This is a genomic window from Methylobacterium crusticola, from assembly GCF_003574465.1.
GTDB lineage: Bacteria > Pseudomonadota > Alphaproteobacteria > Rhizobiales > Beijerinckiaceae > Methylobacterium > Methylobacterium crusticola.
The window spans coordinates 1-49,828 of sequence record NZ_QOWC01000031.1; the positions used below are offsets into that span (position 1 = coordinate 1).

General features: G+C 75.1%; 42 protein-coding genes and 2 pseudogenes. 18 read left to right on the top strand and 26 right to left on the bottom strand.

The window, feature by feature from the left end:
* The first annotated feature begins 705 nt into the window (after positions 1–705).
* A complete protein-coding gene (locus tag DT057_RS15345) occupies positions 706–1,086 on the top strand; it encodes a hypothetical protein (RefSeq protein ID WP_128562976.1) in 381 nt (126 codons plus the stop codon).
* Between the two features lie 133 nt (positions 1,087–1,219).
* On the opposite strand, the gene DT057_RS15350 is transcribed toward DT057_RS15345, so the two are convergent.
* The 3 genes from DT057_RS15350 to DT057_RS15360 form a co-directional block, all read right to left on the bottom strand.
* Positions 1,220–2,017 carry an IclR family transcriptional regulator gene (locus tag DT057_RS15350; protein WP_128562977.1) on the bottom strand — a complete coding sequence of 266 codons (798 nt, stop codon included), beginning with the start codon at positions 2,015–2,017 and terminating at the stop codon, positions 1,220–1,222.
* A gap of 68 nt (positions 2,018–2,085) precedes the next feature.
* Entirely contained in the window at positions 2,086–2,811 is a 726-nt protein-coding gene (locus DT057_RS15355) for an SDR family NAD(P)-dependent oxidoreductase (protein ID WP_128562978.1), read from the bottom strand.
* Between the two features lie 247 nt (positions 2,812–3,058).
* Complete coding sequence (locus DT057_RS15360) at positions 3,059–3,616, bottom strand: 2,4'-dihydroxyacetophenone dioxygenase family protein (protein WP_238314153.1); 558 nt, start codon at positions 3,614–3,616, stop codon at positions 3,059–3,061.
* 13 nt (positions 3,617–3,629) lie between these two features.
* Between DT057_RS15360 and DT057_RS15365 the strand changes: the two genes are divergently transcribed.
* Positions 3,630–4,166 carry a hypothetical protein gene (locus DT057_RS15365; RefSeq protein WP_128562979.1) on the top strand — a complete coding sequence of 179 codons (537 nt, stop codon included), beginning with the start codon at positions 3,630–3,632 and terminating at the stop codon, positions 4,164–4,166.
* A 132-nt stretch (positions 4,167–4,298) separates the two neighbouring features.
* On the opposite strand, the gene repB is transcribed toward DT057_RS15365, so the two are convergent.
* From repB to DT057_RS15380, 3 genes are all read right to left on the bottom strand, one after another.
* Positions 4,299–5,312, bottom strand: coding sequence for a plasmid partitioning protein RepB (repB, locus tag DT057_RS15370; RefSeq protein WP_128562980.1), 1,014 nt, complete (start codon positions 5,310–5,312; stop codon positions 4,299–4,301).
* Positions 5,309–6,538: a plasmid partitioning protein RepA gene (gene repA / locus DT057_RS15375; protein ID WP_128562981.1), complete on the bottom strand. Its 1,230-nt coding sequence runs from the start codon at positions 6,536–6,538 to the stop codon at positions 5,309–5,311. Before repA ends, repB begins: the two co-directional genes overlap by 4 nt.
* A 255-nt stretch (positions 6,539–6,793) precedes the next feature.
* Positions 6,794–7,771: a Gfo/Idh/MocA family oxidoreductase gene (locus tag DT057_RS15380; protein WP_128562982.1), complete on the bottom strand. Its 978-nt coding sequence runs from the start codon at positions 7,769–7,771 to the stop codon at positions 6,794–6,796.
* A gap of 649 nt (positions 7,772–8,420) precedes the next feature.
* On the opposite strand from DT057_RS15380, the gene lpxD reads away from it, so the two are divergent.
* Positions 8,421–9,461, top strand: coding sequence for a UDP-3-O-(3-hydroxymyristoyl)glucosamine N-acyltransferase (gene lpxD, locus DT057_RS15385; RefSeq protein WP_128562983.1), 1,041 nt, complete (start codon positions 8,421–8,423; stop codon positions 9,459–9,461).
* Between the two features lie 75 nt (positions 9,462–9,536).
* Here lpxD and DT057_RS15390 read toward each other — a convergent pair whose 3' ends face one another.
* Positions 9,537–10,610 (bottom strand): alpha/beta fold hydrolase, encoded by a 1,074-nt coding sequence (locus tag DT057_RS15390; protein WP_128562984.1) that lies wholly within the window; start codon positions 10,608–10,610, stop codon positions 9,537–9,539.
* A 424-nt stretch (positions 10,611–11,034) separates the two neighbouring features.
* On the bottom strand, positions 11,035–11,472 hold the full coding sequence (locus DT057_RS15395) for a hypothetical protein (RefSeq protein ID WP_128562985.1): 438 nt from the start codon (positions 11,470–11,472) through the stop codon (positions 11,035–11,037).
* 259 nt (positions 11,473–11,731) lie between these two features.
* On the opposite strand from DT057_RS15395, the gene DT057_RS15400 reads away from it, so the two are divergent.
* On the top strand, positions 11,732–12,772 hold the full coding sequence (locus tag DT057_RS15400; protein WP_128562986.1) for an aldo/keto reductase: 1,041 nt from the start codon (positions 11,732–11,734) through the stop codon (positions 12,770–12,772).
* Positions 12,773–12,823: 51 nt separating this feature from the next.
* A complete protein-coding gene (locus DT057_RS15405; RefSeq protein ID WP_128562987.1) occupies positions 12,824–14,008 on the top strand; it encodes a thiolase family protein in 1,185 nt (394 codons plus the stop codon).
* A 102-nt stretch (positions 14,009–14,110) separates the two neighbouring features.
* On the opposite strand, the gene DT057_RS15410 is transcribed toward DT057_RS15405, so the two are convergent.
* Positions 14,111–14,467, bottom strand: coding sequence for a hypothetical protein (locus DT057_RS15410; RefSeq protein ID WP_128562988.1), 357 nt, complete (start codon positions 14,465–14,467; stop codon positions 14,111–14,113).
* A gap of 96 nt (positions 14,468–14,563) precedes the next feature.
* On the opposite strand from DT057_RS15410, the gene DT057_RS15415 reads away from it, so the two are divergent.
* Entirely contained in the window at positions 14,564–15,505 is a 942-nt protein-coding gene (locus tag DT057_RS15415) for a LysR family transcriptional regulator (RefSeq protein ID WP_128562989.1), read from the top strand.
* Between the two features lie 112 nt (positions 15,506–15,617).
* Here the strand turns inward: DT057_RS15415 and DT057_RS15420 are convergent, their stop codons facing one another.
* On the bottom strand, positions 15,618–15,953 hold the full coding sequence (locus DT057_RS15420; RefSeq protein WP_128562990.1) for a hypothetical protein: 336 nt from the start codon (positions 15,951–15,953) through the stop codon (positions 15,618–15,620).
* 112 nt (positions 15,954–16,065) lie between these two features.
* The gene (locus tag DT057_RS15425) at positions 16,066–16,974 is read right to left on the bottom strand and encodes an NAD(P)-dependent oxidoreductase (protein WP_128562991.1); all 909 of its coding nucleotides are present in this window, start codon (positions 16,972–16,974) and stop codon (positions 16,066–16,068) included.
* 318 nt (positions 16,975–17,292) lie between these two features.
* Here DT057_RS15425 and DT057_RS15430 point away from each other — a divergent pair, with 318 nt between their 5' ends.
* The 3 genes and pseudogenes from DT057_RS15430 to DT057_RS15440 all read left to right on the top strand — a co-directional run bounded on the left by DT057_RS15430 (position 17,293) and on the right by DT057_RS15440 (position 19,426).
* Entirely contained in the window at positions 17,293–18,003 is a 711-nt protein-coding gene (locus tag DT057_RS15430) for a polyamine aminopropyltransferase (protein ID WP_128562992.1), read from the top strand.
* Positions 18,004–18,159: 156 nt separating this feature from the next.
* A pseudogene (locus tag DT057_RS15435) lies at positions 18,160–18,576 on the top strand (Ros/MucR family transcriptional regulator); the annotation flags it as partial.
* A gap of 319 nt (positions 18,577–18,895) precedes the next feature.
* Complete coding sequence (locus DT057_RS15440) at positions 18,896–19,426, top strand: hypothetical protein (protein ID WP_128562994.1); 531 nt, start codon at positions 18,896–18,898, stop codon at positions 19,424–19,426.
* 88 nt (positions 19,427–19,514) lie between these two features.
* Here DT057_RS15440 and DT057_RS15445 read toward each other — a convergent pair whose 3' ends face one another.
* The 10 genes from DT057_RS15445 to DT057_RS15490 all read right to left on the bottom strand — a co-directional run bounded on the left by DT057_RS15445 (position 19,515) and on the right by DT057_RS15490 (position 31,019).
* Positions 19,515–21,989, bottom strand: coding sequence for a sensor domain-containing protein (locus tag DT057_RS15445; RefSeq protein WP_128562995.1), 2,475 nt, complete (start codon positions 21,987–21,989; stop codon positions 19,515–19,517).
* 125 nt (positions 21,990–22,114) lie between these two features.
* Entirely contained in the window at positions 22,115–22,981 is an 867-nt protein-coding gene (locus DT057_RS15450; RefSeq protein WP_128562996.1) for an ABC transporter permease, read from the bottom strand.
* Positions 22,978–23,808, bottom strand: a complete 831-nt coding sequence (locus DT057_RS15455; RefSeq protein WP_128562997.1) for an ABC transporter ATP-binding protein — start codon at positions 23,806–23,808, stop codon at positions 22,978–22,980. Before DT057_RS15455 ends, DT057_RS15450 begins: the two co-directional genes overlap by 4 nt.
* Positions 23,808–24,854, bottom strand: coding sequence for an ABC transporter substrate-binding protein (locus DT057_RS15460; RefSeq protein ID WP_128562998.1), 1,047 nt, complete (start codon positions 24,852–24,854; stop codon positions 23,808–23,810). The genes DT057_RS15455 and DT057_RS15460 overlap by 1 nt, the downstream gene beginning before the upstream one ends.
* Before the next feature lie 43 nt (positions 24,855–24,897).
* On the bottom strand, positions 24,898–26,016 hold the full coding sequence (leuB, locus tag DT057_RS15465) for a 3-isopropylmalate dehydrogenase (RefSeq protein WP_128562999.1): 1,119 nt from the start codon (positions 26,014–26,016) through the stop codon (positions 24,898–24,900).
* Positions 26,013–26,645, bottom strand: coding sequence for a 3-isopropylmalate dehydratase small subunit (gene leuD / locus DT057_RS15470; RefSeq protein ID WP_128563000.1), 633 nt, complete (start codon positions 26,643–26,645; stop codon positions 26,013–26,015). The genes leuB and leuD overlap by 4 nt, the downstream gene beginning before the upstream one ends.
* Positions 26,642–28,042, bottom strand: a complete 1,401-nt coding sequence (gene leuC, locus DT057_RS15475) for a 3-isopropylmalate dehydratase large subunit (protein ID WP_128563001.1) — start codon at positions 28,040–28,042, stop codon at positions 26,642–26,644. Before leuC ends, leuD begins: the two co-directional genes overlap by 4 nt.
* Positions 28,005–29,069 carry a LysR family transcriptional regulator gene (locus DT057_RS15480; protein WP_128563002.1) on the bottom strand — a complete coding sequence of 355 codons (1,065 nt, stop codon included), beginning with the start codon at positions 29,067–29,069 and terminating at the stop codon, positions 28,005–28,007. The genes leuC and DT057_RS15480 overlap by 38 nt, the downstream gene beginning before the upstream one ends.
* 241 nt (positions 29,070–29,310) lie before the next feature.
* Entirely contained in the window at positions 29,311–30,087 is a 777-nt protein-coding gene (locus DT057_RS15485) for an SDR family oxidoreductase (protein ID WP_128563003.1), read from the bottom strand.
* Positions 30,088–30,224: 137 nt separating this feature from the next.
* Positions 30,225–31,019 (bottom strand): enoyl-CoA hydratase-related protein, encoded by a 795-nt coding sequence (locus DT057_RS15490; protein WP_128563004.1) that lies wholly within the window; start codon positions 31,017–31,019, stop codon positions 30,225–30,227.
* A gap of 322 nt (positions 31,020–31,341) precedes the next feature.
* Here DT057_RS15490 and DT057_RS15495 point away from each other — a divergent pair, with 322 nt between their 5' ends.
* From DT057_RS15495 to DT057_RS36820, 3 genes and pseudogenes are all read left to right on the top strand, one after another.
* Positions 31,342–32,343 (top strand): glycosyltransferase family 2 protein, encoded by a 1,002-nt coding sequence (locus DT057_RS15495; RefSeq protein ID WP_128563005.1) that lies wholly within the window; start codon positions 31,342–31,344, stop codon positions 32,341–32,343.
* Complete coding sequence (locus DT057_RS15500; RefSeq protein WP_238314151.1) at positions 32,340–33,023, top strand: class I SAM-dependent methyltransferase; 684 nt, start codon at positions 32,340–32,342, stop codon at positions 33,021–33,023. Before DT057_RS15495 ends, DT057_RS15500 begins: the two co-directional genes overlap by 4 nt.
* A gap of 37 nt (positions 33,024–33,060) precedes the next feature.
* Positions 33,061–33,996: pseudogene (locus DT057_RS36820) on the top strand (glycosyltransferase family 87 protein); the annotation flags it as partial.
* A 227-nt stretch (positions 33,997–34,223) separates the two neighbouring features.
* Here the strand turns inward: DT057_RS36820 and DT057_RS15510 are convergent.
* A complete protein-coding gene (locus DT057_RS15510) occupies positions 34,224–35,141 on the bottom strand; it encodes a DMT family transporter (protein ID WP_128563007.1) in 918 nt (305 codons plus the stop codon).
* A 295-nt stretch (positions 35,142–35,436) separates the two neighbouring features.
* On the opposite strand from DT057_RS15510, the gene DT057_RS15515 reads away from it, so the two are divergent.
* Both DT057_RS15515 and DT057_RS15520 read left to right on the top strand, forming a co-directional pair.
* A complete protein-coding gene (locus DT057_RS15515) occupies positions 35,437–36,648 on the top strand; it encodes an MFS transporter (RefSeq protein ID WP_203236290.1) in 1,212 nt (403 codons plus the stop codon).
* Positions 36,645–37,805, top strand: coding sequence for an MFS transporter (locus DT057_RS15520; RefSeq protein WP_128563008.1), 1,161 nt, complete (start codon positions 36,645–36,647; stop codon positions 37,803–37,805). The genes DT057_RS15515 and DT057_RS15520 overlap by 4 nt, the downstream gene beginning before the upstream one ends.
* A 64-nt stretch (positions 37,806–37,869) precedes the next feature.
* On the opposite strand, the gene DT057_RS15525 is transcribed toward DT057_RS15520, so the two are convergent.
* The 3 genes from DT057_RS15525 to DT057_RS15535 are packed head-to-tail and all read right to left on the bottom strand — an operon-like array spanning position 37,870 to position 43,356.
* Complete coding sequence (locus DT057_RS15525; RefSeq protein ID WP_128563009.1) at positions 37,870–41,121, bottom strand: error-prone DNA polymerase; 3,252 nt, start codon at positions 41,119–41,121, stop codon at positions 37,870–37,872.
* Positions 41,118–42,692, bottom strand: coding sequence for a Y-family DNA polymerase (locus DT057_RS15530; RefSeq protein ID WP_128563010.1), 1,575 nt, complete (start codon positions 42,690–42,692; stop codon positions 41,118–41,120). Before DT057_RS15530 ends, DT057_RS15525 begins: the two co-directional genes overlap by 4 nt.
* The gene (locus tag DT057_RS15535) at positions 42,610–43,356 is read right to left on the bottom strand and encodes an ImuA family protein (RefSeq protein WP_128563011.1); all 747 of its coding nucleotides are present in this window, start codon (positions 43,354–43,356) and stop codon (positions 42,610–42,612) included. The genes DT057_RS15530 and DT057_RS15535 overlap by 83 nt, the downstream gene beginning before the upstream one ends.
* A 399-nt stretch (positions 43,357–43,755) precedes the next feature.
* On the opposite strand from DT057_RS15535, the gene DT057_RS15540 reads away from it, so the two are divergent.
* The 4 genes from DT057_RS15540 (at position 43,756) to DT057_RS15555 (ending at position 48,943) form a co-directional block, all read left to right on the top strand.
* Positions 43,756–45,999 (top strand): marine proteobacterial sortase target protein, encoded by a 2,244-nt coding sequence (locus DT057_RS15540; protein WP_128563012.1) that lies wholly within the window; start codon positions 43,756–43,758, stop codon positions 45,997–45,999.
* Positions 45,996–46,580 (top strand): class GN sortase, encoded by a 585-nt coding sequence (locus tag DT057_RS15545; RefSeq protein WP_128563013.1) that lies wholly within the window; start codon positions 45,996–45,998, stop codon positions 46,578–46,580. Before DT057_RS15540 ends, DT057_RS15545 begins: the two co-directional genes overlap by 4 nt.
* Positions 46,581–47,200: 620 nt before the next feature.
* Positions 47,201–47,956, top strand: coding sequence for a helix-turn-helix domain-containing protein (locus DT057_RS15550; RefSeq protein ID WP_128563014.1), 756 nt, complete (start codon positions 47,201–47,203; stop codon positions 47,954–47,956).
* Between the two features lie 72 nt (positions 47,957–48,028).
* Positions 48,029–48,943 (top strand): pseudouridine-5'-phosphate glycosidase, encoded by a 915-nt coding sequence (locus tag DT057_RS15555; RefSeq protein ID WP_203236291.1) that lies wholly within the window; start codon positions 48,029–48,031, stop codon positions 48,941–48,943.
* 76 nt (positions 48,944–49,019) lie between these two features.
* Here DT057_RS15555 and DT057_RS15560 read toward each other — a convergent pair.
* Positions 49,020–49,828 (bottom strand): DUF2778 domain-containing protein (locus tag DT057_RS15560; protein WP_162501419.1); only part of this gene is annotated, 809 nt, incomplete at its 5' end.

Sequence of the window (49,828 nt, forward strand, 5' to 3'; positions counted from 1 at the left end):
ACCCGAGCAGAAGGCTCTTCACGAGCTTCATCGAGACCTCCAAAAGTTTCGGACCTATGAGGGCGAGCGGCTAACTTCCGCGGGTCAGCATCGATCCCGCGGCTTTGCCGATCTTGTCCCTCTAAGTTCGGCCTCCTCGCAGCACCCGGCCAAACTGCGTCGGAATCATCCTGGCGCCAGACCACCATGTTGGAAGTTGCGAAGCCCATCAATGACTATTCCGACTCATCTGGCGCGCCGCCGTTGGTAGCTGTGTGTTGTTGCAATAGAGCAACAAGCGTTTCTACCATGTAAACTGTGACTATACAGAAATTGTGAACGAATGTTTCTGATGCACAGCCTATAGGCAGATCAGAAGGCATCGGGAACGGTGAGACGTGCTTTGCTATGCTTCAAATCCGGGGCAGCCATGCCGTTCGCGGCCGTGCGGTGAAGCTGCATGCATGCTAGGCAGTTCGCGGCCCGGGAGCGGCCACGGAGGCGCGGAGGGCGGAGGCCTCGCTCGTGCGCCGGCTCGCCGCGTCCGGTTCACGCGCCCCGTCGCGTTCGCGTCGCGCGCTGTCGCGAGACCTGGCGCGACCAGCAACGCGTGTCGGTCCCTGTTCGCACGCCGCGCCGCCTCGTCGGATGACGCATTCGCCGGCCGGTCGCCGGACGTCGGTCGAGCGCGCGTGGCGTCGGGGGTGTCGGGAGAGCGGGGGTGCGATGTCGCCTGTGGATCTGGATTTGTCCGGCGTTCCGCTCCCGCTCAAGTCGTGCCTGAAGCCGTGGTTCGCCGTGATCGAGATGACCTTCGACCTGCGAGGGTCGCTGCTGAGCGACTTCGTCCGCTCCGAGGCGCGCGTCGAGGTCGCCGCCCTCAGGAGGTGGATCGTGCTCACGCCCAGCCTCGCCGGCGCCATCGAGGATGCGTTGATCGCCTCGATGTCCCTGGCGATGGCCCTCGACCGGGAGACCTGCCTGGAGCCGGCGCGGCGGGGCGCGCTCGGCGCCCTGGCGGTCCTGGTCGAGCAGCTGCGGTGGGCGCGCCCGAACAAGGCCGCGCAGGATTTCGGATTGCTGTGGTGGACCTCCGACGTCGCGTGACCGGGCCCTCCCACGGGGTGGTGAGGCCGAGGGCCGGGCGCGGCCCGCGGCGCCGGCCGGGTGGCGGAGGCTCCTCAGGGTCGCCGGAGCGGAGCCCTCCCGCCGGGTCCCCGGCGATCGCCCGTCCGCCGCCTCACGGCCCGGCGCCCGCCGCCGCGGCGATCCCGGCGACGCAGTCCCGCATCGCCGCGAGGATTGCCTGCGCCGGCACCTCCTCGAACCGGTATCGCGGCAGGCTCACGCTGATGCAGCCCAGCACCCGCCCGCCCGGGCCGCGCAGCGCGTGCCCGTAGCAGCAGATGTCGAGCTCGTTCTCCTGCCGGTCGAGCGCGTGGCCGCGGGCCCGCGTCGCGGCGACCTCGGCGCGCAGCGCCTCCCGGTCGGTGATGCTGCCCGGGGTCAGGGCGACGAGGACGGCGCGCGCGAGGACCGGCTCCAGCTCCGCCTCGTCGAGGGTCGCCAGCCAGGCCTTGCCGACCGCGGTGGCATGCAGGGCGACGCGGGTCCCGATCCGGGAGGCCATGCGCACGGTGCGCCGGCTCTCGAGCTTGTCGACGTAGACCATGCCGCCCCGGTCGTGCACCGCGAGGTGCACCGTCTCGTCGAGGCGGTCGCGCAGGCGCACCAGGTGGTCCTGCGCCACCTGCCGCAGGGTCGAGCCGTCCCAGGAGCGGAAGGCGAGGCTGATCAGCCTCGGGCCCAGGCGGAGGCGGTTGCCGGATCCCTCGGCCAGCATGCCCTCGGTCACGAGCGCGGCCGCGATGCGGTGCACCGTGGGGCGGGGAAACCCGGTGATGCGGCAGAGCCCGGCCACCGTCATGTCCCCGGGCGCGTCGGCGACGGCCTGCAGCACCCGCATGAACTTGCCGAAGGCCGCCGTGCCCGGGATTTCGGCGCGTCCGTTCCCATCCTCCGTGCGCTCGGTCGGCATGGGTGTTCGGTCTCCGGTGCGGGGGCTCTGCGACGCGGCCGACGCCCGCGACGCCGCGGCCACCCGGCTCAGGCGACGAGGTAGCCGCCGTCGACCGGCAGGACGACGCCGGTCACGAAGCTCGCCGCCGGGCTGACCAGGAAGCAGACCGCCCCCGCCACGTCGTCCGGCGTGCCCCAGCGCGCGAGCGGCGTGCGGGCGAGGATCGGCTGCGCGCGCGCCGGGTCGTCCTGGAGCGCCCTGGTCAGGGGGGTGGCGATCCAGCCCGGCGCGACGGCATTCACCCGGATGCCGTCCGGCGCGTACGCGAGGGCCAGCGACTTGGTGAGCTGCGCCACGCCGCCCTTGCTCGCGCTGTAGGCCGGCACCAGGCTGCCGCCGAAGAACGACAGCATGGAGGCGGTGTTGACGATGCACCCGCCCGCCCGGGCCAGCTTGGCGCGCGCCGCCGTGCAGACCCGCATCGTGCCGGTCAGGTTGATGGCGAGCACCCGCTCGAAGACGTCGAGCTGGTGCTCCTCGACCCGCCGGATCACGCCGGCGCAGTTCACCACGATGTCGATCCCGGGGCAGGCCGCGACCAGGGCGTCGACCCCGGCGCCATCGGTGACGTCGAGCTCGTGCGCCGCGACGTCGAGCCCCGCCGGAGGCCGGTAGGCCTCCGCCCCGAGCCCCACGGCCACGACCCGGGCGCCGAGCCGGCCCAGGGCCTCGGCGACGCCGGCGCCGATGCCGGTGGTGCCGCCGGTGACGATGGCGGTCTTGCCCGCCAGCAGATCGGCCGCGAAGGTCATGCGAGACGCTCCCGAGGTTCCCGCCGCTCCGTCGCCGCGCGGGGCCGGCGCGCCGGCGGCGGGTATGCGGCGGCGGCCCGATGGCGGCGGCAGGACCGCCCGGTCGCGACGCCCCGCATGCGGGGCCCCCTCCCCCCGCGAGCGTGGCGGGACACGACGGAGCCGCCGGGTCGCGTGCCCGCCCGGGCTCGGCCCGCGACCGCTCGCGGCGGGCGGCGCGCGCGCGCGGGTTGCGACCGCGGCGCCATCAGCGCACGAACTGGTTGGCGTAGTCGGCCCCGAGCCCCACCGCCTCGTAGTGCGCGCGGCACATCTCGAGCTTGGTGAAGACGTCCTCGTAGCCGGTGTGCCGGCCCCACGGGTCGACGTAGTACATGCAGCCGTTCACCTGGAAGAAGGTGATCATCTCCTCGACGCCCTCGTCCACCACGAGGGTGTGCGTCTCGCCCGGCGGCTCGAAGGCGTAGGAGCCCTCCGTCGCCACCCAGTCGTGCTCGAGATAGCGCCAGCTCCCCTTCAGCACGAAGGCGTGGACCGGGCCGGGATGACGGTGACGGCTGAGGATTCCGGACTTCTTCACCTTCAGGAGGTTCATCCAGTAGCCCGAGGAGACGTTCAGGCAGAGCGGGCGGAACCAGACGTTCTCGGCCTGCGGCACCCAGACCCGGTCGTCGGCCGGCATCGCGGGCGCGACGACGAGGTCGGGCAGGCACTCCGCCGGCTGCGGGAACTGGTACGGCATCCGCTTGAGCGTGGCGGCGTCCAGCCCCGCCGCCGGATCGGCGGGCGGCATCGCGTCGTTCATGAGGCGTCTCCCGATGATCGTCCATATTGTGGACGGCTTGACCGCATCGTGGATAGTCCGCGACTGGGGCGACGCTGTCAAACTCCCCTCCCCCTGGCGTCTGCACCCGGCGACGCGCGGGCGCACGCGTCCCGACCCGGTGACGCAGGCCGCGTGCCTGCACGACGTCATCGCGGACGCAGGGCGCCACGCCCGACGCGTTGCGCGAGGCCGGCCACGCGGAGCGGTGATCGAGAGGGTGCGGCGGCTGATGAAGCCCGCCGGGCCGGCCGCCTACGAGGAGCGCATCGCGGCGCTCGCTCGAAGCGGCACCCTCGGCGCCATTCTGATCACGCCGTCGGACGACGAGGGCAACGGCGATCCGGCCCGCGCGCCGCACGAGGATGCCGGCGTCTCGCGGCGCGCGATGCGGCGTCGCTGGTCCGGCAGCGCGGCGCCGCGCAGGCCCTCGGGTACACGGGACCCTGAGCGACGCCGTGAAGCCCCGGCTCGGCCCCGGCACGACGCGCGCCCCGGGGGGGTGGCCGCCGGTCCCGGCCCTGCCGGGTGACGGGGCCCCTGCCCTGCGCCGGGTTCTCGGGCCCGGACGCCCCGACATCCTCGCCCGCGGCCGTCCGGCGCGACCGCGCGTCCGGCCGGCCGCGTCGATGATCCCGGGGAGCCCGGCCGAGGCCCCGGGGCCCTACGCCTTGCCCGCCCGGTAGGCCGCGAGGATCTCCGGCAGCCGGTCGGCGAGGTAATCGCCGAATCCCGGCGCGACGCTCTCCGCCACGGTCAGGCGAAGGCCCATCGCGCTGCGCTCGACCCGGGCGAACTTGACGCCGTGTCCGTCCTTCAGCGACTCGGCCCGCGGGCGCACCTTCGACTTCGATGTCCCCGAGAGCGCCGCCAGGACGGCGGCGAAGCGTTCGTCCGACGACCTGCCGGGCAGGCCGGGAGACGCGAGGGCGGCGGCGATCTCGTCCGGGCGCGCACTCCTGATCCGGTCCGCGAGCGTGACCCAGCGCGGCCGACCGACCTTCGGGGCCGGCCCGATGGCGGCCAGCATCTCGGCCGGGATGCTCTCGGCGACCGTGAGGTAGCGGGACAGGTCGCCCTTGTCGGTGCCCATGGCCCGCAGGATGACGTCGCGGGCGACCCCGGCCCGCGCCATGTTGTGCGCGAAGTGGGCGCGCTCGATGTAGCTGAGGTCCTGGCGGGCGAGGTTCTCGGAGCCCTGGGCGACGACAAGCTCGGCATCGCTCAGGTCGCGGACGATCGCCCTCACCGTGCGGCCGAGGGCCTTCGCGACCCGGGTCCGCCGGCGCCCGTACGCGATCTCGTACCGGCCCGGGTCGGCGGGCTTCCGGCGCACCAGGATCGGCGTATGCTGGCCCTCGTCCCGGATCGCCAGGGCGAAGCGCTCGAAGCCCGCATCCGTGGCGTCCGGCACCCGGTCGGCGATGGCGGACGGGTCGCACAGGTCCGGATCGAGCTCGACCACGGCGCCGTCCGCCTCGGCCGTCCCGGCGGTCGAGGCGATCCACATCGCGGCCATCGAGCGGGCCGCGCCGGAGCGCTTCTCGGGCGTGGCCGCGGGCCCGTTGGCATCTGCCAACGGGGTGTAAGGCGTTGATGTCTCAGGTGACGGACGCTGCGGCTCGTCGGACAGGACCGGTGTGCCCATGATGGCGCTGAGGCGCTTCCTCTGGCTCATGCACGCCCCCAGGCCCGGCGGATGAGGCCCTCGATCTCGCCGTTCACGGCGTCGAGCGCGTCGAGCGCCCGGCGGTAGGTGGAGCCCGTCACCTCGTCGCGGCGCAGCGGCGTCTCGTACACGGTCTGGCCGCGCAGGCCCGAATTCGAGATCGCGGCGGATTGCAGCATCGCCTTCGTCAGGACGCGCTCGCCGAACAGGCCGCGCAACATCGCCACCACCTCGGTCTGGGGCGTGTCCTGCGGCTCGAACCGCGTGACGAGGTAGCGGAACCAGTCGTGGGTCGGTGCCGCGCCCTGCTCCCGCACGGGCTCCATCAGCTCGTCCATCATCGTCAGGAACTGGCGCATCGACGAGACGTCGAGCATCTGCGGGTGGATGGTGATGAGGAGCGAGGTCGCCGCGCACAGGGCCGCGATCGTGAGGTAGCCGAGGCGGGGCGGGCAATCGATCACGACCATGTCGTAGCGGTCCGCGACTTCCGTCAGCGCCATGGCCATCCTGGCGAAGAACGGCGGCTCCGGGTCCTTCGCCTTGCGCCGCGCCGAGGCCATCGGGGCCTCGAACTCGAACACCTCGAGCTCGAGATCGGCCGGGACGAGGTCGAGGCCGGTGAAGTAGGTCTGCCGGATCACGGCGCTGAGCGGGCGCCGCTCGGCGCCGTAGCGGATCGCGTCGTAGATGGTGGGGTAGGGGGTCAGCTCGCTCTCCGGCCGCACGCCGAGCAGCGTCGAGAGGCTCGCCTGCGGGTCGAGGTCGATGGACAGGACCCGGTAGCCGCGCAGGACCAGCGACTGCGCGAGGTGGGCCGCGGTCGTGGTCTTGCCCGAGCCGCCCTTGAAGTTCACGCAGGCGATGACCTGGAGATGCTCCCCCGCCTCCTTGTTGCGGTGGGGCAGGTAGTGCCGCCCGACCCGGTCGATCTCGTCGAGATGCGCGCGCAGGGCGTGGATGTCGGCCAGGGTGTAGAGGCGCCGGCCTCCGGGCGCGATCTCCGGCTCGGAGACGAGCAGGCTCGGCGAGAGCTGCCGGATCCGGCTGTCCGTCACGCCGAGGATGCGCGCGACCTCGCCGGAGGTGAAGCGGCGCAGCGTCTTGGCCACCGCGGGCGAGAACACCACCGCGGCGATCTCGCGGAGCTTGGCCCCGAGCAGGCGCGCGTCGTGCCCCGCGGTCTGGTTCGACGCGGCCACCAACGGCCCTGCATGCTGAACGTGCTGGTTCATCGACTCTCCTCGCTCACGGTGGAACGGCTGATTCGACCATAGCACCGCAAGCGAGAACAAAAGATCAATCCGGGGGAGGGGCCGCGGATCACGCAAGCTCCGCGCAAGCCCGGCCGGGCCCGTGTCTCTGGCGGTCGGGCGCCCGCGCGCCGAGGTTCGGCGAGAGGGCGGGCCGGGCGGGGAGGGGGTTCGACGCCCGGCGGGCTCGTCCATCCAGCCCCGGGCCGGCAGCCCCGGGCGGTGTGGACGGCGGCGTCAGGCCGCCAGGATGCCCTCGACGATCTCCTGCACCTCCAGCGCTTCGGCGAGCGTGGCGAGGTGGTGCGGCTCGCCGCGCGTCATCCGCGCGACACCCTCGAGCTGGCGCCGCAGGGAGACCATGCGCGCCGCCTCGTTCGGCGTCGCGTCGGGTGCCGGCTCGAAGCGCCCGTCGGGCAGGCGCCGCTCCGCGACCGCCCAGTCGCGCAGCCGGATCGTCCCGGCGTCGCCCTCCAGCGTCCAGGTGTTGTGGTCGTCCAACCCGGTCCGGCCGACGTGGCCCGTCAGCCGCACCGGCACCTCGCCCGCCCGCAGCGTGGCCTCGACGGACCGCTCGGAGCGGCCGGGCACCGGGAAGTCGGCCCGGGCGCGCAGCCCGTGCAGGGGGCCGAGCAGGCGGCGGCTGAGGAACAGGAAGTGCGAGACGACCTCGCGCACGAAGCCGCCCTCGGCCCGGGCGTCGAGCCAGCCGGCCGCGTCGGCCTGCCACGGACGCGGCCAGGCCGCGAACGCGACCTCGACGGTGAGGCGTTGCGGCCGTCCGACCGCACCGGCCGCGATCCAGCCCGCGAGGGCGGCAACGCCGGGCGACGAGGCGAACGGAAAATTCACGGCGCCGCGCACCCCGGCGGCGGCCACGAAGGCCCGCGCCGCCGCGACGTCGACGGCGAGGGGCTTCTCGCAGAAGACGCTCCGGCCGGCCGTCACGGCCGCGTGGGCATGGGTGAGGTGCGAGGCGGGCGGCGAGGCGACGTACACGCAGGCGCTCGCCGCCACCACGGCCGCCGCGTCGGCGACGCGCGGCACGGCCGGGAATGCGGCGGCCATCCGCGCCAGGGCGGCCGGCGCCGGGTCCCACACCGCCGCGACCCGGACCGGCGCGCCGTCCTGCCCGAGCACCGCGTTGAGCATGCGCTCGCCCATGATGCCCGCGCCGATGATCCCGAGGGCGAGACGTTCGTCGACCGTGCGCATCGTGGCTCCTCGTGCTCGAACCTCCCCCTCATAGAGGCAAGGCGCGCCGCCGCGAAAGGTCGCCGGCCCCGGGCCCGATGCTCCGTCGCGGGGTCGGCCGGCGGCCGCGAGGTCGCGTCGCGGCGGGTCGTGCCGGTCTCTGCGCCCGCGCATCGCCGCGCCGGCCAAGGCCACGGCGGTCGCTTGACGCGAGAATGAGTGTTCATTATCTCGGCGGAACTCGGCCGTTCGGCGACGGGCATCCGGCCTGGCGCGCAGCCGGCGGCTCGCGAGGAACGAACACCGTCAGGCTCGCTCACAGCTCTCCCGTGCCGGCGCCACCGGAGCCTGGGGGGTACCGGGACCGCTCGGTCCGGACGCGGAGCCCGGGACGCCGGCCGGCCCGGCGATCCGGCGTCCGCGCGGGCCAGGAACCTGTCCGGGCGCCCCGCTGCCAGCCTCCCGGCCCGTCGGCCCGGAGGCGCTCAAACCCGTTCGTTCATCAAGACGTTTGGTGAGTCAACGGCTTAGACGCCATCGGACGCCGCGTGAGGCGTCTACAGATCCCCGCGCCACCCGGCGCGGGTGGCGGCCCGACGGCAGGCCCCATCGCCCCTCGCCGGAATCCCGGCCCGCGAGCGCCTTCCTCCGTCATCGCTGTGGAGCGAACGTGACCTCCCACTCGCTGAGCGCACTGCACGGCCTGGCTCTGGCCGATCTTGCCGACGATGTCGGCGCCCCGCTCCCGCTGCATGCCGACGGCGGCGCGCGGGTGCGCGGGGGAGCGAGCCTCGAGACCGCCGAGCCCTGGCACGTCGCCTACATGGATCACTCCCGCTACGCGGCGGCCCTGCGCGACACCCGGGCGGGCGTCTGCATCGTGTCGCAGCGCTTCGCCCACATGGTCCCGTCCGGAACCGCGGCGATCGTCGTGCGCGACCCCTACCGGGCCTACGCCAAGCTCCTCGCCCGCCTGCATCCCGAGGAGATGCGGCCGATGCCGCAGCGCGGACGGGACAGCCCGCCCCTGGGCTGCTTCGTGCATCCGACCGCCCGGGTCGCCCCCGGCGTCGTGCTCGATCCCGGCGTGGTGATCGGGGAGCGGGCGGTGATCGGGGCCGGCACGGTGATCGGGACCCACGCGAGCGTGGGTCCGGACGTCGTCATCGGCCGCGACTGCTCCATCGGCGCGAGCGCCACGCTCGTCCGGTGCACGATCGGCGATCGGGCGATCCTCCACCCCGGCGTGCGCATCGGCCAGGACGGCTTCGGCTTCGCCATGGGGGCGTCCGGCCACCTGAAGGTGCCCCAGCTCGGCCGGGTGGTGATCGGTGCGGATGTCGAGATCGGCGCGAACAGCACCGTCGACCGCGGCAGCGGCCGCGACACCGTCATCGGCGACGGGACGAAGATCGACAACCTGGTCCAGATCGCCCACAACGTCCGGATCGGGCGCCTCTGCGTGATCGTCGCCCAGGTCGGCATCGCCGGCTCGACGGTCCTGGAGGACGGGGTCGCGGTCGGCGGCCAGAGCGCGATCGCGGGCCACCTCCATATCGGCCGGGGGGCCCAGCTCGCGGCGGCCTCGCGGGTGATGCGCGACGTTCCGGCCGGCGCGCGCTGGGGCGGCATGCCGGCCAAGCCCCTGCGCGAGTGGTTCCGCGAGCAGACGACGCTCAAGGCCCTCGCCCGACGCCGCGGCGCGCCCTGACGCCGAGGGCCGCTCCCGCGGGATCGGGAGATCCCGGGTGCGGCGGGCCGGGGCAGGGGGTGTCTCAGGCCCGGCTCAGGCCCATCTCAGGCTCTTGCCGTCCGCCGCCAGGACCGTGTCCACCGCCCGCACGATCTGGGGCTTGGCGGCGTAGTGGATCATGTGGCCGAGACCCGGGAGCAGCGTCAGCGTGCTCCCGGCCACCTCCTCGTGCAGGCGGCAGGATTGCCCGGCCGGATTCACGATCGCGTCCGCGTCGCCGCTCAGGATCGCCAGCGGCACCCGCAAGCCGCCGTAGCAGGGCCGGAGCTGGGCCGCCGCGGCGTTCATGCTCGCCGTGTCCTCCGCGCTCGCGCGCGCCTGGGTCGGGTGGATCGAGAGGCCGACGGGGAAGCGGGCCTGGAAGCTGGCCGGAACGGATTGCGGCCGGAACACGTGCCGGAACACCTGCGGGGCGAGCAGGTGCCCGATCGCGGCCGGCATCAGCGAGCGGGCCGCATCCCCGACGCCCGGGACCGCCAGGGGCGCGAGCAGCGCCACGTCGGCGCGCCGGGCCGCGTAGTAGTACCCGGACAGGAGCACGAGGCCCCGCACCGCGTCCGGCGCCTGGGTGGCGACCGTCAGGGCCACGAGGGTGCCCCAGGAATGCCCCACGAGGACGGGGCGCTCGACGCCGAGGCGCTCGAGCACGCGGCGCACGAGCCGGGCCTGGGCGGCGGCCGTCCAGATCCGGTGGCGCGGCCGCTCGGTGTGGCCAAAGCCGGGCCTGTCGATGGCGATCACCCGGTAGCGCTTGGCCAGCCGGTCGACGAGGCCGCAGATCACGAAATCCTCCGCCATGGTGCCGTTGCCGTGGATCAGGACCACGGGCCGGCCCTTGCCGCGGGCGATGTAGTGGACCTGCAGCCCGTCGACGTCGACGAACTGTCCCGAGGGACGGGCGGCGTCGGCACCCGGCGCCGCCCTCATGACCGTCACGGCGTTGCCGACCTGGCGCGCCGCCTTGCGGCCCTCGCGGGCCGCGGCCCCGGTGAGCTCGGCACCGGATCTCAGCAGCTTGGTGACGCTGTTGGCGACGGTCTTGGCGACGCCGGAGGAGACGCGGCGGGACACCCGCTTGGAGGCGCGCCACTGGGCAGTTGGGAGCACGATGGCTTCTCCGGATGCGGCCCTGACCAGGGCACGCCGCTGCGGCGGGGCGCAGCGGCCGAACGGACGAGGACGGGCCGGCACCGGAGCGCGGCCTCCCGCCCGCGCAGTGTCTCCCGCGCCGCAATAACGTGGCGTTACGCCCGGCGTTGCGCGACCGGGATCGCTCGCCCGCCGCACCGGGCGGATGCGAGCCGCCCCGGCGTGCCGGGACCTTCCCCACCGCGCGAAAGGGGACGCGGCGGTCCCGGGAGCCCGGCACCCGGTCGAGCGTCCCGGCCCTTGCCGGGTCGTCAATGACCGGCTCGCGGAGGCGCCCGTCCGCGCGGGCGACGAGGCCCGGCGGCCGGCCGGCGCGGTCGGGGAGGGGAGGGGCCGTGCGCGGCACGAACGCGGCCGCCGCGAGGCCGGGGGGGCGGCGGCGCTACGGCGCCCTGCGGGGGCGGTACTCCTCGGGCGGCTGCGGGTTGTTGGCCGGGTTCGTGTCGTGCTTCGACAGGCGTTCGATCAGCCCGCCGACGAGGGGCCTCAAGTCCGCCTCGAGGGCGTCCGCCTCCGCCTTGCCGTAGATTTCCCGGCCCCCCACGTGCAGCGCGAAGGATTTCAGGTGCTTGGCGCGCTTCACCGGATCCTCGATCGTGGCTTTGGTCCAGGCATAGAGCGGGAACTCGTCCACCCCGTGCGTCTCCGCTGCCGCGACGTAGTCGGAGAAGGCGTCGAACTGGGATTTGATCGCCGCGCCGTGCTTCGTCAGGACGGCGCCGAGCGGCGCCAGCGCGGGACTGCCGGGATCGCTGCGGGCGTCCTCGACGAGGGCGTCCGGCAGGTAGAGGCGCAGTTGGTACTGCCAGTCGTCGCGCATGGAGCAGCCCATCCGGGAACGGAAGCGGGCCGCGACGGTGGGCCATCGCGGGCGCCCGGTCAATCGCGCGTTGCGCGCCCGCGCGCGCGGTGCACGCCCGCGGCGGCGCCGGTGCGACGCGGCGCGGCCGGCGCGGCGGGGCACCGGGCATGCGCCGGCCGCAGCCCTGACCGGACGTGCAACGGACATGATGCCCGTCGCGTTTCCTGTATCATGATGATTGTCATGATTGCGTCGGTTCGGGGCGGGAGGTGATGCGATGCGCTACCGGGTGTTCGGTCGGACGGGTTTGCGCGTGTCGAGCCTGGCGCTCGGAACCGGGGTGTTCGGGACGGGCTGGGGCTACGGTTCGGAGCGTCCGGAGGCGAGGTCCGTCTACGACGGCTACCGCGCCGCGGGCGGCAACTTCATCGACACCGCCGACCAGTACCAGTTCGGGCAGTCGGAGACGTTCCTCGGCGAGTTCATCGGCGCGGACCGCGACGACGTCGTGCTGGCGACGAAGTTCGCGCTCGGCGCCTCGCCCGGGGCCGGGCTCCAGGGCACGGGCAACAGCCGCAAGGCCATGATCCAGTCCGTCGAGGCGAGCCTGAGGCGGCTCGCGACCGACCGGATCGACCTTCTCTGGGTGCACATGCCGGACGGCGTCACCCCGGTCGAGGAGATCGCGCGCGGGTTCGACGCCCTGATCCGCTCCGGCAAGGTCCTGTATGCCGGGCTGTCCGACTTCCCGGCCTGGCGCGTCGCCACAGCCGCGACGCTCGCCGAGGCGCGCGGCTGGGCGCCGATCTCGGCGATGCAGACCGAGTACAGCCTCCTCGAGCGCACGCCCGAGGCCGAGCTCCTGCCGATGGCGGCGGCGTTCGGCCTCGGCACGGTCGGCTGGTCGCCCCTCGGCGGAGGGCTCCTGACGGGCAAGTACCGCTCCGGCGAGACGGGCCGGGCGCAGGGGCTCGGCGCCGTCATCCATCAGGAGCGCGACGCCCGCTCGACCGCGATCGTCGATGCGGTGCTGGCGGTCGCGGCGGAGCTCGGCGTGCCGCCCGGGCAGGCCGCCATCGCCTGGGTCCTGGCGAAGGGCGTCCTGCCGATCATCGGGCCGCGGACCCGGGCGCAGCTCGACGACAACCTCGCGTCGGCGGAGGTCGCCCTGAGCGCCGCCCAGGTCGCGCGGCTCGACGCCGCGAGCGCCGTCCCGCTCGGGTTCCCGCACGACCTGGTGGCGGCGCCGCGCGCCCGCGACCGGCTGTTCGCCGGCAGGCTCGACCGGGTCGACGGGCTCGGCGCCCCGGTCCGCTGAGAGGCCGCGCCGGCGCTCGTGCCGGCGGGCGACGACAGGAGAGACGTCGAGATGAGCACGCGTGAGATCGTCCTCGCGGCCCCGGTCCGGACCGCCATCGGAACCTTCAACGGCAGCCTGAAGGGCACGCCGGCGACCGCACTCGCGGCCGTCGCCGTGCGCGAGACCCTGCGGCGGGCCGGCCTCGACCCGGCGGCGGTCGGCTCCGTGGTGATGGGCAACGTCATCCAGGCCGGCAACCGGATGAACCCGGCCCGGCAGGCGGCGATCGGCGGCGGCGTCCCCGTCTCGGTGCCCGCCATGACGGTGAACCGCGTCTGCGGCTCGGGGGCCCAGGCCGTCGTCACGGCGGCCCAGCAGATCGCGGCCGGCGAGATCGGCCTCGCGGTCGCGGGCGGCACCGAGAACATGGACCGCGCGCCCTACCTGATGGCCGGCGGCCGCTGGGGCCACAGGATGGGGCCGGCCGAGATCCTCGACAGCCTGCTCACCGACGGGCTGAACGACGCCTTCTCGAACGAGCATTCCGGCTGGCACACCGAGGATCTCGTGACGCGCGCGCGCCTCACCCGGGAGGAGCAGGATCGCTTCGCGGCCCGCTCGCAGCGGCTCTTCGCGGCCGCCCGGGAGGCGGGCCGGTTCGTCGACGAGATCGTCGCCGTCGAGGTGCCGGGGAAGGCCGGCCCGGTCCGCTTCGCCGCCGACGAGGCGCCGCGCCCCGACACGACGGTGGCCTCGCTCGCGCGGCTGAAGCCCGCCTTCCGGCCCGAGGGCACCATCACGGCCGGCAACGCGCCGGGCCTGAACAGCGGCGCCGCCGCGATGGTCGTGGCGGATCGCGGCGTCGCCGAGGCCGCGCGCGTCGCGCCCCTGGCGCGGCTGGCCGGCTACGGCATCGCCGCGGTCGAGCCCGGGCTGTTCGGCCTCGGCCCCGTGCCGGCGGTCGGGCGGGCGCTGGAGCACGCCGGATGGCGGCTCCCGGACGTGGAGCGGATCGAGATCAACGAGGCGTTCGCGGCCGTGCCGCTCGCCGTCGCCCGGGAGCTCGGCCTGCCGGAGGACATCATCAACGTGGAGGGCGGAGCCATCGCGCACGGCCACGCCATCGGGGCGACCGGCGCCGTGCTGGTCACGCGCCTGCTCCACTCGATGCGGCGCGACGGGCTCAGGCGCGGGATGGTCACCCTCTGCATCGGCGGCGGCCAGGGCATCGCGCTGGCCCTGGAGATGCTCTGAGCCCGCCTGCCGGCGGCCTCCCGCCGCGCGCCGGGACCGGCCCGGCGCGCCACGGGGCCGGGGAGGGGGCCGGGCCGCCTCCCCGGGCGGCGGGGCCGTGCCTCAGGGCAGGGCGGCGGCTTCCCGGATCCCGGCCGGGACGGCGGCGACCGAGACCGTGTCGCCCTCGCGGCTGATCGCGACGGCGCGGGCCGCGAGGCCGGCCTGGCGGGGCATCGAGACGATCACGCGCTGGCCCGGGGCGAGCACGGCCTCGAACCGCACCGCGGGAGCGGCGGCCCGCGGCGCGAGCGTCACGACGACGTGGTAGCCGTCGGGCGCGACCGTGTAGTAGCCGACCCCCGCGAGCGGCCCGAGGTCGACGGGGGCGGCCTGGGACGGCCGGATCGCGTCGGCGGAGGCCGCGCCGGCGAGCGACGAGGCGGCCGCGGCCGCGAGGAGCGTCGTGCGGAACGTCATGATGCGGGTCCTTCCTTGCGGGGCGCGGTCCCGGCCCCCTTGCCTTCGCCCCATATGCGGTGCAGTGCAGCATGGATCAAACAGATCGCATCGATAATGACTATTGATCACATCGATCTGGCGGGCGTCGATCTCAACCTGCTGGTCGCCCTCGACGCGCTCCTGTCCGAGCAGAGCGTCACGCGCGCGGCGGCGCGCACGGGGGTCGGGCAGTCGGCGATGAGCGCGAGCCTCGGGCGGCTGCGCGCGCTCTTCGGCGACAGGCTGCTGACGCGGGCGCCGGAGGGCATGCGGCCGACGCCCCGGGCCCTCGCGCTCGCCGGACCGGTACGGTCGGCGCTGCGGCAGGTCCAGATGCTGGTGCGGCGCGACGAGGCGTTCGATCCCCGGACGGCCGAGCGCACCTTCACGGTCAGCCTGCCCGACAGCACGGAGGTCCTGCTCGGGCCGCGGCTCCTCGCGGCCCTGCGCGCCGAGGCGCCCGGCATCAGCCTGCTCCTGCGCTCCATCGACCGCGCCCACCTCCTCCAGGAGGTCGATGCCGACCGGATCGATCTCGCGATCGACCTGTCGTTCCGCGGGCAGCTGCACCACAAGCAGCGCGTGCTCTACCGCGACAGCTACGTCTGCCTGTTCAACGGCGCGCTCGTGGGGCTGACGCCGCCGATCTCCCTCGACGACTACCTGCGCTTTCCCCACGTGCTGACCAGCCTCAAGGAGACCGCCCACGGGGTCGTCGACGATGCCCTGGCGAAGCTCGGCCGGCGCCGCACGCTCGCCGTCACCTCGCCCCGCTTCCTGGCGGTGCCCTTCCTGGTGCGCGAGGCGCCGGTGCTGACGACCATGCACGCCCGCCTCGCGCACGTGTTCGCCGACGCCCTCGGCCTGACCGTGAGCCCCGCGCCGGTTGCCCTTGAGGACGTCGCGATGTCGATGCTGTGGCACGCGTCCTACGACGCGGACCCGGCCCATCGCTGGCTGCGGACCCTGCTGCGCCGGATCGCGCACGACCCGGCGCGTGCCCGGGCCGACGCGTGACCGGCGCCGCCATCCGCTGCCCGGGCGCCGGGTCGCAGCCGCCGGGCGAGGCCCCTCGCCGGAGCCTCGCCCGGCGGACCGACCGCCGCGTCGCGCGGACCCGGGCGCGGCGCTACGCGGCCGGCGCCAGGACCGTCGCGGCCCCGACGAGGTGGTAGAAGCGGCCGTCGAACAGCTTCATCACCTCGACGGTCGCCGCGTGCGATTCCGGGCGGATCGGGGACGCGAGGCAGGCGTCGATCGTCGCCTGGTCGGGAAAGTCCATCTCCAGGATCATCGCGATGGGGCGGGCGTCCTCGTCCCTCGCCTGCATGCGCTGGACCCGCACCGCGGTGACGCCGGGAAACCGGCGCCAGAGCGGCTCGAGCTCCTCGCGCACCCGCCGGAAGAACTCCTCCTCGCGGCCGTCCCGTATCGTGCCCTCGTAGATCGCGGTCCTCGTCAGCATCGGGCGTCCTCCAGCCATGGCGCGGGCGCGACGATAGCGCATCGCGGCCGGTCGCGAACCGCCGGCCCGGCGGCGGGAGAGTGCGGCGGCCGTCCGTCCGGCCGCCGGCGGCTTACGGGCCGCGCGTCCGCACCGTCACGCCGAGGAGCGCCTCGAACGGCAGCACCATCGCGCCCTTGTCCCGGTCGCCGTGGCCTTGCCGGAGCGCCGTCTGGTAGGTCGCCGTGGCGGCGGCCGTCACCGGCATCGGGAAGCCGCGCTCCGAGGAGAGGGCGGCAGCGCTCACGAGGTCCTTGTAGGCCTTGGCCATCGGGTAGCCCTCGTCGAACCGGCCCTGCAGGATCCGCGGCACGAAGTACTGCGCGGCGTAGCTGCGGCTCGTGCCCGTGGTGACGACGGTCGCGAGCTGCTGGGGATCGAGCCCCATCGCCACCGCCATCGGCAGCACCTCCGCGAGGGCCGCGATGTTGATGTCGTAGAGCACGTTGTTGATCGTCTTGGTGAGCTGGCCGCTGCCGAGCGGCCCCATGTGCAGCACCTGCGCGCCGATGCGGTCGAGGAGCGGCTTCACCGCCCGGAAGGTCTCGGCCGCGCCGCCGCACATCACCGTGAGCGTGCCGGCCTCGGCCCCGGCCGGCGCGCCGGAGACGGGCGCGTCCAGGAACGCCCGCCCGCCCGCCTCCAGCGCGCGGCCGATGCTCACCGCCTTGGCGTGCGCGATGGTGCTGAGGTCCACCACCGTCGCGTCGGGCGCGAGCCGCGCGGCGAGGCCGTCCGCCCCGAACAGGACCGCCTCCACCACGTCCCCGTCGGGCAGGCAGAGGAACAGCACCTCGGCGCCCGCGACGGCGTCGCGGTCGGTCGTGGCGACGAGCCCCGGCGCGTCGAGCCCGGCGAGGCGCGCCGGGTCGGCGTCCACGGCCGTGATCCTCTGGCCGGCCCCGCCGCCCTTGCGGGCGAGGTTGAGGGCGATCGGGCGGCCCATCTGGCCGATGCCCATGACGGCGATGTGCGAGGTCATACTGTCTCCCTTGCGAGCGGCGTCCCGACACGAGGATTCCCGGAGGCAATAGCACGCCGCCGGGGCGCGGCGTCGGGGCCTCGCCCCGGCCGGTGCGCCGGGGCGGGCGGCCCCGGACGCGCAAGGCCCGGCCTTGCGGGCGGTTCCCGGCTGGCACTCGGCCCCGTTCGCTTCTAAGGGGCAGGTGCGCGCAGGCGGCCGGCCGGCCGCCCGTGTCCCCGCGCGGCCGGCAACCAGGGGGTTTTCGCGCGGCGCCGGCCCGGACCGGTGCCGCGTGTGAGCCTCCGGCGCGCCCGACCTGACCTGGAGTGCTCTCCCGTGAACCCGTGGGTCCTTCTCGACACCGGCGCCGTGCCGGGCACGGACGGCGTCATGCGCCTGATGCAGCGCGGCGACGTGTTCGCGATCTGGGTCGATACGGTCGAGCTCATGAACAGCGACCGCAACGGCTCGGAGCGGGCGCTCGCGACGCTCGGCTGCGCGCGCCTGCGGGAGCGCCCGCGGGCCCGCGTGCTCATCGGCGGCCTGGGTCTGGGCTTCACGCTGCGGGCGGCCCTGGAGGCGCTCGGTCCGGACGCCGCGGTCGTCGTGGCGGAACTCGTGCCCGCGGTCGCCGCCTGGGCGCGCGGCCCGCTCGCGCACCTCTTCGCCGGGAGCCTCGACGACCCGCGGGTGCAGGTGCAGGAGACCGACGTCCACCGCCTCATCCAGGCGGGTCCGGAGCGCTACGACGCGATCCTGCTCGACGTCGACAACGGCCCGAGGGGCCTGGTGCGGCGGGCGAACGATCGCCTGTACGACATCTGGGGCCTCAAGCGGGCGCACTGGGCGCTGCGGCCCGGCGGCGTCCTCGGCGTGTGGTCCGGCCGCCCGGACCGGAAGTTCAAGGCCCGGCTGGCGCGCGCGGGCTTCGCCGTCGAGGAGCACCGGGTCCGGTCGCGCGGGGGCGAGGGCGGCACCCGGCACATGCTGTGGATCGCCACGCGCCCGCCCGGCGCCGAGCCGCTCCCCTCTGCACAGGCCCGGTGATCGCGCCGGGGCGCAGGGGAGCCCCCCGCGCGCCCCTTGCACCCGCCCGCGCCCGGGGGGGTGTCACGGTTAACGCTCCCTTAAGCTATTTGTCCGACTGAGACAGTTGTCCACGACATCGCCCTCCACGAACGACGAGGAACCACGATGAGCGACATGGCGGCCGGTACGGCCCATCCCGCGACCGGCGTGATCGCGCACGTCGCCGACATCGTCTCGGCCTACGTGTCGAACAACGTCATCAGGTCGGCCGATCTGCCGGAGCTGATCGCGTCCATCCACGCCTCGCTGACGACTCTCGGCCAGCCCGCCGTGCCCGAGCCCGAGAAGCTGACGCCCCCGGTGCCGATCCGCAAGACCGTGACCCCGGACGCGATCATCAGCCTGGAGGACGGCAAGCCCTACAAGTCGCTCAAGCGCCACCTCTCGGGGCGCGGCCTCACCCCCGACACCTACCGCCAGAAATGGGGCCTGCCGCACGACTACCCCATGGTGGCGGCGAGCTACGCCTCCCAGCGCTCCGAGCTCGCCAAGAGCTTCGGCCTCGGCCGGGGCCGGAAGCCCGCGGCGGCGTAGAGACGATACGCCCGCCCAAGACCCACGGGCGGGGAGGGGACGAGCGGCGCGGGGCCCGCCGCGGGCTCAAGCCTTCGGGGGCGCCGCGCGAGGGCCGGGCAGTCCCTTGCGCGCAGGCGGTCCCTTCCGAGCAGGCGGTCCCTTCCGCGCAGGCGGTCCCTTCCGAGCAGGCGGTCCCGCGCGCGTGCGCTGCCGCACGCCGCCGCGCATCGCGACCGCCTTAAGGATGATGCTCCGCCGCGCGCCGCCGCGCAGGTCCCGCTCGCATCCCTCGAGAGCCTCGCGGCGGTGCGGGACGGCAGCAGGAGAATCATGCATGGGAGTTGCGGATCACGCGTGGGACGCCGGCATGGTCGAGGCGGCCCTGTTCCGGTCGGGTGGCGTGAAGCAGGCGAGCTACCGGTACGGCCCCGCCACGAACCCCGACCCGGCCGCCGGATTTCGCCACTACAAGCCGAAGGGCGTCGGGCACGCCTTCGTGCACGTGGCCGGCGCGGGCAGCGACCTCGTCGGGCACGGGGCGGGCCTGGCGAAGAAATCCCGCTACGCCGACGAGCCGACCGCCATCGCGGTCATCGTCGAGATCCTGAACACTGCGCAGGGCCTGGCGGCCCTGCGGCGGCTCGACGCCAATCCCGGCAGCACGGAGTGGCTGCACGGCGCCACCGCGGTCCCGATCACGGGAGCATGGTACGGCTACGCGCCGAACGAGACCGGCCGGCGCAAGATCCTGACCGCCTCCATCAACCTGAACAGCCACGGCGAGGCGCTGTTCATCCACTCCTCCTACCCGGAGGGGTTGCAGGCCGCCACGCCCCCGGCGGCGCCCGCCGGCCCGGCGCCCTGAGAGGCGCGCGGGAGCCCGCGGCGCTCCTCGGACCGGTCGGTGCGAGGCGCCGGGCGCGGCGCGTCGCCGACGTCGACCCGGACGCCCGTCAGGACCTGCGCCGCCCGGCCCCGAGGGCCGCGAGCGGCACCTCGGCGCCCGAGAGCAGCGGCAGGAGCTCGGCGGCCGGGCGCGGCCGGCTGATCAGGTAGCCCTGCACCTCGGTGCAGCCGGCGTGGCGCAGCTGCGCGAGCTGCTCGGGGGTCTCGACCCCTTCCGCCGTGGTGGTCATGCCGAGGCTCGCGCCGAGGCTCGTGATCGCCCGCACGATGGCGACGGCGTCGGGCCGGACCGCGAGGTCCGCGATGAACGAGCGGTCGATCTTGATCTTGTCGAACGGGAAGGCCCGCAGGTAGCCGAGCGACGAGTAGCCGGTGCCGAAATCGTCCATCGCGATCCGGACCCCGAGCCGCTTCAGCTGGTGCAGGATCGCCAGGGTGGCCTCGCTGTCCTGCAACAGCACGCCCTCGGTGATCTCGAGCTCGAGGCGGCGCGGGTCGAGGCCCGCCTCGCCGAGCGCCGCGACGACCGTGAGGGCGAGCGCGGCGCTCCGGAACTGCACCGGCGAGAGATTGACCGAGATGCCGATGTGGTCCGGCCACCGCGCCGCCTCGCGGCAGGCCTCCCGGAGCACCCATTCGCCGAGGGTGACGATCATCGCCGTCTCCTCGGCGACCGGGATGAACTCGGAGGGCGCCACGAGGCCCCGGGTCGGGTGGCGCCAGCGCACGAGCGCCTCGAAGCCCGAGATGCGGTTGTTGCCGAGCGCCAGGAACGGCTGGAAGTGCAGCTCGAATTGCGGCTCCGCCAGGGCCGCCCGGAGGTCGAGCTCGACCGTCCGCCGCGCCTGGACGGCCGTGGCCATCCAGGCCTCGAAGAAGCGGTGGACGCCCCGTCCCTCGCCCTTGGCGCGGTAGAGCGCCATGTCGGCGGCGCGCAGCACGTCCTCGGGCGTGCGCCCGTCCGTCGGCGCGAGCGCGACGCCGATGCTCAGCCCGACGTTGATGTGCTTCCCGTCGATGTCGTAGCCGCGCCCGATGGCGGCGATCAGGCGCCTGGCGAGGTCGTCCGCATCCCGGCGGCAGGTCCGCGGCAGGACGAGGGCGAACTCGTCGCCGCCCAGGCGCGCCAGGAGCGCCCCGTCGGAGCCCGGGCCGCCGCGGATCTGGCCGTTGAGCCGTGCGGTCACCTGGCGCAGCAGCGCGTCGCCGACCGCGTGCCCGAGCGTATCGTTGATGGTCTTGAAGCGGTCGAGGTCGAGGCAGAGCACGGCCGTCGTGCCGGCGGGCCGCGCGAGCGTCTCGTTCAGGCTCTCGTGGAGCATGGTCCGGTTGGGCAGGCCCGTCAGCGCGTCGTGGCTCGCCATGTGGACGATCTGGGCCTCGGCGCGCTTGTAGGCGGTCACGTCCTCGTGCACCGTCACGAAGCCGCCGTCCGGCGTCGGCGCGTACGTGACCGCGATCGTGCGGCCGTCGACGAGCGGCTGGTCCAGCCGGTAGACGGTGCGGCTGGCAAGGCGCTTCGAGACCTGCGCCCAGGCCTCGTCGGGGTCCATGCCCGGGAAGTTGCCGACGGCGGCGCGCTCGCGGATCAGCTGCTCGGCCGTGATGCCCGGGCGCACCACCCCCGCCGACAGGTTGTAGAGGTCCAGGAACTGCTGGTTGAGCACCGTGACCCTGTGGTCGGTATCGAACAGGACGAGGCCGTGGGACATGTGGGACAGGGCGGTGTCGAGCCGGCGGTTCTGCTCCGCGAGCCGGGCATCCGTGCGCTTGCGGTCCGTCGCGTCCTCGTGGATCACGATGAAGCCGCCGTCCGGCGTCGGCGTCAGGGTCAGCGCCACCGAGCGGCCGTCGGCGAGCTTCCGCTCGATCCGGGTGACGACGCGGCGCGCGAGGTGCCCGGCCGCGGCCGCCCAGGCCTCGTCCGCCGTCATGCCGGAGAGGTGGCCCCGCGCCGCGCTCGCCCGGACCAGGGTCTCGGCGGCGGTCCCCACCCGCACGATGTCGGGCCCGAGCCCGTAGAGGTCGACGAAGCGCTGGTTGAAGGCCGTGACCCGCAGGTCCGCGTCGAGCACGTTCAGCCCGTGCGCCATGTGGGCGAGCACCGCCTCGAAGCGCTGGCTCTGCCGGGCGAGGTCGGCCTCGACGCGCCGCGCCCGCGCGGCGCGCGCCCGCTCGGCCTCGTGCGCGGCGGTGATCTCGGCGCAGGTCCCGCGGAACCCCTGGAACGACCCGTCCGGGGCCAGGAGCGGCGCCCCGCCGAACCGGAACCAGCGGATCCGGCCGTCCGGGTGGCGGTGGCCCGCCACGACGTCGCGGAACGCCTGCCGCCGCGCGAGCAGCGCCGGCCCGACGGCCTCGCCTCGACCGCCGTCGAGGCCGGGCCAGGGGCGGCCGATCGCCTCGGCGGCGGGCCGGCCCGTGAGCTCCTCGTGGCGGCCCCGGAGAAACGTCAGGCGCAGGTCCGCGTCCGTCTGCCAACACCAATCGGCCGAGATCGCAGCGAGGTCGTCCAGGAGCATGAACCGGCCTTCGTTGAGCCCCGGGACGATCCCATTGATTCACTGAGATTTTGTTAGCCGTCCCGCTGGGATCCGCCGCAATTCTGCCCGCGGCCGGCGCCCTCGCGCCGGGGCGGCCGGCCCCCTCACGTCGCCTGATGCCGCGGCTGCCAGCGCAGGAGGTAGGCCTGCATGCGCTGGATCCCGGCCGACAGCACGATGCCGACGGTCATCAGCACGAAGACCGCGACCATCATCCCGGCCGCCTCGCCGCGGGCCTCGGACTCGATGATCAGCCGCCCGATCCCGAACTCCGCGCCGATGAACTCCCCGACGATCACGCCGATGAGCGCGAAGGACACCGCCGGAGTCAGCGAGGCGAACACCCACGCCATGGTGGAGGGGATGATCACCGTGCGGGTGATCTGCCACTCCGAGGCGCCCAGCAGCCGGGACGCGTTGACGTAGTCGGGGTCGACCGAGCGCGCGCCCTCGAAGGTGTTGAAGAACACCAGGAACACCACGACGATCCACGACGTCGCGATCTTCGAGGCGTCGCCGATCCCGAAGGCCAGGATGATGATCGGCGCGAGCGCGATGCGCGGGATCGAGTTCACCGCCGTGACGAACGGCGCGGCGATCTCGGCCGCCCGGGGCGAGCGGCCGAGCACGAGGCCCAGGACCACGCCGCTGCTGACCCCGGTCAGGAAGCCGAACAGGGTGTTGCGCAGCGTCACGTAGGTGGCAAACCAGAGGTTGTTCTCGTAGCGCGTGGTGCAGGCCGCGAAGGCGGTGGTGCCGGGCATGGCCCACTCGCCGGGCCTGGGGTGCAGGCAGCTCAGGCGCAGGAACTGCCGCCAGATCTCCGAGGGACGGGACACGAAGTAGGGGTCGAAGATGTCGGGCACCGCCCACGGCGCCAGCGGCTTGAGGCTCCAGGCCCATTGCCAGAGGGCGAGCCCGACCAGCACGATCCCGATCTGCCAGCACAGGTTGGACAGGCGCCGTGTCATAGGCCGCGTGCCTTCTTGAACTCCTCGCCCAGGGAATGCCAGATGCGCGAGAACAGAGCCGCGTATTCCGGCGTCTCCCGCATGGCGACGCCGTCCCGCGGGCGGGGGAACGGCACCGCGAAGCTGTCCTTGATCCGGCCCGGCCGGGCGGAGAACAGGATGATGCGATCCGACAGCGTCAGCGCCTCGCCGAGATCGTGGGTGACGAACAGCACCGTCTGCTTCTCCCGCTCCCAGATGCGGAGCAGCACGTCGTGCATGTCGAGCTTGGTGTGGGTGTCGAGCGCCCCGAACGGCTCGTCCATCAGCAGGATCTCCGGCTCCTTGACGAGCGTGCGCATCAGCGAGGCGCGCTGGCGCATGCCGCCCGAGAGGGAGGCGGGGTAGGCCGCCTCGAACCCGCCCAGGCCGACGCGCGCGACCGCGCGGGCGACCCGCTCCCGCCTCTGCGCCGCGTCGAGCCCGGCGAGTTCCAGGCCGTACCCGATATTGTCGGCGACCGTGCGCCAGGGGAACAGCGTGTCCTTCTGGTAGACGTAGCCGACCTGCGGCACGGTGCGGCCCGCCACCACGGGCTGGCCGTCGATCAGGATCGTGCCGCTCGTCGGCGCGAGCAGGGTCGCGATCATGTTCAGCACGGTGCTCTTGCCGGAGCCCGAGGGCCCGAGCAGGGACACGAACTCGCCCTGGCGCACGGTGAACGACACGTCCTCGACCGCGTCGATGCGGCGGCCGTGGAGGGCGAAGGACTTGCCCAGCGCGCGCACGTCCACCCGGGTGCGCAGCGCCGCGTCCTGCGAGGGCACGGGATCGGCGATGGCGAGCATCAGGCCGGGTACTTCGCGGCGGCCTTCTGGGCGAAGCTCGCCGCGTAGACCTCGCTCAGCTGCAGCTTCTGCACGCCGGTCATCTCGCGGAACCAGACCTTCGCGCCGCGGTCGAAGGCCGCCTGGTCGATCGTGCCGGCCGGGTTGCCGACCGCCTTGGTGGCCCGGATCTCGATCAGGTTCGACTCCCGCGAGGTGCTGCCGACGAAGGGCTCGATGGCGCCGTAGATCTCCTCGGGAGCGTGCCTGTCCACCCACTGGGCGGCGCGCAGGACGGCGTTGGTCCAGGCCTGGACCATCGCCGGGTCGCGGTCGATGCGCGATTGCAGGCAGTAGTTCACCGTCACCGGCACGGTGCCGCCGATCACCTGGTCCCAGTTGCGCGGGTCGGAGCCGTCGTACAGCAGCTTGCCGTAGCCCTGGCTCTCGACCTCGCCCACGAGCGAGTAGGTGTTGATGAGGATGTCCACCTGCCGGGTCTTGAGCGAGCCGAGCATGGTGTCGACGTTGCCGACGCCGAGCCAGGTCACGGCGCCGTCGTAGCCGAGCTGCTCCATGAAGTAGGTCGCCCAGACGTGGGTCGTGCCGCCGATCGAGGAGACGCCGATCAGCGGCTTGCGGCCGTCCGGGCGCTTCCAGGCGACGAACTTCGCGAGGTCGGTGAGGCCCTGCGCGTAGAGGTCGGCCCGGATCATGAACTGCAACCCGGCGGCGATGCGGTCCACCGCCGTCAGCGCCTTGCAGGGCCGGCCCTTGTTGGTGAGCAGCATCGGGTGCACGAAGTCGGCGAGGGCGAAGTCGCCCTGGCCCGAGGCGATGATCTCGCGCGTCTTCACGCCGCTGCCGCCCTGGACGAGGCGGCTGTCGAGCCCCTCGTCCTTGAAGTAGCCGAGGCCCTGCGCGGCGAACACCACCATGTAGCTGCAGGTCGCCACGGGATAGATGCCCTTGGCGGACGCGGCCGCGCGGGCCCCGCGCGACGAGGCCAGGGCGGCGCCGGCCCCCAGCGCCGTCACGACGGCGCGCCGTGTCAGGATGGACGTCATGGCGGGCGCTCCCTCGTGCTTGTGTCCGGGGTTGTCGGTCTCGTCAGGCGGCGAGGCGCTCGAGCGAGGCCAGCACGGCGTCGCCCATGGCGGCGGTGGAGAGGGCGGCCTGCCCGGGCTCGGCGATGTCGGCGGTGCGGGCTCCTCTCGCGAGGGCGTCGGCCACGGCGCGCTCCAGGAGGGCCGCGTCGTCGGGCTGGCCCAGGGTCAGCCGCAGCATCATGGCGACGCTCAGGATGGAGCCCAGCGGGTTGGCGATGCCCTTGCCGGCGATGTCCGGGGCGCTGCCGTGGACCGGCTCGTACAGGGCCTGCCGGCGCCCGCGCGTGTCGGCCGGGCCGAGGGAGGCGGAGGGCAGCATGCCGAGGGAGCCCGCCGCCATGGCGGCGCAGTCCGACAGGATGTCGCCGAAGATGTTGTCCGTCACCATCACGTCGAACTGCGCGGGGTCGCGCACGATCTGCATCGCGGCGTTGTCCACGTAGAGGTGCGACAGCGCGACGTCCGGGAACTCGCTCGCGTGCAGGGCGACGACCTCCTCCCGCCAGAGCACGCTCGCTTCCATCACGTTGGCCTTGTCGACGGAGCAGAGCCGGCCGCGCCGGCTCCGGGCCAGCCCGAAGGCGAAGCGGGCCACGCGCCGGACCTCCTCGGCGGTGTAGCTGTTGGTGTTGAAGCCGCGGCGGCTGCCGTCCGGCCCGGTCTCGATGCCGCGCGGCTCGCCGAAGTAGATGCCGCTCGACAACTCGCGCACGATGATGAAGTCGACGCCCCGCAGCACGCGCTCCTTCAGGGGCGCGGCCTCGTAGAGCGCCGGGTCCGTGATGATGGGGCGCAGGTTGGCGTAGAGGTCGAGGGAGCGGCGCAGCTTGAGCAGGCTGCCCTCCCGGCGCGCCTCGGCCGGGACCTCGGCGGTCTCCGGGCCCCCGGTCGCGCCGAACAGGATGGCGTCCGCCCCGTCGATCGCCGCCCGGGTTTCCGGCGGGATCACCTTCCCGGTGCGGCGGTAGGCCTCGAGCCCGAACTCCGCGTCCTCGAGCGTGACCGGCAGCCTGCGGCGTTCGGTGAACCAGGACAGGACGCGTCTCGCCTGCCCGGTCACCTCCGGCCCGATGCCCTCGCCGCCGATCACGGCGACGCGCATCATGTTGGTCCCGCTCATGCCGGATCTCCCGTGACGTACACCCAGGGGCGCCGCTGCCTGTCCCGGGCCTGGAAGCCCTCGATCGCGGCCGCCTGCCTGCGGGTGGCGCCGATCTCGTCCAGCCCCTGCAGCAGCGCCTCGCGCCGCCGCGCCTCGACCTGGAACGGGTGGCGCCGCCCGGCGGGCGAGACGACGACGCAGTGCTCGAGGTCGACCGTGACCCGGCCCGCGCCCTGGCTCTCCTCGACCTCGCGGGCGAGGCCGCTCACGACCGCCTCGTCCAGCACGACCGGCAGGATGCCGTTCTGGAAGCAGTTGTTGAAGAAGATGTCCCCGAAGCTCGGCGCGATCACGCAGGTGACGCCGCGCTCCTGGAGCGACCACACGGCCCCCTCCCGGGAGGAGCCGCATCCGAAGTTGCGGCCCGCGATGATGATCCCGGCCTCGCGGTAGGGCGGCCGGTTCAGGACGAAGCCGGGATCCTCTGACCCGTCGGGCAGGTAGCGGAGCGCGCCGAAGCACCAGGGGGCGAGGGTTCCGCGGATGCCGTTGCCGACGAGCCGCTCGATCCGGATGATCACGTCCGTGTCGATGTTCTCGAGCAGGATGGGGGCGGCGACCGCCTCGAGCCGGGTGAAGCGCCTCATGCCGGTCTCCGCACGTCCGTGATGGCGCCCGCGAGGGCGGCCGCGGCGGCGACCGCCGGGCTGGCCAGGTGGGTCCGGGCGCGGGGGCCCTGGCGGCCCACGAAGTTGCGGTTGCTCGTCGAGACGGAGCGCTGCCCGGGCGGCACCACCTCGCCGTTGGCGGCCAGGCACATGGAGCAGCCGGGCTCGCGCCACTCGAAGCCGGCCTGCGTGAAGACGCGGTCGAGGCCCTCCGCCTCCGCGTCGCGCTTCACGATCTCGGAGCCCGGCACCACCCAGGCGCGCACCCCGTCCGCCACCCGGTTGCCCCGGGCGACGCTCGCCGCCTCCCGCAGGTCCGACAGCCTGCCGTTCGTGCACGAGCCGATGAAGACCCAGTCGACCTTGGTGCCGGCGATCGGTCCGCCCGGCTCCAGCCCCATGTAGGCCAGCGCCGCCTCCATGGCGCGGCGCCGCACCGGGTCGGCCTCCGCGGTGGGGTCCGGGATGGTGCCGTCGACCGCGACGACGTGCTCCGGGCTCGTGCCCCAGGTGACCTGCGGCGCCACGCCCGCGACGTCGATGGCGACCTCCCGGTCGAACGCCGCGTCCGGGTCGCCCGGCAGGGTGCGCCAGGCGGCGAGCGCGTGCTCCCACGCCTCCCCCTTCGGCGCGTAGGGCCGGCCCTGCAGGTAGGCGTAGGTGGTCTCGTCGGGCGCCACGAAGCCCATCTTGGCGCCGAGCTCGATCGACAGATTGCAGATCGTCAGGCGCCCTTCCACCGGCATCGCCGCGATGGCCGATCCGGCGTACTCCACCGCGTAGCCCGTCCCGCCCGCCGCGCCGATCACGCCGATCAGGTGCAGGATCAGGTCCTTCGGGAGGACGCCGGGCCGCAGCGCGCCCTCGAAGCGGACCCGCATGGTCTTCGGGCGGCGCTGGACGAGCGTCTGGGTCGCCAGCACGTGCGACAGTTCGGACGAGCCGATGCCGAACGCGAGGGCGCCGACGCCGCCATGCGTGCAGGTGTGGCTGTCGCCGCACACGATCAGGGTGCCGGGCAGGCTCAGCCCGAGCTCGGGCCCGATCACGTGCACGATGCCCTGCCCGCGCTGCCCGACGTCGAAGAGGCGGATCCCCGCCTCGCGCGTCTCGGCCCGCAGGGCGTCGAGCAGGCTCCAGCCGGTCTCGGTGGTGCCGGCCCGGCCCGCGGCGCTCGAGATCGCGTGGTCGGGCGTGGCGAAGGTCAGCTCGGGGCTCTGGACCGCCAGCCCGCGCTGCTTCAGGTCGAGGAGGCCGCGCGAGCCGCCGAGGTCGTGCAGGAGATGCCGGTCCACGTGCAGCAGCACCGCGCCGTCGCCGAGGTCGCTGACGACATGGTCATCCCATATCTTCGCGAACAGCGTTCTGGCTGCCATCCCGGTTCCTCCCTGCCGCGCGGCCTGCGCCGCGTTCGATGCGCCTGCCTCCCTTAGGGGGAGCGGGCGTCGGCACCGAGACTAGGGACGGCGCGCCGCGGGGCGAAGCGCCGGTTGGGCATGACGCCGTCTCGTTTGGCGATGGCCGCTCCAGGTAGCCGACCAGCCGGCGCGCCGGCAGCGAGAGGGTCGCGGTGTCGCGCACCACGATGTTGAGCGGCCGGATCCGCCAGGGATCCTCCAGCGCGAGCGCCACCAGGTTCACCCGCCGCAGCTGGCCGTCGAAGACCTGGCGGGGCACGATCCCGATGCCGAGGCCGCTCTCGATGAAGCGGAGCTGACCCTCGAAGCTGCCCACGCGCACGCGGATCCGCACCTCGCCGCCGAGGTCGCTGGCGGCGCGCCGGCACAGCGTCTCGATCGAGCTGCCCGTCTCCAGGCAGACGAAGTCGTGCGCCAGGAGGTCGGCGAAGGCGATCGAGGACCGGTCGGCCAGGGGATGCCCGAGGGGCAGCACCGCGATCAGCTCGTCCTGGCGGTAGGGCACGATGTGGAGGCCGGGCGCCGGGACGTTGCCGCCGAAGATGCCGATATCGGCGCCGTTGCTGGCGACGAGCTGCACGATGCTCGGGCTGATGCCCTCCTCGAGGTCGATCCGGATCAGCGGGTGCAGGGCGAGGAAGCCGGCGAGCTCCATCGGCAGCGATTCCATGATGGCGGACTTGTTGGCCGCCACCCGGATCAGCCCGCGCAGGCCGCTGGCGAAATCCCGCAGCTCCGCCTCCATCAACGACACGCTGCCGCGGATCGTGCGCGCGTGATGCAGCAGGACCGTCCCGGCCTCCGTGAGCTCGATGCCCTTGGAGTGGCGGATGAACAGCTCGGTGCCGAGCATGGCCTCGAGCTCCGAGATGCGGCGGGAGATCGCCGAGGCGGCGATGTGCGCCCGCTCGCCGGCGGCCGCGATGCTCTGCTCCTCGACGACGGCGATGAACAGCTCGAGGGTGAGGAGATCGTACCGGTGCACCTTGGATCCCCCCGCCCGAAGCTCTTGGGGGCCGCCTCGCGCGCGGCGCGGCTCCCGGTCCGGTGCCCGGATGGTAGCGCGGGAGCGACCCGGCACAAGGCGTGCCCGCGGGCCCGGGCCGCGGAGCGCGTCACACCGAGGACGCAGAGCGCTCCCCGCCGGGCACCGGTCCGGCGCGGGGGCGCGCCTCAGAACGAAGGCCGGGACCGGCTCCCCGCGTGCGACGCGGCCGGGCGCCGCCCTAGATCACGGTCGGCACCTGTGCCCCGTCCATCGTGATCGTCACGCCGGTCAGGTAGCTCGCCTTGGCGGAGGCCAGGAACACGATGGCGGCGGCGATCTCCTCGGGATCGGCCATGCGGCCGAGGGGGATCCGCTCGACCGCCAGCCTGTGCGCCTCGTCCAGGGCGATGCCCTTCGCGGCCGCCTCGGCCTGGAGGCCCTCGGCGACGCGGTCGGTGCGGGTGAGCCCCGGGTTCACGCCGAGGACGCGCACGCCCCGGCCCGCGTAGGCGTGCGCCAGCCCGGCGGTCGCCAGCATGAGCGCGGCGTTGGCGGCGCCGCCCGCGAGATGCGTGGCCGAGGCGACCTTGCCGCCGTTCCCGATGACGTTGACGACGACGCCCGAGCCCCTCTGCGCCATGCGCTTGACGGCGGGATCCATGATGTTCACGTAGCTGAAGAACTTCGCATCCAGCGCGGCGCGCCAGTGGCCGGGGGTGAGCGCGTCGGGCGGCGTGCGCCGCGCCGCGCCGGCGCTGTTGACGAGGACGTCGACCGGCCCGAGCGCCGCCTCGACCGCGTCCAACGCCGCGAGCGCCTGCTCCGGATCGACGAGGTCGGCCGCGTGGCCGAGGACGGTGCCGAGCTCGCCGCAGGCCCGCTCGAGGGTGGCCTGCGAGCGCGAGATGATGGCGACGCGGGCTCCCTCATCGCGGAACGCCCGGGCGCAGGCGAGGCCGATGCCCCTCGATCCGCCCGTGACGACCACGACCTTGTCCTTCAAGCCGAGTTCCATGACGCGCCTCCCTCTGCCCCGATCGGCCGGTTCCGGCTCCCGCCGTCCCAAAAGCCCCCGCGCGGCCCCGGCCCCTCCCTGCGGGCCGGTCGGGGAGACCCGGGCCGGCGCGGGGGAGGGGGTCGCGGCCGCTCGTTCTAGCGGCCCTGGAAGTTCGGGCGGCGCTTCTCGTTGAAGGCGAGGACGCCCTCGCGCCGGTCCTGCGTCGGGACCATGCGGTTGTAGGCCTCGATCTCGAAGGCGAGCCCGTCCCCGAGGGACATCTGGAGCCCGCGATGCACGGCCTGCTTGGCCTGGCGCACGGCGACCGGGGCGTTGCGGGCGATGGCGGAGGCCGTCGCAACGGCCTCCGCGACGAGTTCGGCCGCGGGCAGCACCCGGTTGGCGAGGCCCCACGCCTCGGCCTGCGCGGCCGTGAACGGGCGCCCGGTCAGGATCAGCTCCTTGGCGCGGCGCTCGCCCATGGCGCGGGGCAGGTTCTGGGTGCCGCCGGCCCCGGGCATGATCCCCAGGGTGACCTCGGTCAGCGCGAAGCGGGCGTGCTCGGCGGCGTAGACGAAGTCGCACGCGGCCGCGATCTCGCAGCCGCCGCCGTAGGCGGCCCCGTTCACGGCCGCGATCACCGGGACCGGGCAGCCCATGAGGGCGCGAACCATGCGCTCGAAGACGAGGTGCTGGCTCGTCCAGGCGTCGTCGGTCATGCCGCGGCGCTCCTTGAGGTCCCCGCCCGCGCAGAACGCCTTCTCGCCCGCGCCGGTCAGCACGATCGCCCGCGCGGCGGCCGGATCGAGCGCCACGGCCTCGAAGAGCGCGACGAGGTCGTGGCCCATCTGCGTGTCGAGGGCGTTCGCGGCTTCGGGACGGTTCAGCGTCACCAGGAGCACGTCCGGATCAGGCCGCGCGACCAGCAGGGTGACGGACTCGGTGATCATGGCATACCTCGCGGTCACCCGACGGGTCTCGCCCCGCAGACGCCGGGGGAACTCCCCTTAGAGCAATCTCTCGACGACGTGGAGACCGGTTCGTCGCGACGACGGGGGGCCGCGACCGGTCTCAACCGGACCGGGCGCGGCCCCCGTGCCGGGAGCACGGGGCCCGATGCCGGGAGTGGCGCGCCTCGCCCCCGGGCCCCGGACCGGACGGGCCCGGCGCCGGGCAAGGCTCTGAGAGCCAACAACTTGTTAATGAAGTCGATCCTATCGTGACCAGGGACGGCCGGCAACGGAATCGCGTGCGGGCACGTCGGGAACGCTCATGCATCCAGCGGCTCAGATCCGGCACGAACTGCAAACCCTGCTGCCGCAGGCCACGCTCGTCCGCAACCGCTCGATCGCGGTCCTGCTGCCCTGCCTCAACGAGGAGACGACGATCGGGGCGGTGGTGGCGGAGTTCCGCCGCGTCCTGCCCGGGGCCGCGATCTACGTCTACGACAACAACTCGACCGACCGGACCGCGGAGGTCGCGGCCGCCGCGGGGGCGATCGTCCGCCGGGAGCGCCGTCCCGGCAAGGGCAACGTGGTGCGCCGCATGCTCGCGGACATCGAGGCGGACCTCTACGTGCTCGCGGACGGCGACCTCACCTACGATGCCGGCGCGGCCGGCCGCCTCATCGATGCGCTGGTGGTCGAGCAGGTGGACATGGTCGTGGGCATCCGCGACGGCGCCGAGGGCGCGTTCGCGCGCGGCCACCGGTTCGGCAACTGGCTGTTCAACCGGCTGGTGAACGCGCTGTTCGGGCCCGGCTTCACCGACATCCTGTCGGGCTACCGGGTCGTCTCGCACCGCTTCGCCAAGTCGTTCCCCGCCACCTCGTCCGGCTTCGAGATCGAGACCGAGCTGTCGGTCCACGCCCTCGACCTGCGCCTCGCCGCGATCGAGATCGCGCTCCCCTACGGCCCGCGGCCCGACGGCTCGTCGAGCAAGCTCAGCACCTGGCGCGACGGGGCCCGCGTCCTGTGCAAGATCGCGTTCATGTACAAGGCGGTGCGGCCGCTGCAGTTCTTCAGTGCGCTGGCGGCCCTCTTCGCGCTGGCGGGCCTCGCGCTCGGGCTGCCAGTCGCCACGACCTACCTGGAGACCGGCCTCGTGCCGCGCCTGCCGAGCGCGATCCTGGCGGCGGCCCTGATGCAGCTCGCCTTCATGAGCCTGACCTGCGGCGTCATCGTCGACGCCATCGGCACGAGCCAGCGGGAGTTCAAGCGGATGCGCTACCTCGCCCTGCCGGCGCCGGGCGGCACCGGGGCGCCGTCGCCGTGACCGCCGCCCTGGTCGATGCCAAGTACTACGAGGCCGCCCCGCCCCGGTCGCTCGGCGAGCGCCTCGCGGCCGCGGCCCGGGACCGGATCTACGCGGATTTCCTGCGCCTGTGCCGGCCGGGGCCCGGGGCCGAGATCCTCGACATCGGCGTGTCGGACGTGGTGAACGACGCCGCCAACGTCCTGGAGCGTCGCTACCCCCATCCCGGCCGGATCACCGCGGCGGGCCTCGGCGCGGGCGAGGCCTTCCGGGCGGCCTACCCGGAGGTGGCCTACCGCCAGGTCGCGGCCGATTGCCGGCTGCCCTTCCCGGCGGGCCGCTTCGACGTCGCGACCTCGAACGCCGTCCTGGAGCATGTCGGCAGCGCGGACAACCAGCGCCTGATGGTGCGCGAGATGCTGCGGGTGGCCCGGGTCGTGTTCCTGACGGTGCCCAACCGCTACTTCCCCGTCGAGCACCACACGGCGATCCCGCTCCTCCACTACGGCGACGCCTCCTTCCGCTGGGCCTGCCGCCGCCTGGGCAAGTCGGCCTGGAGCGACGAGCGCGAGCTGATCCTGATGACCCGGGCGCGGCTCTCGGCCCTCGTCCCGCCGGGACGGCGCGCGCGGATCGGGCATACCGGCCTCTCCCTCGGCCCGGCGAGCTCGAACCTCTTCCTCTTCATCGACACCGACTGATCCCGTGCGGGACCGGAGGATCGCGATGCCCGGTCTCATGGCCGACCGCCGCCTGCCGACGATCCTGGGCCTGGCGCTCGCGGCCCTGGGGCTCGCCTGCGCCCTGCCGGTCGTCGCGACGTACTACTGGCCGGCGGGGGGCGGGCTCGACGTCACCGGTCACCAGATCGGGCGCGACTTCATCAACAACTGGGTCGGCCCGCGCCTCGCCTTCTCGGGCCGGGCCGCGACTCTGTTCGACCTCGGCGCCTACCACGCCGCGATCGGCACCGAGTTCGGGGCCCCGCTGCCGTTCCACAACTGGGGCTACCCGCCGTTCACGCTCCTGCTGCTCTGGCCGCTGTCGCAGGCGCCCTACTTCGTGGCCCTGGCGCTCTGGACCGCGGGGCTGTTCGGCGTCTTCGCGGGCGTGACCCTGAGCCAGGTCCCGCCGGGGCGCCGGACGCGCGCCCTCCTCATGCTGGCGGTGGCGCCCGCCTGCCTCATCAACGCGGTGGGCGGCCAGAACGGGTTCCTGACCGCGTCCCTGTTCCTCGGCGGCCTGCTCGTCCTCGATCGCCGTCCGGTGCTCGCGGGCATCCTGTTCGGCCTTCTCACCTGCAAGCCGCATCTCGGGCTGGTGCTGCCCTTCGCGCTCCTGGCGCTCGGCGCCTGGCGCACGATCGCGAGCGCGGCCCTCACGACCGGCGTGCTCGTGGCCGCCTCGGTCGGCGTGCTCGGGACCGAGCCGTGGCGCCACTACCTCGTGGAGACGAGCGCCTACCAGTACTCGCTGCTGGAGCGGTTCTCCGGCTTCTACCCCTGCATGATGGCGTCGGTCTTCGCCGGCGCGCGCATCCTCGACCTCCCCATGGCGACGGCCTGGGCCCTGCAGGCCGCCGTGTCGCTCCCGGTCCTCGCCCTGGCGGTCTGGGCCGTGCGGCGCACGCCCGATCCGCGGCTGCGCGCCGGCGTGCTGGCGGCGGCCGCCCCGCTGCTGACGCCCTACGCCTTCAACTACGACCTCACGGCGCTCACCGCCGTGCTGGTGTGGCGGATGTTCACCCTCGACACCGCGAGGCTTCCGGCCCCGGTCGCCGCCGGCGCGTGGCTCCTGCCGATCCTGATCATGCCGATGCAGATGTACGGGTTCGGCGGAGCCTCGCTGATCCTGATCGCGCAGTTCGCGGTGCTGGTGCGGGAGGCCGCGTACGGGACTCCTCAGGCCGCGTCCCCGGGGAGGCGGCCGCCCTCGGTGAGCGCGAGCGCGGTGGCGGCGAGCATCACGCCCATGCCCAGCGCCTCCGGCCAGCCGAAGGCCTCGTGCGCGACGGCGACGCCGACGCCGACCGCCACGATCGGGCTCACGAAGGCGTAGAGGCCGGCCCGGAAGGCGCCCCAGTCGCGCACCAGCCAGAGGTAGATCGAGAAGGCGCAGAGCGAGCCGCCGAGCACGAGGACGCCGAGCCCCAGGAGCGCGCGGCCGTCGGCGAGGGCGGCGAAGCGCGCGGGGTCGTAGCCCTCGACGAGGAGCGACACCGGCACGAGGCCGAGCGCCCCGAGGCTCGTCTCCCAGAAGGCCAGGGCGAGGGGGTGCATCGTGCGCATCAGGGGCCGGCTGACCACCGCCCCCCAGGCGTAGCTGAGCGTGCCCGCCGCGACCGCACCCAGGCCGAGCAGCGCCCCGTCCTGGGCCGTGCCCACGCGCCCGGAGAAGAGCAGGACGAGGCCCGCGATGCCGAGGCCGATCGCCCCGAGGCGGCGCGCCGTGATCTGCTCCTGCCCGTAGAGCGCGCCGACGAGGATCACGAAGATCGGCAGGAGCGCCAGGTTGACGATCGCCGACAGGCCGGTGGGCGAGCGCGCGACGCCCCAGAACACGAGGCCGTAGCAGCCCGTGCTGATGAGGAGCGAGGCCGCGACGACCCGCCCCGGCTGCTCCAGCCCGAGCGGCACCCCCCGGGCCCGGACGAGCGCGGCGTAGCAGAGCCCGGCGAGCGCGAAGCGCGTTGCGGCCAGGAAGATCGGCGGCACCACCTCGGAGGCGAGCTTCATGGGCAGCCAGGTCAGCCCCCAGATCAGCGCCATCAGGGCGAAGGCCGCCATCCGCCCCGCCCCGGCGCCGTTGCGCTCGTCCATCGTCTCACCCGGCCGCCCCGTCGTGGCGCCATCCTAGGGAGGGCGGCGGGCGGGGGAAAGCGCCCGGCGGTCCGGCCGGGGCGGCGCGAGCGGGGCGGCCCCCGCTTGACCCGCGCCCGCGCGCGGCCCTATGGACGGGGATCGTGACGGCGGCCCGCCGCGTCACCGTAAGCGTTAACGTCACGCAACGCGCCCACGTCCGGTCCGCTGGCCTTCGGCGGGGATCGATACCCGCACGCCCAGGCGCGGATCCCCGATTCCCGCCTGAACGTGCGGGGACCGGCCCGAGAGGCGCATGCCCATGAGTGACCTCGCCCACCGCACCGGCGCCGCCGCGCCGCCCCCGCTCGGCGCCGCGGCGGGCCTCGCCCCGCTCGTCCTGATCGTCTTCCTGGGCTTCCTCGCCGTGGGGGCGCCCCTCCCGGCCCTCGCCCTCTACGTCCACGACGAGCTCGGCTTCGGCGGCGCCGTCGTCGGCTGGAGCATCGGCCTGCAATCCCTGGCGGCCGTCCTGACCCGGCATCGCGCCGGCACGATCAGCGACGCCAGCGGGCCGCGCCGCGCCGTCCTGCTCGGGCTGCCGCTCGCGGCGCTCTCGGGCCTGCTCTACCTCGCCTCGGCCTGGGCGCCGCTCGCCCCCGGCGGGCGGCTCGGCCTCCTGATCCTCGGCCGCCTCATCCTCGGGCTGGGCGAGAGCCTGTTCCTCACCGGCACCATGAGCTGGGGCATCGCCCGCCTCGACGCGTCCCGCACCGGCAAGGTCATGTCCTGGCAGGGGATCGCCATGTACGCGGCCATCGGCCTCGGTGCGCCGCTCGGCCTCGCCGTGCACGCCGCGGCGGGCTTTGCCGGCGTCGCCGCCCTGGCGGCCGGCGCGCCGCTCCTGGCGGTCGCGGTCGCCCTCGCGCTGCCCGGGGTGCCGGCCTCCGGCGGCGGCGAGCGCGTCGGGGTGGGGCGCGTGCTCGGGCTGATCTGGCGGCCGGGCCTGGTCCTCGCGCTGGCGACGGTGCCGTTCGCCGCCATGGCGGCCTTCCTGGTCCTGGACTACGCCGACCACGGCTGGAGCGGCGCCGGGCTGGGGCTGGCGGGCTTCGGCGCGGGCTACATCCTGGTCCGGCTGCTCGGCTCGCACCTGCCCGACCGCCTCGGCGGCGCCAGGATCGCGGCCGCCTCCCTGGGCGTCGAGGTCCTCGGCCAGCTCCTGCTCTGGCTCGCGCCCGGCCCCGGCCTCGCGGCGGCCGGGGCGACGGTCACCGGCCTCGGCTTCTCCCTGGTCTTTCCCGCCATGGGCGTCGAGGCGACGCGCCGCGTGCCGCCGGAGCTGCGGGGCCGCGCCGTCGGCGGCTTCATCGCGTTCTTCGACGTCGCCATGGGGCTGACGGGCCCCGCGGTCGGGCTCGTCGCCGGGCGCTTCGGGTTCGCGTCGGCCTTCCTCGTCGGGGCGGTCGCGACCCTGGCGGCGCTCGCCCTGCTGACAGCCCGGCGCCGCGCCGGGACCGCCGCGTGAGCGCACGGGGCGGGGGCCGGGGCTTCGACCCGCGCGTGTGGCTGCTGGCGCTCGGCACCTTCGCGATCGGCACCGACGCCTTCGTGGTGTCGGGGATCCTTCCGGCCCTCGCCGACGATCTCGGGGTCGGCCTCGACGTGGCGGGCCAGGTCGTCTCGGCCTACGCCCTGACCTACGCGCTCGGGGCGCCCTTCCTCGCCGCGCTGACGGCCCGGCTGGCGCGCGAGCGCGTCGTCCTCGGCGCGCTCGGCCTGTTCGTGCTCGCCAACGCGCTCTGCGCCCTCGCGCCGAGCTACGGATTCCTGATCGCGGCGCGCGTGCTCGCCGGGGTCGCGGCCGCGCTCTACACGCCCACCGCCTACGCCCTCGCCGCCTCGCTCGCCCGGCCGGAGCGCAGGGGCGCGGCCCTCGCGGCGGTCGCCCTCGGTCTCACGGCCTCCACGGTGCTGGGCGTGCCCCTCGGGGCCCTGATCGGCCACGCCCTGAACTGGCACGCGACGTTCTGGATGGTGGTCGTGCTCTCGGCCCTGGCGGCCGGCGTTCTGGCCGCGCGGCCGCCCCGGGCCGCGCCGGACACGCGGCCGGCCGGGCTGGCGTCGCGCTTCGCCCCGCTCGCGCGCCCGCGCGTGCTGCTCGCCCTGCTGCCGAGCCTGATCTGGTGCACGGGCAACTTCACGAGCTACACCTACCTGGGCGCGGCGCTCGCCGGCCGCTACGCGCCGGGGGTCGTGGCCGGGCTGTTCCTGGTCTACGGCCTCGGCGGGCTCGTCGGCAGCCAGCTCGGGGGGCGCCTCGCCGACCGCTTCGGCGCGACCGGGCCCATCCTCGCGTGCCTCTGCGTCGGGGTCGCGAACCAGCTCCTGCTCGGCGTCACGGGCACGCATCCCGTCGGCGCGGGAGCGGCGCTGCTCGTCTGGTCCTTCTGCGGCTGGGCGACGTTCGCGCCCCAGCAGAGCCGGCTCCTCGCCATCGCGCCGAACGACGGTCCCGTGGTGATCGCCCTCAACAACGCCACGATCTACCTCGGATCCGCCCTGGGCGCGGGCCTCGGCGGCCTGCTGATCGGGGCCGGCACGCCCGCGACCGGCCTGCACTGGGCGACCGCCGGCCTGCTCGCCGCCGCGCTCGCCGTGGTCCGGGCGGGCCGGATCGGCTGAGGCCCGGTCGCCCCGATCCTGCCCCGCCCCGATCCTGCCCCGCCCCGCCCCGGCATCCCGCGGGTCAGCGGAAGTCCCGCGTCCGGACCCGCAGCCGCCCGTCCGGAGCCGCGCGGGCGTCGCGTCCGCCGTAGCGCGCCTCGTCGCCCCGGTTCGCGGATGGCGGCAGCGTCGTGCCGCGGCCGCCGACCTGCGCCAGCAGGTCCGACAGGTCGATGAGGTGGTCGGCCACGAGGTGGACCACCCGCCCCTCGCGCTGCACGCGCCCCCGGGCCCCCATCATGCTGGCCGACAGGATCAGGCTGCGCTGCCGGGCGAACAGGGAGGGCCACACCACGAGGTTGGCGACCTCGCTCTCGTCCTCCAGGGTGACGAACATCACGCCCTTGGCCGAGCCGGGCTTCTGGCGCACCAGCACCAGCCCCGCCACCGTCAGGCGGGCGCCGTCGCGGGCCCGGGCGAGGGCGCCGCACGCCACCATCCCGTCGCGGGCGAGGTCGGCCCGCAGGAAGGCGACCGGGTGCCGGCCGAGGCTCAGGCCGGCGGCGCGGTAATCCGCCACCACGGCCGCGCCCTCGCGCAGGGGCGCCAGGGTCACGGCGGCCTCGTTCCACTCCGGCGCGGCCCCGCCCGGGTCGAGGGCCCGGAACAGCGGCAGCGGCGCCGGGGCGAGGCCGCGGATCGCCCACAGCGCGTCGCGGCGGCCGAGGCCGAGGGACCGGAAGGCGTCCGCGGCGGCGAGCTGCCGGAGCGCGGCGAGCGGCACGGCGGCCCGGCGCCAGAGGTCCTCGACCGAGCGGTACAGGTCCGCCTCGCGGGCCGTGACGAGGCGCGCCCCGTCGCGGTTGGGCAGGCCCCGCACGAGGCGCAGGCCCAACCGCACCGCGAGCTGCCCGCCGCCCGGCCCCTCCAGGGTGCAGTCCCAGCGCGACGCGTTGACGTCCACCGGGCGGAAGGCGACGCCGTGCCGGCGGGCGTCGCGCACGATCTGGGCCGGGGCGTAGAAGCCCATCGGCTGGGAGTTGAGCAGCGCGCACGCGAAGACCGCCGGGTGGTGGCACTTCAGCCAGGACGACGCGTAGGCGAGGAGCGCGAAGGAGGCGGCGTGGCTCTCCGGGAAGCCGTAGGAGCCGAAGCCCTCGAGCTGCCGGTAGGTGCGCTCCGCGAAGTCGGGCGCGTAGCCGTTGCGGATCATCCCCTGGATCAGCTTCTCGCGGTAATGCGCGACCTTGCCGGACTGCTTGAAGGTCGCCATGGCGCGGCGCAGCCCGTCGGCCTCGGCGGCCGAGAAGCCGGCCGCCACGATCGCGACCTGCATCGCCTGCTCCTGGAACAGCGGCACGCCGAGGGTGCGGCCCAGGGCCTTCTCGAGGGCCTCGGTCGGGTAGGAGACGGGCTCGCGGCCGCTGCGCCGCCGCAGGTAGGGGTGGACCATGTCGCCCTGGATCGGGCCGGGGCGCACCAGCGCCACCTCGATGGTGAGGTCGTAGAGGCTCGCGGGCTTCATCCGCGGCAGCATCGCCATCTGGGCGCGGCTCTCGATCTGGAACACCCCGAGCGTGTCGGCGGCCCGGATCATCGCGTAGGTGGCCGCGTCGTCGTGCGGGATCCCGGCGATGTCCCGGGGCGGGTCCCCGGCCCCCCGGTGCTCCTGGAGCAGGGCGAAGGCCCGGCGCAGGCAGCCCAGCATGCCGAGGCCGAGCACGTCGACCTTCATGAACCGGAGCACCTCGATGTCGTCCTTGTCCCACTCGAGGGTCTGGCGCCTCTCCATCGTGGCCGGGACGATGGGGCAGAGCTCGTCCAGGCGGTCGAGGGTGAGCACGAAGCCCCCCGGGTGCTGGCCGAGGTGGCGCGGCGTGCCGATCAGGGCCCGGGCGATCTCGAGGGTCAGGCGCAGGCGCCGGTCCGCCAGGTTGAGGTTGAGGGCGTGCGCCTCCCGCTCGCCGACGCCCTCCCGCGACCAGCCCCAGACCAGGCGGGCGAGGGAGCCGGTGACGTCCTCGGGCACGCCCAGCACCTTGCCGACCTCCCGCACCGCCCCGCGGGCGCCGTAGCGGATCACCGTGGCGGCGAGGGCGGCGCGGTGCCGGCCGTAGGTGGCGTAGACCCACTGGATCACCTCCTCGCGGCGCTCGTGCTCGAAATCGACGTCGATGTCGGGCGGCTCGTCGCGCTCCTCCGAGATGAAGCGCTCGAACAGGAGGGATTGCTGCGCCGGGTCGATGGCGGTGATGTGCAGGCAGAAGCAGACCGCCGAGTTCGCCGCCGAGCCGCGCCCCTGGCACAGGATGCCCTGCTGGCGGGCGAAGCGCACGATCGCCTCGACGGTGAGGAAGTAGGGGGCGTAGGCCTTCTTGGCGATCAGGTCGAACTCGTGCCGGAGCAGGCGCCCGACCGCGTCCGGCACGCCGCCCGGATAGCGCAGGGCGGCCCCCTCCAGGGTCAGGGCCTCGAGCCGCTCCTGGGCCGAGCGGCCGTCCTCCCCGACCTCGTCCGGGTAGCTGTAGGCGAGCTCGTCGAGGGAGAACCGGCAGGCCCGCGCGATCGCGCCCGCCCGCTCCAGCGCCGCCCCGTGGCGCGCGAACAGGCGGACGGTCTCGGCGGGCGGCTGCAGGTGGCGCCCGGCATGGCGCTCGCGGGAGAAGCCCGCCGCCTCGATGGTGCGGCCGAGGCGGATGCAGGTGACCACGTCCTGCATCAGGCGGCGCTCCGCCGCGTGGTAGAGCACGTCCCCGGTGGCCACGGTGGGCACCCGCGCGCGCCGCGCCGCCGCCGCCAGCGCGTCGAGCCGCAGGTGGTCGTTGACGCCGTAGCGGCGGGTCAGCGCGAGGGAGCCCCGCTGGCCGAAGACCTCCGCGAGCCGGGCGAGCCGGGCCGCCAGCCCCTCGTCGGCGTGGTCGCCGAGCAGCACCGCGAACAGGCCCCCGCTCCACTCCGCCACGTCGCTCCAGGCGAGGTCGCAGCCGGTCTTGCGGTCCGGCCCCTCCCCGGCCCGCGCCTTGCCGAGGGTCAGGAGGCGGCAGAGCCGGCCGTAGGCGGCCCGGTCGGTCGGGTAGACGAGGAGCGCGGTGCCGGCATCCGGGCCGGCGAGGTCGAGGCGGCAGCCGACGATCAGGCGGCAGCCCGTCTCCCGCGCCGCCGCGTGCGCCCGCACCAGCCCGGCGAGGGAGTTGCGGTCCGTGATGGCGAGCGCGGAGAGGCCGAGGCCGGCCGCGGTCGCGAACAGCTCCTCGGGCGAGGAGGCGCCGCGCAGGAACGCGTAGTGGCTGGTGGCCTGGAGCTCGACGGCGCCCCTCGGCGGATCCGCCCTCATGCCTCGCCGAGCCCGTGCAGCCACCAGCGCCCGCCCTCCGCGGCGGGCGCGTCGCGAAACAGCCAGTAGCGGGCGCCGGTCTCGTCCTCGACCCGGTAATAGTCGCGGGAGGCCGAGATCTCGGCGTCGCTGCGCCACCACTCGCCGAAGACCCGCTCCGGGCCGTCGGCCCGCGCCACGCGGCAGCGCCGCCGCCGCCAGGCGAAGCTCGCCGGGGGCGCGTCCGGCAGCAGGGCCAGGGCCTGGACGGGCTCGGGCGGATCGAGGAGGCGGGCGGGGCGCGGCAGGCCGGCGGGCCAGGTCAGGCCGGAGGCGGGGGCGAGCGGCGCCACGCGCCGCGCCGAGCGCTCGGGCCACTCGCTCTCGACCGGGGCGGCCCGGTAGAGCCGGCGCGGGCCGAGCCGCACCGCCAGCCGGTCGATGAGCTCCGCCAGCGCCTCCGGCTCGCCCCCCTCCGCCGGGCCGGCGGTCCCGGCGAGCTGGCGGGCCCGCAGGGGCTCGACCCGCGCCGCGATGAGCCGCGCCGCCTCGATGCCGTAGCCGGGATCGATCAGCGCGAGGCGGTCGGCGAAGAGCCGCGCGAGGTGGCGCGGGCTGCGGCTCGGCCGGGCGAGCCCGACGCTGAGCGATTGCGGCAGGCCGTCGACGCGCTGGCAGACGAGGTCGAGCCGGCGCGCCCCGAGGTCCCGGTGGCCGAGGTCGGCGGCGAGCGCCGCCGTGAGGCCCGCGACCGCCCGGGCCAGGGTCTCGGCGCCCCCGATCGGCTCCGGAAAGGCGAGGCGGACGGCGAGGGTCTCGGGCGGCGCCAGGTAGGTCAGGGGCTCGGGGGCGTGGCCGAGCGCCTGGTCGAGGCGCGTCAGCACGGCCCCGCCGAACCGCAGCCGCACCGGCGCGCGGGCGAGGCCCGCGAGGTCGGCGACGCGCTCGACCCCGAGGGCCGCGAGCCCCGCCACGGCCTCGGCCTCGAGGCGCAGGGCCGCCAGCGGCAGCTCCGCCAGCTCCCGTCCTTGCGCGCCCGGCGGGACGAGCCCGCCGCGGGTCTCGTCAGGCCCGCCGCGCGCCTCCTCGCGTGCCGGGTCGCGCCCGTCGCGCCCCCGGCGGCGCCCGAAGCGGGCGACCGCCCAGGCGGCCCCCGGCGTGTCGGCCACCGCGGCGCGCACCGCGAAGCCGCCGGCGGCGATGCGCCGGGTCAGGTCGCGGACGAGGCCGGCCTCGCCGCCGTGCAGGTGGGCCGCGCCCGCGATCTCGATCCAGATCCCGTCCGGCGGATCGGGCGCCACGAGGGGGGCGTAGGCCAGGCACCAGGCGGACAGGCGCGTCAGGCCGGCCCGGTCCGCGTCGGGCGCCGCCTCGGCCAGCACCAGGTCGACCACCATCCCCTGCGCCTGCGCCACCGGCATGCCGGGCCTGAGGCCCCGCGCCCGGGCGGCCCGGTCGACCGCCGCGACGAGCCGGCGCGGCCCCTGCGCCGCCACGGTGACGAGGGGGCTATCCGGGGGCGGCCCGCCGTGCCGCCGGCGCCAGCGGTCGGTCGGCCAGGTCGGCAGGAAGACGGAGACGACCCTTCGCATCAGGAGCCTCGACGATCCAGGTCTGGGGGGCGGCGCCCCGGGCGCGCAGGAGCTCGACGGTCCAGCGGGCCCGCAGCAGGCCCGGGCCCGGGGGCGAGGGGGAGGGGGCCGGGCGGATGCGCCAGCGCGTGAAGGCCGCGCTCGGCTCCGGCTCGGCCTCGGCCCGCCCGCGCCGCAGGGCGAGGGCGAAGCCGCCGCTGCCCGCGGCCGCGAGGTGCAGGCGGCGCGAGGCGGTCAGGCCGAGCCGGCTCAGCTCGCCCACCACGGCGGCGAGGCCGCGCTGGCGCAGGCCCTCCTCCATGGCGGGCAGCACCTCGGCGTCGCGCCAGGTCTCGGCGTAGAGCACCCGGTCGGGATGCAGGCCCACCGCCGCGAGGCCCGGCGCGAAGAGGTCGCGGCTCGCGAGGCACCACAGCACCGGCCCCGGCAGCCGGGCCACGAGGCTGGCCGCGAACAGGGTCGCGAGCGCCGCCTGCGCGTCGTTCGCGCTCGCCTCCACGATCTCGTGCAGGGCGCCCCGGCGCAGGCCGCCCCCCGGCAGGTGGCGGTCGATCGGCCCGACGCCGAAGGCGAGGACGGGCGGCGGCTCCCCCCGCCCGGCCTCGAGGCCGCCGAGGCTCCGTCGCAACGCTGCGAGCCGCTGCTCGCGTCCGGCCTGCCGCATCGGCTCGCCCACCCATTTCCCGACATCGGGATCGTTCTTGTTTTGTTCCAAAGCGCGACCGAGTCAATCGAGCTCGTCCGGGTTGTGGGCTCTGAACCCGCAACCTGTGGAGAATTCCTCGCCGCGGGGGCTCTCGGGTGGAGGAGGCGGTCCCGGGCAAACGGGTCCGCGGCCGGCGCGGAGCACCTGTCGGGCCGGGCCGCGGCTCTCACCCGGGGGCGCCCGGGCCGCCGGAATCCGGACGCCGCCGCACGGCTCCGCACCGCACGGCCCCGGCGGGCCGCCGCGGCGTCCGGGTTCCGGCCGAGACCGGGCGAAGCCGCCCGTGGCGGCGCGCCGGGGCCTGAACGAGCCTGGGCTTGCGGCCGGACAAGCCCGGCCGCACCGGAGGTCTGCCCCATGTCCCTGCTCGTCTCCCGCGCCGTCCCGGGCGGCGCCCGCCCCCGCGGCCCCGTCCCGCGCGGCCCCGTCCCGCGCGGCTCCCGGCCGGGCGGTCCGCGCTGGTGCCCGGCGCCCGCGCCCGCGCCGCTCGTCCTCGCGCTCTTCGCGCTCCTCGCGTCCCTCGCCTCGGCCCTGGCGCTGCCGGCGCCGCCCGCCGGCGGAAGCCTCGTCCTGCGGGCGCCGGAGGCCGGGGCGAGCCCCGTCGAGGCGCCGCTCCTGAGGACGGATGTCGCCGTCGAGGTCAGCGGCCCGACCGCCCGGGCCGTGGTGACCCAGGCCTTCCGCAACACGACCGACCGCTGGGTCGAGGGCACCTACGTCTACCCGCTGCCCGAGGACGCGGCCGTCGACGGCATGACGCTCGTCGTGGGCGGCCGCGTCGTCGTGGCGGGGATCGCCGAGCGGGCCGCCGCGCGCCGGACCTACGCGGCGGCGCGGGCCGCCGGCCAGTCCGCGGCGCTGACCGAGCAGGAGCGGCCGAACGTGTTCACGAACACGGTCGCCTCCATCGGGCCGGGCGAGACGGTGCTGGTGCAGATCGCCTATCAGCAGACGGTCGCGGTCTCGGGCGGCGTCCACAGCCTGCGCCTGCCCCTCGTGGTCGCCCCGCGCTACAGCCCCGCCCCGCCCGCCGTCGACCTCGCCTCCGGGGCGCCCGCCGCCGATCCGGTCCCGGACCGGGGCCGGATCGCTCCGCCGGTGCTCGATCCGGCCCGCCACGCGCCCGTCAACCCCGTCACCCTGAGCGTGCGGGTGCGGGCGGGCTTCCCCATCGGGGCGATCGAGAGCGCCAGCCACGCCCTGCGCGTCGAGGATCTCGGGCCCGATGCGCGCCGGGTCGTCCTCGCCGACGGGGCCGTCCCGGCGGACCGCGACTTCACCCTGACCTGGCGGCCCGCGCCGTCCCGGGCGCCCGCCCTCGGCCTGTTCCGCGAGCGGGTGGGCGAGGAGACCTTCCTGCTCGCCACGGTGACGCCGCCGGACGCGGGCGCGATCCCGCGCCGGCCCCGGGACGTCGTGTTCGTGATCGACAATTCCGGCTCCATGGCGGGCGCCTCGATGCGCCAGGCCAAGGCGAGCCTGCTCGCGGCCCTCGCCCGGCTCGACGCCCGGGACCGCTTCAACGTGATCCGCTTCGACGACACGATGGATGCCGCGTTCCCCGACCTCGTGGAGGCCGACCCCGCCCATCGGCGCGCGGCCGAGACGTTCGTGGCGGCTCTCGAGGCGCGCGGCGGCACCGAGATGCTGGCGCCCCTGAGGGCGGCGCTCGCCGACGCGCACTCCGAGGAGGTCGGGCGCGTGCGGCAGGTCGTGTTCCTCACCGACGGCGCCATCGGCAACGAGGACGCGATCGTCCGGGCGATCGCGCAGGGGCTCGGGCGCTCGCGCCTGTTCATGGTCGGCATCGGCACGGCGCCCAACGGCCACCTGATGCGGCACGCCGCCGAGCTCGGCCGCGGCAGCGTCACGGCCATCGGCTCGGTCGAGGAGGTGGCCGAGCGCACCCGGGAGCTGTTCGCCAAGCTGGAGAGCCCCGCGGTGACCGACCTCCGGGCGACCTTCTCGGCGGACGGCGCCGACGTGACGCCGACGCCCCTGCCCGACCTCTACCGGGGCGAGCCCGTGGTCCTCGCGGCGCGCCTCGCCGACGCCGCCGGCACCCTCACGCTGAGCGGGCGCCTCGGCGACCGGCCCTGGCGGCAGACCCTCGATCTCGCCGCGGCCGCGGACGGGCACGGCATCTCGAAGGTCTGGGCCCGCCGGAAGATCGGCGAGGCCGAGACGGCCCGGATCACCGGGCGCGCCGCGCCCGAGGCGGCGGACGCCGAGATCCTGCGCCTCGCCCTCGCGCACAAGCTCGTGACCCGGCTGACGAGCCTCGTCGCCGTCGACGCCACGCCGCGCCGCCCCGCCGGCGCGCCCCTGGCGGCGGCCGACCTGCCCCTCAACCTGCCCGCCGGGTGGGACTTCGCCCGCCTCGTCGGGCCGGGCAGCGGGCGGCCCGCGGTCCCGGACGGGTGGCGCGCCGCGGCCGAGGTGCCGGAGGCGGCGGGCGCCGCCGTCCCGCTGCCCCAGACCGCGACCGGCTTCGCGCCGCGCCTGCTCGTCGGGATCGTCCTCCTCGCCCTCGGCCTGCTGGCGGGCCGCCCCGTCGTCCCCGGCCTGCTGGCGGGCCGCCCGGCCCGGCGCGCCCGGTGAGCCGCCGGACCGGGGGCGTGCGGGGGAGGGCGCTCCTCGCCGCCCTCCTGCTCGCGGCCGGGCTCGGCATCGCCGGCGAGGCGGTCCTGGTCCCCGCCAAGGCCGTGCTGGCGCAGTGGCTCCTGGAGCGGGCCTTCGCGGCGAGCCTCGCGGCGGGCCGCCCGGTCCGTCCCTGGCCCTCGGCCGACACGGAGCCGGTCGCCCGACTGACCTTCGCGGGGCGGAGCGTCGTCGCGCTCCGCGGCGCCAGCGGCCAGGCCCTCGCCTTCGGGCCGGGCCACCTCGCCGGGACCCCGGAGGCCGGCGAGGCCGGGACGGCGGTCTACGCCGCGCACCGCGACACCCACTTCGCCGGGCTCGGGGCGCTCCGCCCCGGCGACCCCGTGGCGGTGACGCGCCGCGACGGCCGGACCGTCGCCTTCCGGGTGACGGGCCGCCGGGTCGCCCGCTTCGACGCCTCCGGCCTCGATCCCCGGGCGCCCGGCCGGCACCTCGCCCTCGCGACCTGCTGGCCCCTCGACGGGCCGGCGCGGGGGCCGCTGCGCCTGATCGTGGAGGCCGAGGCCGTCGACGGCCCGTAGGCGGGCGCCGGCGGGGCGCGCTCCTTGCGGCGCGCTCTTGCCCAAGCGGGGCGCGCTCCTTGCGGCGCGCTCTTGCCCAAGCGGGGCGCGCTCCTTGCGGCGCGCTCTTGCCCAAGCGGGGCGCGCTCCTTGCGGCGCGCTCTTGCCCAAGCGGGGCGCGCTCCTTGCGGCGCGCTCTTGCCCAAGCGGGGCGCGCTCCTTGCGGCGCGCTCTTGCCCAAGCGGGGCGCGCTCCTTGCGGCGCGCTCTTGCCCAAGCGGGGCGCGCTCCTTGCGGCGCGCTCTTGCCCAAGCGGGGCGCGCTCCTTGCGGCGCGCTCTTGCCCAAGCGGGGCGCGCTCCTTGCGGCGCGCTCTTGCCCAAGCGGGGCGCGCTCCTTGCGGCGCGCTCTTGCCCAAGCGGGGCGCGCTCCTTGCGGCGCGCTCTTGCCCAAGCGGGGCGCGCTCCTTGCGGCGCGCTCTTGCCCAAGCGGGGCGCGCTCCTTGCGGCGCGCTCTTGCCCAAGCGGGGCGCGCTCCTTGCTGCGCGCTCTTGCCAGGCCGGACGCGCTCCTGCGGCGCGCTCTTGCCAAGATGTGCGGCTTTGTGCGGATCTGTGCGCCCGTGATCCGCGAAAGGCCCGTGCGTGACCGAGACCGCGTTGCCCGACACCGAGAGCCGCGCCGTCGCGACGGCGGTGCGCGAGGCTCTCGCCCGCCGCCGCATGTCGCGGCAGGCCCTGGCCGACGCGGCGCGCATCAGCGTCTCGACCCTGGAGAAGGCGCTCGCGGGACGCCGGCCCTTCACCCTCGCGACCACCCTCCGCCTCGAGGAGGCCCTGGGCCTGCCCCTGCGCGAGGCGCCCGCGGCGCCCCCGGGGAGCGTGCGGCACGCGCCCGAGGAGCTCGGCTCCTACTCCCGCGAATCGGCGGCCTGGCTCGAGGGCCGCTACCTGACGCTGCGGCCCTCCTTCGGGACCGCCGGCGCGATCTTCTCCTACCGCACCGAGATCGCCTGGGACGCGGTGAGCGCCCGCCTGGTGTTTCGGGAGGCCGAGCGCCTCGACGCGCCCTTCGCGCAGGCGGGCTGCGTCTCGGTCCCGAACCTGTCGGGCACGATCTACCTCGTGACCAACTGGCAGGGCCAGCACCGCCTCGCCATCCTGGGCCGCCCGACGATCCAGGGCGAGATGTACGGCGTGCTCACCACGCTCCACGCGGGCCGCGGCGCGCACCTGACGCCCGCCGCCTGCCCGCTCGCCCTGATCCCCGACCGCGACGGCCCGGCCGCGATCGAGAGCGGCCGGATCACGCCGGAGATGGGGGCCTACCCGCTCTGCCGCCGCCATCTCGGCCGGGCCTGCGAGGACGGGTTCGCGGCGTTCTTCGCCTGCCCGGCCTGATCCGGCGGCGGGGCGCCGGGCGCCGTGCCGCGAGAACCGCCTCCGAGAACCGCCGCCCTGGAGTTGCCGCCGATGACCCACGCGCTCCTCGATCCGACCCCGGAGGTGCGCGATGCGCTGCGCGCGGGGGCGCCCGTGGTGGCGCTCGAATCCACGATCGTGACCCACGGCATGCCCCATCCCGAGAACGTCGCGACCGCCCGCGCGGTGGAGGCGGCGGTGCGCGCGGGCGGGGCGGTGCCGGCCACCATCGCGGTCGTCGCGGGGCGCATCCGGATCGGCCTGCCGGACGAGGTCCTCGACTGGCTCGGCACGGCGAGCGAGGTGATGAAGCTCAGCCGCGCCGACCTTCCCTACGCGGTCGCGGCGGGGCGGCACGGCTCGACCACGGTCGCCGCCACGATGATCTGCGCCCACCTCGCCGGCATCCGGGTGTTCGCGACGGGCGGCATCGGGGGCGTCCACCGGGGCGTGGAGGCGACGCTCGACGTCTCGGCGGACCTCGACGAGCTCGCCCGCACGCCCGTGGCCGTGATCTGCGCCGGGGCCAAGGCGATCCTCGACCTGCCCCGCACCCTCGAGTACCTGGAGACCCGGGGCGTCCCCGTCGTGGGCTACGGCACCGACCGCTTCCCGGCCTTCTGGAGCCGCGACAGCGGGCTCCCGGCGCCGCTGCGGCTCGACACGCCGGAGGCGGTCGCGGCCCTGGTGCGGGCCAAGGACGCGCTCGGGCTCGGCGGCGGCGTCCTCGTGGCGAACCCGGTGCCGCAGGCCGACGCGATGCCGGCCGCGGAGATCGCCGGCCTGATCGAGGCCGCCGTGGCGCAGGCCCGGAGCGCCGGGATCAGCGGCAAGGCCGTGACGCCCTTCCTGCTCTCGCGCCTCCTCGACCTCACGGGCGGCCGCAGCCTCGCCACCAACATCGCGCTCGTGAAGAACAACGCGGCGCTCGCCGCCCGCCTCGCCGTGGCGCTCGGCGCGCCGTGACGCCGGGCGAGGGCCGCCCGGCCGGCGGGCGAAGGCCGCCTGGCCGGCGGGCGAAGTCCGCCGGCGGGAGCCCCGCTCACAGCATGCTCGCGCTCGACGCCGAGACCGTGCCGGCGTCCGGACGCCCGGGCTGCGGCCCGCCCCCGTTCGCGATGACGGGCAGGCTGTCCTGCCCGCGGCCCGGGACGACGACGAGGCGCTGGACCTCGCCCCGCAGGTAGGCCTGCAGGAACCTGTCGTAGTCCCGGAAGGACACGCAGCCGTTCGAGGCGCCGCTCGGGCCCAGCATGTAGGTGTGGGCGAGGAGGCCGGCCCGGCCGTGGATGGCGGCGCTGCCGCCGAGGGGCGTGAGCCGCAGGGCGCGCACGCCGTGGAAGGTTTTCTCGCGCTCCGTCAGATCGTAGGTCCCGGGGGGCGTCGGGCCGCGCATCCGCACGTGCACGTGGCGCGGGTCGTCCATGCTGTCGCCGAGGCCGGAATGCGCCTCCAGCTTCTCGCCGTTCGGCATGGAGACGATGCGGGCGCTGATGTCGTAGATGGCGGTCCCGCCCCCGCCCGACGGGTTGGGGACGGGGCCGAGCCGCCGGCCGGGAGCGACCGGGACGAGGGGGCTCTCGAGCGAGCTGTAGGCGAGGGCGGGGCCGGCGGTGTCCGGCGTGCCGAACAGCTTCTCGAAGAAGGACCGCGTGTCCTCGGCGGAGGCCGGGGCGGCCACGCTCCGCGCCTGCCGGGCGGCCTGCCGCTCCGCCCTGCGGGCGGGCTCGGCGAGGCCCGGGCGCCGCAGCTCGGGCGGGCGCGGCACCGGCAGGGGGACGGGCTGGGGCAGGGGTTGGGCGAGCCGCGCCGGCTCGGCGGCCTGCGCGTCGACGGAGCGGGCCGGCTCCC

Coding starts and splice junctions, on each gene's coding strand:
- DT057_RS15460 (WP_128562998.1), bottom strand. CDS start 24,854: ATGACGTCCATCCTGACACGGCGCGCCGTCGTGACGGCGCTGGGGGCC.
- DT057_RS15395 (WP_128562985.1), bottom strand. CDS start 11,472: ATGCGCGACGACTGGCAGTACCAACTGCGCCTCTACCTGCCGGACGCC.
- DT057_RS15415 (WP_128562989.1), top strand. CDS start 14,564: ATGACTATTGATCACATCGATCTGGCGGGCGTCGATCTCAACCTGCTG.
- DT057_RS15450 (WP_128562996.1), bottom strand. CDS start 22,981: ATGACACGGCGCCTGTCCAACCTGTGCTGGCAGATCGGGATCGTGCTG.
- DT057_RS15485 (WP_128563003.1), bottom strand. CDS start 30,087: ATGGAACTCGGCTTGAAGGACAAGGTCGTGGTCGTCACGGGCGGATCG.
- DT057_RS15490 (WP_128563004.1), bottom strand. CDS start 31,019: ATGATCACCGAGTCCGTCACCCTGCTGGTCGCGCGGCCTGATCCGGAC.
- DT057_RS15345 (WP_128562976.1), top strand. CDS start 706: ATGTCGCCTGTGGATCTGGATTTGTCCGGCGTTCCGCTCCCGCTCAAG.
- DT057_RS15420 (WP_128562990.1), bottom strand. CDS start 15,953: ATGCTGACGAGGACCGCGATCTACGAGGGCACGATACGGGACGGCCGC.
- DT057_RS15445 (WP_128562995.1), bottom strand. CDS start 21,989: ATGCTCCTGGACGACCTCGCTGCGATCTCGGCCGATTGGTGTTGGCAG.
- DT057_RS15400 (WP_128562986.1), top strand. CDS start 11,732: ATGCGCTACCGGGTGTTCGGTCGGACGGGTTTGCGCGTGTCGAGCCTG.
- DT057_RS15440 (WP_128562994.1), top strand. CDS start 18,896: ATGGGAGTTGCGGATCACGCGTGGGACGCCGGCATGGTCGAGGCGGCC.
- DT057_RS15365 (WP_128562979.1), top strand. CDS start 3,630: ATGATCGTCCATATTGTGGACGGCTTGACCGCATCGTGGATAGTCCGC.
- repA (WP_128562981.1), bottom strand. CDS start 6,538: ATGAACCAGCACGTTCAGCATGCAGGGCCGTTGGTGGCCGCGTCGAAC.
- DT057_RS15535 (WP_128563011.1), bottom strand. CDS start 43,356: ATGCGGCAGGCCGGACGCGAGCAGCGGCTCGCAGCGTTGCGACGGAGC.
- DT057_RS15455 (WP_128562997.1), bottom strand. CDS start 23,808: ATGCTCGCCATCGCCGATCCCGTGCCCTCGCAGGACGCGGCGCTGCGC.
- DT057_RS15410 (WP_128562988.1), bottom strand. CDS start 14,467: ATGACGTTCCGCACGACGCTCCTCGCGGCCGCGGCCGCCTCGTCGCTC.
- DT057_RS15380 (WP_128562982.1), bottom strand. CDS start 7,771: ATGCGCACGGTCGACGAACGTCTCGCCCTCGGGATCATCGGCGCGGGC.
- DT057_RS15525 (WP_128563009.1), bottom strand. CDS start 41,121: ATGAGGGCGGATCCGCCGAGGGGCGCCGTCGAGCTCCAGGCCACCAGC.
- DT057_RS15360 (WP_238314153.1), bottom strand. CDS start 3,616: ATGAACGACGCGATGCCGCCCGCCGATCCGGCGGCGGGGCTGGACGCC.
- leuB (WP_128562999.1), bottom strand. CDS start 26,016: ATGAGCGGGACCAACATGATGCGCGTCGCCGTGATCGGCGGCGAGGGC.
- DT057_RS15540 (WP_128563012.1), top strand. CDS start 43,756: ATGTCCCTGCTCGTCTCCCGCGCCGTCCCGGGCGGCGCCCGCCCCCGC.
- DT057_RS15515 (WP_203236290.1), top strand. CDS start 35,437: ATGCCCATGAGTGACCTCGCCCACCGCACCGGCGCCGCCGCGCCGCCC.
- repB (WP_128562980.1), bottom strand. CDS start 5,312: ATGAGCCAGAGGAAGCGCCTCAGCGCCATCATGGGCACACCGGTCCTG.
- DT057_RS15555 (WP_203236291.1), top strand. CDS start 48,029: ATGACCCACGCGCTCCTCGATCCGACCCCGGAGGTGCGCGATGCGCTG.
- leuD (WP_128563000.1), bottom strand. CDS start 26,645: ATGAGGCGCTTCACCCGGCTCGAGGCGGTCGCCGCCCCCATCCTGCTC.
- DT057_RS15510 (WP_128563007.1), bottom strand. CDS start 35,141: ATGGACGAGCGCAACGGCGCCGGGGCGGGGCGGATGGCGGCCTTCGCC.
- DT057_RS15425 (WP_128562991.1), bottom strand. CDS start 16,974: ATGACCTCGCACATCGCCGTCATGGGCATCGGCCAGATGGGCCGCCCG.
- leuC (WP_128563001.1), bottom strand. CDS start 28,042: ATGGCAGCCAGAACGCTGTTCGCGAAGATATGGGATGACCATGTCGTC.
- DT057_RS15350 (WP_128562977.1), bottom strand. CDS start 2,017: ATGCCGACCGAGCGCACGGAGGATGGGAACGGACGCGCCGAAATCCCG.
- DT057_RS15405 (WP_128562987.1), top strand. CDS start 12,824: ATGAGCACGCGTGAGATCGTCCTCGCGGCCCCGGTCCGGACCGCCATC.
- DT057_RS15530 (WP_128563010.1), bottom strand. CDS start 42,692: ATGCGAAGGGTCGTCTCCGTCTTCCTGCCGACCTGGCCGACCGACCGC.
- DT057_RS15495 (WP_128563005.1), top strand. CDS start 31,342: ATGCATCCAGCGGCTCAGATCCGGCACGAACTGCAAACCCTGCTGCCG.
- DT057_RS15355 (WP_128562978.1), bottom strand. CDS start 2,811: ATGACCTTCGCGGCCGATCTGCTGGCGGGCAAGACCGCCATCGTCACC.